The sequence below is a fragment of the Psychrobacter sp. Ps2 genome (genome assembly GCF_022129405.1).
Classification (GTDB): Bacteria; Pseudomonadota; Gammaproteobacteria; order Pseudomonadales; family Moraxellaceae; genus Psychrobacter.
The window spans coordinates 1-57671 of the sequence record NZ_JADQAM010000045.1; the positions used below are offsets into that span (position 1 = coordinate 1).

General features: G+C 43.5%; 46 protein-coding genes and 2 pseudogenes. 19 read left to right on the forward strand and 29 right to left on the reverse strand.

Going from position 1 to position 57671, the window contains the following annotated elements; all coding sequences use genetic code 11:
• Positions 1-53 precede the first annotated feature (53 nt).
• From I3254_RS05125 to urtA, 10 genes and pseudogenes are all read right to left on the reverse strand, one after another.
• Positions 54-992, reverse strand: a complete 939-nt coding sequence (locus tag I3254_RS05125) for a site-specific integrase (protein ID WP_238051875.1) — start codon at positions 990-992, stop codon at positions 54-56.
• 51 nt (positions 993-1043) lie between these two features.
• Entirely contained in the window at positions 1044-2576 is a 1533-nt protein-coding gene (locus I3254_RS05130) for a hypothetical protein (protein ID WP_238051877.1), read from the reverse strand.
• Positions 2573-3808, reverse strand: a complete 1236-nt coding sequence (locus tag I3254_RS05135; RefSeq protein WP_238051878.1) for a tyrosine-type recombinase/integrase — start codon at positions 3806-3808, stop codon at positions 2573-2575. The genes I3254_RS05130 and I3254_RS05135 overlap by 4 nt, the downstream gene beginning before the upstream one ends.
• A 100-nt stretch (positions 3809-3908) precedes the next feature.
• A pseudogene (thyA, locus tag I3254_RS05140) lies at positions 3909-4538 on the reverse strand (thymidylate synthase); the annotation flags it as partial.
• 148 nt (positions 4539-4686) lie between these two features.
• Complete coding sequence (gene lgt / locus I3254_RS05145; protein WP_057761969.1) at positions 4687-5571, reverse strand: prolipoprotein diacylglyceryl transferase; 885 nt, start codon at positions 5569-5571, stop codon at positions 4687-4689.
• 305 nt (positions 5572-5876) lie between these two features.
• Positions 5877-6575, reverse strand: coding sequence for an urea ABC transporter ATP-binding subunit UrtE (gene urtE, locus I3254_RS05150; protein ID WP_057761967.1), 699 nt, complete (start codon positions 6573-6575; stop codon positions 5877-5879).
• Positions 6576-6653: 78 nt separating this feature from the next.
• Positions 6654-7400 (reverse strand): annotated as a pseudogene (gene urtD / locus I3254_RS05155) (urea ABC transporter ATP-binding protein UrtD); the annotation flags it as partial.
• A gap of 107 nt (positions 7401-7507) precedes the next feature.
• The gene (gene urtC, locus I3254_RS05160) at positions 7508-8578 is read right to left on the reverse strand and encodes an urea ABC transporter permease subunit UrtC (RefSeq protein ID WP_238051881.1); all 1071 of its coding nucleotides are present in this window, start codon (positions 8576-8578) and stop codon (positions 7508-7510) included.
• A 10-nt stretch (positions 8579-8588) separates the two neighbouring features.
• A complete protein-coding gene (gene urtB, locus I3254_RS05165; RefSeq protein ID WP_238051942.1) occupies positions 8589-10328 on the reverse strand; it encodes an urea ABC transporter permease subunit UrtB in 1740 nt (579 codons plus the stop codon).
• A gap of 298 nt (positions 10329-10626) precedes the next feature.
• A complete protein-coding gene (gene urtA / locus I3254_RS05170; RefSeq protein ID WP_102092144.1) occupies positions 10627-11931 on the reverse strand; it encodes an urea ABC transporter substrate-binding protein in 1305 nt (434 codons plus the stop codon).
• 460 nt (positions 11932-12391) lie between these two features.
• Here urtA and I3254_RS05175 point away from each other — a divergent pair, with 460 nt between their 5' ends.
• Positions 12392-14044, forward strand: coding sequence for a DUF4139 domain-containing protein (locus I3254_RS05175; protein ID WP_238051882.1), 1653 nt, complete (start codon positions 12392-12394; stop codon positions 14042-14044).
• 108 nt (positions 14045-14152) lie between these two features.
• Entirely contained in the window at positions 14153-14980 is an 828-nt protein-coding gene (locus I3254_RS05180) for an NRDE family protein (protein ID WP_238051884.1), read from the forward strand.
• 90 nt (positions 14981-15070) lie between these two features.
• On the opposite strand, the gene I3254_RS05185 is transcribed toward I3254_RS05180, so the two are convergent.
• Positions 15071-15589, reverse strand: a complete 519-nt coding sequence (locus tag I3254_RS05185; protein ID WP_057761956.1) for an RNA pyrophosphohydrolase — start codon at positions 15587-15589, stop codon at positions 15071-15073.
• Between the two features lie 474 nt (positions 15590-16063).
• Here I3254_RS05185 and I3254_RS05190 point away from each other — a divergent pair, with 474 nt between their 5' ends.
• Positions 16064-16477, forward strand: coding sequence for an OsmC family protein (locus I3254_RS05190; protein ID WP_102078166.1), 414 nt, complete (start codon positions 16064-16066; stop codon positions 16475-16477).
• Between the two features lie 14 nt (positions 16478-16491).
• Positions 16492-16917 (forward strand): MAPEG family protein, encoded by a 426-nt coding sequence (locus I3254_RS05195; RefSeq protein ID WP_238051944.1) that lies wholly within the window; start codon positions 16492-16494, stop codon positions 16915-16917.
• 45 nt (positions 16918-16962) lie between these two features.
• Here I3254_RS05195 and I3254_RS05200 read toward each other — a convergent pair whose 3' ends face one another.
• From I3254_RS05200 to I3254_RS05230, 7 genes are all read right to left on the reverse strand, one after another.
• Positions 16963-17997 (reverse strand): tRNA-dihydrouridine synthase, encoded by a 1035-nt coding sequence (locus I3254_RS05200; RefSeq protein WP_238051886.1) that lies wholly within the window; start codon positions 17995-17997, stop codon positions 16963-16965.
• A 75-nt stretch (positions 17998-18072) separates the two neighbouring features.
• Entirely contained in the window at positions 18073-19572 is a 1500-nt protein-coding gene (locus tag I3254_RS05205; RefSeq protein WP_057761950.1) for a UvrD-helicase domain-containing protein, read from the reverse strand.
• A gap of 216 nt (positions 19573-19788) precedes the next feature.
• Positions 19789-20676, reverse strand: a complete 888-nt coding sequence (gene tatC, locus I3254_RS05210; protein WP_238051891.1) for a twin-arginine translocase subunit TatC — start codon at positions 20674-20676, stop codon at positions 19789-19791.
• On the reverse strand, positions 20676-21386 hold the full coding sequence (gene tatB / locus I3254_RS05215) for a Sec-independent protein translocase protein TatB (RefSeq protein WP_238051893.1): 711 nt from the start codon (positions 21384-21386) through the stop codon (positions 20676-20678). The genes tatC and tatB overlap by 1 nt, the downstream gene beginning before the upstream one ends.
• Positions 21387-21412: 26 nt before the next feature.
• Positions 21413-21652, reverse strand: a complete 240-nt coding sequence (gene tatA, locus I3254_RS05220; RefSeq protein ID WP_057761945.1) for a Sec-independent protein translocase subunit TatA — start codon at positions 21650-21652, stop codon at positions 21413-21415.
• Between the two features lie 205 nt (positions 21653-21857).
• Positions 21858-22715 (reverse strand): bifunctional phosphoribosyl-AMP cyclohydrolase/phosphoribosyl-ATP diphosphatase HisIE, encoded by an 858-nt coding sequence (gene hisIE / locus I3254_RS05225; RefSeq protein ID WP_201580085.1) that lies wholly within the window; start codon positions 22713-22715, stop codon positions 21858-21860.
• A gap of 170 nt (positions 22716-22885) precedes the next feature.
• Entirely contained in the window at positions 22886-23329 is a 444-nt protein-coding gene (locus I3254_RS05230) for a thioesterase family protein (protein ID WP_102093896.1), read from the reverse strand.
• 435 nt (positions 23330-23764) lie between these two features.
• Between I3254_RS05230 and rpmI the strand changes: the two genes are divergently transcribed.
• The 5 genes from rpmI (at position 23765) to I3254_RS05255 (ending at position 28935) form a co-directional block, all read left to right on the forward strand.
• Complete coding sequence (gene rpmI, locus I3254_RS05235; protein ID WP_057761939.1) at positions 23765-23962, forward strand: 50S ribosomal protein L35; 198 nt, start codon at positions 23765-23767, stop codon at positions 23960-23962.
• Positions 23963-24081: 119 nt separating this feature from the next.
• On the forward strand, positions 24082-24438 hold the full coding sequence (rplT, locus tag I3254_RS05240) for a 50S ribosomal protein L20 (protein WP_011281252.1): 357 nt from the start codon (positions 24082-24084) through the stop codon (positions 24436-24438).
• Positions 24439-24765: 327 nt separating this feature from the next.
• A complete protein-coding gene (gene pheS / locus I3254_RS05245) occupies positions 24766-25821 on the forward strand; it encodes a phenylalanine--tRNA ligase subunit alpha (RefSeq protein WP_101204929.1) in 1056 nt (351 codons plus the stop codon).
• A gap of 188 nt (positions 25822-26009) precedes the next feature.
• A complete protein-coding gene (pheT, locus tag I3254_RS05250; protein ID WP_238051895.1) occupies positions 26010-28421 on the forward strand; it encodes a phenylalanine--tRNA ligase subunit beta in 2412 nt (803 codons plus the stop codon).
• A gap of 214 nt (positions 28422-28635) precedes the next feature.
• On the forward strand, positions 28636-28935 hold the full coding sequence (locus I3254_RS05255) for an integration host factor subunit alpha (RefSeq protein ID WP_057761935.1): 300 nt from the start codon (positions 28636-28638) through the stop codon (positions 28933-28935).
• 246 nt (positions 28936-29181) lie between these two features.
• On the opposite strand, the gene I3254_RS05260 is transcribed toward I3254_RS05255, so the two are convergent.
• On the reverse strand, positions 29182-29538 hold the full coding sequence (locus I3254_RS05260; RefSeq protein ID WP_238051898.1) for a hypothetical protein: 357 nt from the start codon (positions 29536-29538) through the stop codon (positions 29182-29184).
• A 528-nt stretch (positions 29539-30066) separates the two neighbouring features.
• Between I3254_RS05260 and I3254_RS05265 the strand changes: the two genes are divergently transcribed.
• Positions 30067-30954 carry a neutral zinc metallopeptidase gene (locus I3254_RS05265; protein WP_238051899.1) on the forward strand — a complete coding sequence of 296 codons (888 nt, stop codon included), beginning with the start codon at positions 30067-30069 and terminating at the stop codon, positions 30952-30954.
• 195 nt (positions 30955-31149) lie between these two features.
• Here the strand turns inward: I3254_RS05265 and I3254_RS05270 are convergent, their stop codons facing one another.
• From I3254_RS05270 to trxA, 3 genes are all read right to left on the reverse strand, one after another.
• Positions 31150-31377 (reverse strand): hypothetical protein, encoded by a 228-nt coding sequence (locus I3254_RS05270; RefSeq protein ID WP_101204904.1) that lies wholly within the window; start codon positions 31375-31377, stop codon positions 31150-31152.
• 317 nt (positions 31378-31694) lie between these two features.
• Positions 31695-32963 carry a transcription termination factor Rho gene (gene rho, locus I3254_RS05275; protein WP_055125334.1) on the reverse strand — a complete coding sequence of 423 codons (1269 nt, stop codon included), beginning with the start codon at positions 32961-32963 and terminating at the stop codon, positions 31695-31697.
• Between the two features lie 525 nt (positions 32964-33488).
• Positions 33489-33815, reverse strand: a complete 327-nt coding sequence (gene trxA / locus I3254_RS05280; protein WP_057761928.1) for a thioredoxin — start codon at positions 33813-33815, stop codon at positions 33489-33491.
• A 480-nt stretch (positions 33816-34295) separates the two neighbouring features.
• On the opposite strand from trxA, the gene I3254_RS05285 reads away from it, so the two are divergent.
• Both I3254_RS05285 and I3254_RS05290 read left to right on the forward strand, forming a co-directional pair.
• Positions 34296-35009 carry an RluA family pseudouridine synthase gene (locus tag I3254_RS05285; protein WP_238051901.1) on the forward strand — a complete coding sequence of 238 codons (714 nt, stop codon included), beginning with the start codon at positions 34296-34298 and terminating at the stop codon, positions 35007-35009.
• A gap of 96 nt (positions 35010-35105) precedes the next feature.
• Positions 35106-36731, forward strand: coding sequence for an NAD(P)/FAD-dependent oxidoreductase (locus I3254_RS05290; protein WP_238051903.1), 1626 nt, complete (start codon positions 35106-35108; stop codon positions 36729-36731).
• A gap of 11 nt (positions 36732-36742) precedes the next feature.
• Here the strand turns inward: I3254_RS05290 and I3254_RS05295 are convergent, their stop codons facing one another.
• A complete protein-coding gene (locus tag I3254_RS05295) occupies positions 36743-37690 on the reverse strand; it encodes an NAD(P)-dependent oxidoreductase (protein ID WP_238051905.1) in 948 nt (315 codons plus the stop codon).
• Positions 37691-38144: 454 nt separating this feature from the next.
• Here I3254_RS05295 and rapA point away from each other — a divergent pair, with 454 nt between their 5' ends.
• Positions 38145-41048 (forward strand): RNA polymerase-associated protein RapA, encoded by a 2904-nt coding sequence (gene rapA / locus I3254_RS05300; RefSeq protein ID WP_238051907.1) that lies wholly within the window; start codon positions 38145-38147, stop codon positions 41046-41048.
• A gap of 360 nt (positions 41049-41408) precedes the next feature.
• Positions 41409-42311, forward strand: a complete 903-nt coding sequence (locus tag I3254_RS05305) for an acyl-CoA thioesterase II (RefSeq protein ID WP_057761915.1) — start codon at positions 41409-41411, stop codon at positions 42309-42311.
• Positions 42312-42395: 84 nt separating this feature from the next.
• Here I3254_RS05305 and mutY read toward each other — a convergent pair whose 3' ends face one another.
• The 5 genes from mutY to I3254_RS05330 form a co-directional block, all read right to left on the reverse strand.
• The gene (gene mutY, locus I3254_RS05310; protein ID WP_238051910.1) at positions 42396-43637 is read right to left on the reverse strand and encodes an A/G-specific adenine glycosylase; all 1242 of its coding nucleotides are present in this window, start codon (positions 43635-43637) and stop codon (positions 42396-42398) included.
• Positions 43638-43784: 147 nt separating this feature from the next.
• Positions 43785-44723: a GIY-YIG nuclease family protein gene (locus tag I3254_RS05315; RefSeq protein WP_238051913.1), complete on the reverse strand. Its 939-nt coding sequence runs from the start codon at positions 44721-44723 to the stop codon at positions 43785-43787.
• A 23-nt stretch (positions 44724-44746) separates the two neighbouring features.
• Positions 44747-45703: a ribosome biogenesis GTPase YlqF gene (gene ylqF / locus I3254_RS05320; protein ID WP_238051915.1), complete on the reverse strand. Its 957-nt coding sequence runs from the start codon at positions 45701-45703 to the stop codon at positions 44747-44749.
• Positions 45704-45828: 125 nt separating this feature from the next.
• The gene (locus tag I3254_RS05325; RefSeq protein ID WP_238051917.1) at positions 45829-49035 is read right to left on the reverse strand and encodes a DUF2339 domain-containing protein; all 3207 of its coding nucleotides are present in this window, start codon (positions 49033-49035) and stop codon (positions 45829-45831) included.
• 184 nt (positions 49036-49219) lie between these two features.
• Positions 49220-49957, reverse strand: a complete 738-nt coding sequence (locus I3254_RS05330; RefSeq protein ID WP_102078159.1) for a dienelactone hydrolase family protein — start codon at positions 49955-49957, stop codon at positions 49220-49222.
• Positions 49958-50192: 235 nt separating this feature from the next.
• Between I3254_RS05330 and I3254_RS05335 the strand changes: the two genes are divergently transcribed.
• Positions 50193-50720, forward strand: a complete 528-nt coding sequence (locus I3254_RS05335) for a YcgN family cysteine cluster protein (protein WP_238051946.1) — start codon at positions 50193-50195, stop codon at positions 50718-50720.
• Between the two features lie 7 nt (positions 50721-50727).
• Here I3254_RS05335 and I3254_RS05340 read toward each other — a convergent pair whose 3' ends face one another.
• Positions 50728-52077 carry a DUF4105 domain-containing protein gene (locus I3254_RS05340; protein ID WP_238051919.1) on the reverse strand — a complete coding sequence of 450 codons (1350 nt, stop codon included), beginning with the start codon at positions 52075-52077 and terminating at the stop codon, positions 50728-50730.
• 289 nt (positions 52078-52366) lie between these two features.
• Here I3254_RS05340 and I3254_RS05345 point away from each other — a divergent pair, with 289 nt between their 5' ends.
• The 4 genes from I3254_RS05345 (at position 52367) to I3254_RS05360 (ending at position 57602) form a co-directional block, all read left to right on the forward strand.
• On the forward strand, positions 52367-53266 hold the full coding sequence (locus tag I3254_RS05345; protein ID WP_057761902.1) for a CBS domain-containing protein: 900 nt from the start codon (positions 52367-52369) through the stop codon (positions 53264-53266).
• 275 nt (positions 53267-53541) lie between these two features.
• Complete coding sequence (gene lnt / locus I3254_RS05350; RefSeq protein ID WP_238051921.1) at positions 53542-55116, forward strand: apolipoprotein N-acyltransferase; 1575 nt, start codon at positions 53542-53544, stop codon at positions 55114-55116.
• Between the two features lie 179 nt (positions 55117-55295).
• The gene (locus I3254_RS05355) at positions 55296-55739 is read left to right on the forward strand and encodes a hypothetical protein (protein WP_238051923.1); all 444 of its coding nucleotides are present in this window, start codon (positions 55296-55298) and stop codon (positions 55737-55739) included.
• A 357-nt stretch (positions 55740-56096) separates the two neighbouring features.
• Positions 56097-57602, forward strand: a complete 1506-nt coding sequence (locus tag I3254_RS05360; RefSeq protein ID WP_238051947.1) for a peptide MFS transporter — start codon at positions 56097-56099, stop codon at positions 57600-57602.
• Positions 57603-57671: the final 69 nt, after the last annotated feature.

Genomic DNA, 57671 nt, shown 5'->3' on the forward strand with positions numbered 1-57671 from the left:
AATGTCAGATTGAGTAGTCATTGCTTATTCTCCTGTTAATGGATTATAAGCAGTTACACAGTTTTTAGGAAACTCCCTGCTAATTCGTTGGTATCTCTAGTTTGTAATTCTTGTGGTACTTCTTGAGTTTGTTTATTCAAAGTAGATTGATGTATTTCTTTTAGTTTATCGTTTATCTTTACTCTACTTATTGTATTGAAGTCAAAAGAGTCGAGGTAACCAATAGTTGTTTGAATTGAGGAGTGCCCTAACATGAGCTGAATTTCGCGTAAAGTCACTCCACTGTCTAACATCTCACTAACAAAGGTTGGTCTAAATCTGCTTATTGTAAGAGTTAACGGCTCTCCTACATCATTCTTTAAGTTATATTTATCAACAAACTTAGATAGGCTATTATTTAAGGCTTTACTATTTTTTCCTTTATTTCCTAGTAGGGGAGATACTCTTCCATGACTTCTACGACCGTTTGATTTGTAAATAAACAACCTATCGCTGCATGTATCATTCTCTATGTCTTTTCGAATACCGCCAGTTAACTGCTTTAGTTCTTCGAAAATAAATTTTATCGACTTAGCTTGAGACGATGTGAGCCATGTCAGTTCTGTATTGAAAAGGTCGAGATGATACTCCTTATAGCCATCAGAGCGCTCTTTCCAATATCTAAGACAAGGTCGCGATGTTGCTGGATGAGATTCTAGATAATCGTTTACGTTGAGAGAAAGTAAAGAATCTGTATTTAAGCCTGTAATTTGAGCAAGCCTTAAGAGGTAGGGCGTTAGTATGTCCATATTTATCATTGGAGTAACACCCCATTCGTCATATATCTCGCTCAGTCCTTTGTCTGAACTGGCAGTAATGTTCAAGAAAGATTTCTCGATAGGGGATTCTGCTGTATGGTAATGGATTGGCTTACACCCCAAGGGGTTTTCAAACAGCCATCTCGCATTATCTAATGTAGAAAGGCCTCTTATTATACGACCTTTCTCATTCAAAGGATTTTTCCCTATACCAGTTTTTTTATAAGGTATGAGAGCTGCTCTAGATTAACACAATCCTTTTTCGATAGCATCTAATACCTGAATTCGCTCGTTCATTGTAAATGGCTTTTTCACGTCTGTTTCTCTACTTACAGCAAAGCCATTGATATCGAAAAAATTATATTCCAAATCCCGTACTTGGGTCAGCCTCCCCAGCGTTTTGCGTACTGAACTCAAAGCTGTATTCGCATGATGACTTGATATTTCTTTACTTATTATTTTTTTCTCTAAATATTTTCGATATCTAGATAGGAGATGCTCATCAAAAACTGTGACAATTTTTAAAGGTGAATTACCATATAGTTCAGATAAGAAATATATAAAGGAATTACTCGCAATTCTATAGTTACTCTTGCCTGATTCTGAAGAGACAGTTTTGCTAGTACAAGCAAACAGTTGCTCAACCTGAATAAACGGTTCTAGTTTTGAAGGAAAGAAGAAGTCATCAGCAGCATTTAACTCTCTGGCTGCCAGTCTATGAAAACGTTCTATCTGACTTTCACTATAGTTTTTTCTATTAACGTTCGCTTCACTTGTTCTTTCAGCAACGCTTTTATAATCTGGGTCAATAATTCCAAGTTTTTCAAGATCTTTGTGAATGAAGTCCCAAGCACTTCTAACAACATTAAATCTTAAAGAGGCTTTCGTTATAGGTAATTGTTCTGAAGACATTTTTCCTATCGAAATCTTATTACCAAAAATAGGTAAAGTATGCTTTTCTTTTTCAGATAACTGTCTGTACCAATTCAGTAGCTTCCTCCTGCTTTCGATGCCAGCAGCTTCATAGCTCCCATCTGGTATTACTAGAATCTCTTCTTTGATCATCTTCTCAATTACAGGATTCGTAAGGAACCTGTATTTTTGCGCAGTACAGTATGAGATACCTACAGCCCTTTGAATATATTGAACAGATACACCGAAACCTAAAGCACTATCAGACTTACTGGTTGGTACTTCCCACAGCGCTTCTGTATCTCTAACTGTTTTTGATACCCACTCTAAGATAGCAGATGCTTCGTCTCTAATAGGACGTTTTCTTGACTCGACTTTATTAAAACCGGCACTTATAATTCCCAGTCTACAGAGATCTTCATGAATCTCATCGATTGTTTTTGCTACCAATTCATATTGAGTTGCTAAAACATTCCAGTAGTCCTGCTCGTGTCCTATTGATTTGAAGCAAACGTTGTTTATAGATTTAGTCAAACGAGGAAGGTTTTTCTTATCACTAAAACTTAAATTGCTATACCAATATAATATTCTCTGTCGAGTTATATTTTCTCTACTAGAAGCTCCTTTTACGACAACCTTCATCTCAGCCATTTTCTCTATCAATGGAACGGTGAGGTGCTTTCGTCTATCAGCTTCATTGACCGTGATAGATGTCTCTTTCGCTAAAAATTTAGATGTGATATTGACGCCCCAAGGATCCTTGAAATGGCTGCTAAGTGGTAAGGATAAGAGTTGGTTTGGACTCTTTAATAAGCCCTCTACCCATGTACTTACCAATTGATCAGTGGCTATTCCGTCCTTTTTCATTTGATGTCCTTAATGCCAATTTTCAATTGTGTCTGTTCAGATAAGCGCCTCATCTTCTCAGCTCTAGTTAGTAAGTCCCCATTCTCATCACAAATAGTATTATAAATTTCCTGAGGAATGCTGGTATACATTTGGGTAGTACTGAGGTGGTTATGACCTAAGTTTTTTTGTACGATAACGAGCTGATCTAGGTAGTCGGATCCTAATTCATTTGATTGCAATATTGCATAGGCATTACCATGCCGTAGCTTGTGAGGAGAGATTATTCTATCGAGGCGACCTTTCTTTATTGCACGTTTGCTGATACGTTCAAGTAACTCGTTTATCGCTTTACGTGTATAAGGAGTACCTTTAGCATTAAAAAATGCTGGGGTTTCATCTGGATTTACATATTTGCGAGCATGTTTTTTGTAGAGCGGAGACGCATGATATTTCTGTATACGTTTAATGGTTGCCGAACTAACTAACGTCCATCGTGGTTTGATTTGATTTCCACGCCCCTTGCTACCTTTAATGGCTAAAGGTACGTAGTCTGCATGAATAGGTTGATCGGACTCTACTGAAATGAACTTTTCAGAGTTAAAGTTGACAGTATCTCTAAAATCTTTAAGAGTAACCCTGATCAACTCCGAACGCCTCACGCCAGAGTCATATAAAAACTGAAGTATTACTCGTTCTCGTTCTAATCGAGTAGATTGAATCAATATGAAAAGATCATCAAGAGTGCATGAAGTAATTGGTGTACGCTTTGGTAGTTTTGAAAAGTATCCATTACTATATGGATTATCCTCTCTAAGCGGCTGACGGTCTTCTGTGCGACTGCAGAGGAAATGGAGGAAAGCGTATATTGCTCCATCACGATTTCTAATAGTAGCTGAACTTCTATGTTCTTCAACACTTAAGAAGGTACAGTATTCCTGAATTACATACCCTGGGACTGTAATGAAGACCTCATCAGTTTCATCATCGCTATAGTCTGGACGACTACGGATATACTTTAAGAAGTAAGTTAGGTTTTTGCCATATGTATTTGCTGTTTCATGAGCAATCTTTTCGTGCTTGAATTGATATGATAGATACTCAGAGATAAGAGGGAGAATTTTACCACTATCATCAAATACACCAACCCCATTCACTTTGACTTTCTGATCCAGTAATAGGTCTGGTATTTCACTAATTAAATAAGATTTTGATAGGTCTAATTCTCTATTGGAACAAATCTTAATATCCATAATATAGGCCAAAGTAATACATAGATTAAATTGTATATCATATTATGCATTGACCTGATGTTCACTATAAGTATAGAGGAATGAGATGTTCCTAGGCTGCTAATAATTCATACTGTGAATTATCATTATAGGGGAATAATAGGAATAAGTCAGCCGAACGCTGATACAGCTGGCACGACAGCTTGTTGTCTGCGACAAAGAACTGAAATAATGTATGACATGGTGGTAGGGCTACTTGCTCTGCTTCACCTGGATTCCAGCCTGACACAATCAAGCGGCGCGAATTCGGATTGGTCTTTATCTGTTCAACGACCTGTGCGATTTGATCGACGCCATCAGCGTTATAACTGGCATCTTCATTTTTGGTCGCGCCATAGTTACGCCATTGATGCCCATAGATAGGACCCAAATCGCCAGCAGGTCTGTTAAAGCGCGCGGTCTGTTCTGCTGTCGCCCACTCATTCCAGATACGAACATTATTCTGTTGTAGATAGTCGACATGAGTGCTGCCACTCAAAAACCATAATAGCTCATAAGCGATAGATTTAAAGTGAACCTTTTTGGTCGTTAGCAGTGGAAAGCCATCTGCTAAGTCAAAGCGTAGCTGCGCGCCGAAATGGCTAAGCGTACCCGTACCAGTACGATCACCTTTTTCGGTGCCATTGTCGAGAACGTGGCGTAGCAAATCTAAATAGCCTTGCTCGTTATTACTTTGGATGCCATTGATCATAAAATGCTCTTTAGTTACTGCTGACAGCACATACAGGCTAGATGAATAGTCGATATATACACTGTCATTATTGAAAGTATTGCTAGGATAAGCGTTTTGATAGCATACCCTATTTTAAGTCATCAACCTTTATCACAAAAAGGTAGGCTTAATAAGCAGCTTGCTTACCCCAGTCGTAGATGCCGCGTTTATAGGCATAACCGATCAAGAACAGACCGATAATTATCATTGGGGCGCTTAGTATCTGACCTTTGGTCATCCAGCCTAGCAAGATGAATCCTTGGTCGATGTCTGGCTGGCGAAAAAACTCAATGATGAAACGGCTAAAGCCATAACCAAGCATAAAGACACCAGTCACTGCCATACGAGGACGGGGCTTTGATGAGTACCACCACAAGAATAGAAATAACAGCAGACCTTCTGCAAGGGCTTCATACAGTTGCGACGGGTGACGAGGCAACAGGTACTGGCCATTGACCTCAGTCATCAGGTCTTGTAGCGCAGGATTGGCTTGTAGCTGCTGCATATCAACGCTAGCGGCCTGCGGGAAGTAGGTCAACCAGTTATAGCCACCATCAGAGACGCGGCCCCATAGCTCGGCATTGATATAGTTACCAATACGTCCGAACAATAGACCAGTTGGCACACAGGGAACGACAAAATCGAGCACTTGGAAAGGTGTCTTTTTATATTTGCGGGCAAAATACAGCATACCCAACATGACACCAATCAGGCCACCATGGAATGACATACCGCCTTCCCAGACCTTGAACAGGTAGGCAGGGTTTTGGAGCAGTTCACCGAACTGATAAAACAATACATAGCCGACACGGCCACCTAATATCACACCAAGTGCGCCAAAAAACACTAGGTCAGAGACCATATCTGTCGTCCAGCCTTCACGCTTGGTACTGCGGTACCATGCCAGTCCGTAAGCGGCGGCAAATGCCAACAAATACATCAGCCCATACCAATGGACTTCGACAGGTCCAACTGCTAATGCTACAGGATCGTACTGAGGATGAATCATCATAAAGGCATCATAATATTGATAATAAAATGCTGACTATAATAGCAAATTTCGTTCGCTGGGCATACATAATTGCTCTAGTGCCAATCAGAGTGTATGAGTAATTTGATTCTTTGAGATGATACAGAATGTATAGGCTAAGAGTCAAAAAAGATAAGAAGTGAGGTGAAAAAAATGACTTTAATTAAGGAGTGTTTTCGTGATGATATGTAATCTTGGTAGCTATTAGCTTGAGATGAAAGTGCTATTTTTAGCATTATCGAGCGTTCACTACCAATTTGTATTATTACATCTATTATTAAAAGAAATTAGATGGCGACCAGATCTTGTACTTTGTTTTCGACCATCGTATCGCCTGCGCCTTGTGAGACTACCTTGCCGCGTGATAGTACCGTGTAATTGTCAGCAAGCTCTTCGGCAAACTCATAGAATTGCTCAACCAGTACAATGGCCATGTCACCTTTATCCGCTAGGTCACGCAGGACTCGGCCAATGTCTTTAATGATAGAGGGCTGAATACCTTCAGTTGGCTCGTCTAAAATTAACACAGTCGGTTCGGAGGCTAAGGCGCGTGCAATGGCAAGTTGCTGCTGCTGACCACCAGACAAATCACCGCCACGACGATGTTTCATCTCATCGAGTACGGGAAAAATATCATACAGATGCTTAGGTACGTGTTTGGCCTTACTGCGTGAAAACTTTGCCATACCAATTAATATGTTCTCTTCTACCGTCAGTGTCGAAAAAATATCGCGTCCTTGTGGTACATAAGCCAAACCTGCTCGGACACGTTGCTCTGGAGACATCTTGCTGATATCTTTATCATTGAGCAAAATCTCTCCTGATTTAATCGGTAGTATCCCCATCAGGCACTTAAGTAGCGTAGTTTTGCCCACGCCATTACGTCCAAGTACCACGCTGCATGCGCCTACAGGTGCTGTAAACGAGACATCTCGTAAAATATGACTGCCGCCGTAATACTGGTTGATATCGTTCACTTGTAACATGGCTGTCTCCTAAACTCTAAAACTTTTCTAATATTTCAAAGGGAATGTTCGTTTGGCTCGTCTAGATGATACGTTTAGCTATCGACCTAAGTAGGACTCAATCACTGCTTCATTGGCTTGCACTTCCGCTAACGTACCTTCGGCCAAAATCGCCCCTTGTGCCAATACTGTGACTTTTTCACTGATAGCATCGATAAAGGTCATGTCATGCTCAACTACTACTAAGGTATGATTCTTTTTAAGGCGTAGACACAGCTCAGCGGTATGTTCAGTTTCTGCATCAGTCATACCGGCCACAGGCTCATCAAGCAGAATTAGCTTGGGGCTTTGCATCAAAAGCATGCCAATCTCTAGCCATTGCTTTTGTCCATGTGAGAGCAAGCCAGCAGGTTTATTGATCTTATCGGTCAGGCGAATTTGTTGTAGGGTCGCGTCGAGGGTATCGCGAGTATCGGCATTGAGTTTGTTGAACAAGCTCTTGACCACACGTTTGTCTTTCGGCGCAGCAAGTAACAAATTATCCATCACCGTAAAGTTCTCAAAGACAGTAGGTTTTTGGAATTTACGTCCGATACCTGCTTCAGCGATTTGTTCGGTAGATAAGCTGGCAAGGTTGTGAGTCTGACCAAAAAACACGCTGCCTTCGGTAGGGCGGGTTTTACCTGTAATGACATCCATTAGTGTGGTTTTGCCAGCGCCATTTGGGCCGATGATACAGCGTAGCTCGCCTTCTTCGATATAGAGTGACAGATTGTTGAGTGCGCGAAACGAATCAAACCAAACGCTCACATCTTCTAAGTACAGAGCGATACCATGGCTAAAATCGACGCCTGATTTTTTTGGGTGACTGAGACCGTCACGTCCATCAGTATGATCATATTCGGATAGCGCTTTGGTCGATTGTTCAGTCGATGGTGATTTATTATTTAGCATTATTGTTTCTCCTTTTTGAATCGATCGAACAAGCCCATAATGCCATTGGGTAAAAACAACGTCACGACGACGAATAGCCCGCCTAATATCAATAGCCAAAATTCAGGGTAGGCGACCGTAAAGTAGGTTTTTACAGCGTTCACCACACCAGTTCCTAAGATCGCGCCAATTAAGCTTCCTCTACCACCAGTCGCTACCCAGACGGCTATCTCAATTGAGTTCACTGGGTTCATCTCACTCGGATTGATAATGCCGACTTGCGGCACATATAGCGCACCAGCGATACCAGCGATGACGGCGGATAATACCCAAGCGGATAGCTTGTACCACAACGTACGGTAACCTAAATACTGCAAGCGGTTTTCGCTGTCACGAATAGCACCGAGCACTCGACCATAAGGCTGATTCATTAAATGACGCAAACCCATATAAGAGACTAACAATGCTAAGGCCGTGACAAAGCACAGCATAGAGCGGGTAGAGGCAGCGGTAATGTCGTAGCCGAGAAGGGTAGTAAAACCAGTAAAGCCATTATTACCACCGAAGCCTGTCTCATTACGGAAGAACAGCAAGGCTGCTGCATAGACCATGGCTTGAGTGATGATAGAAAAGTACACCCCTTTGATTTTGGAGCGAAAGGCAAAGAAACCAAAGATAAAAGCAACTAAGCCAGGCACTAATACGACCAGTGCGACAGCCCACCAAAAATGCTGCGTGCCCGCCCAGTACCATGGCATTTCGGTCCAGCTCAAAAATCGCATAAAATCAGGAAGCGCATCGCCTGCTGTCTCACGTGTTAGGTACATGCCAAATGCATAACCACCCAAGGCAAAATACAAGCCATGTCCCAAGCTTAAGATACCGGCATAGCCCCAGACGAGATCTAGCGCCAAAGCCACCATCGCTAGTGCCATGATTTTGCCAATCAGGGTAATCCAGTAGGCTGAAAGGTGAAAGGCTGAAGTCTCCGGCATAAGGTGTAGCCAAGGTAATATAAGCAGTACGGCAAAACATAATCCAATTAAAAAAGCACTACGCGGTGTATCAGACAGTAATTTGGTCAGTATCATAGGAATCTCCTTATTCGACAAAGCGGCCTTTGAGTGCAAATAAACCTTGTGGCCGTTTCTGAATAAACAGAATCACAAGAACCAACAATACAATCTTAGCCAGTACTGCACCGATACCAATCTCAAGTACCGTACCGCTCACACCAAGTCCTAAGGCGGCCAATACTGCGCCCCATACTTGACCGACACCGCCGACGACGACGACCAAAAACGTATCAATGATATAGGTTTGTCCCAGATCAGGACCCACGTTGCCGACTTGGGCAAGGGCGCAGCCAGCCATACCAGCCAGTCCAGAGCCCAACCCAAATGCCATCATATCGATACGTGCAGAGGGGATACCGACAGCACGTGCCATTTGACGGTTTTGGGTAACGGCTCTTATAAACAATCCAAAGCGCGTTTTGTTGAGTAAGTACACCAGTAGTGCCACGACAATGACGGTAAAGCCAATAATGGCAATACGGTTATAAGGCAGTACGAGACTTGAGGACACCTGATATGCGCCGCTGAGCCACGCCACGTTACTGACTTCAACGTTCTGCGCACCAAAAATCATCCGTACCAACTGCATCAATATTAAGCTTACGCCAAAGGTAGCTAATAAGGTCTCTAGCTCACGACCATATAGTGGACGAATCACGATACGTTCAATAATCATACCGATGACAGCGCTGACTAAAAAAGCAGCTGGAATAGCAGCAAGCAAATACCAACCTGCCATATCTGGCATATAAGCTTGAAAGAAGTTTTGAACCATATAAGTGGTATACGCGCCAATCATGATTAGCTCACCGTGCGCCATATTAATCACGCCAAGCAAACCAAAGGTAATGGCGAGACCAAGCGCGGCGAGCAGTAAAATACTGGCGGTACTCATACCGGTGAAGATATGGCCCGTCCAGGTGCTGATTTCGATACGCCGTGACACGCTATCTCTTGCATCGATAAGTGCAGCTTTGAGCGAGGAATCTAAGCCATCAGCCGCGAGGGCAGACTCGATATCGACCAATACTTGTGGGTTATCACTATCAGTGAGTAGATTGACCGCTGCAATCTGAGTGGGCAGGTCGCCGTTTTTAAAATCAATACGAGCTTGTAGTGCCGTTAGTGCCTTTTTGACTTTAGCGCTATCCTCATTTGCCGCTGCTGTCGCAATAATGGCTGGATCTACTTGGTCAATATTGTCGGCCAAAATCTCTACAGCCTGTAGGCGCTGTGCTGGCTTGTCAGATGCTAGTTTTACCTTGGCTTGACCAAAGATGAGCGCTGAGCGTAGGGCATTGGTCAGGGTAATTTGTGATAAATCACTTGGCCAATCGTCAGTCTTTTTTTTATCAGGATAAGTAAACAGCTGGTCATCTTTATTCAGTAGATACGTTTGTCCACCATTGCCTTGATATAGCTCATCATTGGCAATAAATTCAACCAAACTATCTAAACTCTCAACGGATCCTGGCCAATCACTTAGCATAGCTTGACGCTTACTAAAATCACCTGCCACGAATTGTTGAATGGCATCACCTGAGCTTGTAGTTGCTGTTGAGGTATCCGAGGTGGCTTGAGTAGAAGTAGATACGTTCGCAGTCGTGACCAGTGATTGCTCACTATGAACGGTATTCGTATCGTGGTCATGTATCTGACCATTATGATCCGCATACGCTGTGGTGGTGAAAATTGTTATGCATAATGCCATCAATGCAAGTAATCGCAGAGGCGCATGAATTGAAAAACGAGCCGTATGCTGCATGACTTCACTGGCTGATGCTTGGGGGTTACTACCATTTTTGGACGATGTTTGCCCTACAAACGGGCGTAAAGTATGGTGCTGCATGTGCGGCTCCCTGTTTTTCACAGACAACAAACCTTTAGATTCTACCGCTTAGCGTTTTAAGCGATAGAAGAGTTGATAAGGTTTGGTGTTATTTAAAAGTTAAGAATAAGTGTGAAAAGTAGGCGTTAGGACGGTTATTGGTATCGTTTATCCATCCGCCTACTTTTCAGTTACTATATACGTGCTTTTCAGTACTGATTTATTTAGGGATAGCCTATTTAGGAATGTACTCGCTCCATGGCTGGGCTTGGATAACTTCTGGCGTTTTGAAAATCGTATCAAACTGTCCGTCGGCACGAATTTGACCAATCATGACAGGCTTCCATAGGTGATGGTTTTCTTCATCCATTTTTAATGTATAGCCAGAAGGTGCGTCGAACGTTTGTCCCGCCATGCTAATACGTACTTTATCGACATCAGTCGTACCGGCTTTTTCGACAGCTTGCTTCCACATGTTGATACCGACATAAGTCGCTTCCATTGGATCATTGGTCACGACTTTTTCAGCATTCGGTAGTTTTTGGTCCAATGCATACTGCTTATAGCGTTTGGTGAAGGCACTGTTGGTTGGGTTTTTGATCGACATAAAGTAGTTCCACGCCGCCAAATGCCCTTGTAGCAGACTGGTATCGATACCGCGTAGCTCTTCTTCACCGACAGAGAATGCCATGACTGGAATGTCTGACGCTTTGATACCTTGGTTCGCTAGTTCACGATAGAACGGAACGTTTGAATCGCCATTGATGGTCGAGATAACCGCGGTCTTTTTGCCCGTTGAGAACTTTTTAACGTTAGATACGATGGTTTGATAATTGCTGAAACCAAATGGCGTGTACTCTTCCATGATGTCTGCATCAGCCACGCCTTTTGATTTCAAAAATGCTTTTAAAATCTGGTTGGTGGTGCGTGGATAAACGTAATCAGTACCTAACAACACAAAGCGCTCTGCACCGCCGCCTTCTTCACTCATCAAGTACTCTACTGCCGGAATAGCTTGCTGATTTGGTGCCGCACCAGTATAAAAGATGTTTTCTGACTGCTCTTGTCCTTCGTACTGTACTGGATAGAACATCAACCCGTTCAACTCTTCAACTACAGGCAACACGGATTTGCGTGATACCGATGTCCAACCACCAAAGATGACATCTACTTTGTCTTGAGTGAGCAGCTGACGGGCTTTTTCGGCAAACAATGGCCAATCAGAAGCAGGGTCGACGACTACTGGTTCTAGTTGCTTACCGAGTACACCGCCATTGGCATTGATCTCATCAATGGTCATGAGTGCCGTGTCTTTTAGAGAAGTTTCAGAGATGGCCATGGTGCCAGATAGCGAATGTAAGATGCCCACTTTGATCGTGTCGCCATCAGCGGCAGGGGTAGTCGTTGTCTCTGTATTTGTTTCGGCTGTTGTCTCTGTGGCTGTCGCGGTTTCGGCAGGCTTTTGACAGCCCGCGAGACTCAAGCTACCAACGACAGCAATCGCTAATAATGAGAAGCGTGATTTGATTTTGCCGTGCATATGAGTCTCAACAAATTGAGGATTGGCTAAAGTTGGTAACGAAAACATGGACATCTCCTAAATAAACACAAAAGATAAAATATGGCTCCTGAACATTTATTAAGCGTTCAAGTTCCGTGCCAAGTTAAAAAAGCCAATAATCGAGTAATAATTGAGCAATAATTAGGTTCTGATTAATATATTCATTAATTTAGTGCAGGATGGCTAATAAACTGCACCATAAAGGGGAGATGAACAAAAAAATGGTGCAATACAGAAAACCAAATTTTTAAAATTGAAGAGCTACCATATTAAGAGATTTATCGATAAGGCGATTTTTACTAAAAATGCTGTCTGCCAAAAGCATTTATTGCCAAAGACCTGTAAAACGGCTACGGTAATCTCTCTAAGATAGTTACTATTTTGCGCGTTGAGCCAATGCGTAGCTGCCATGATGGATTGTACTGCTAAGGAATGATGTATGAACGCACAATTAACGGATTCGCCTGTCTCAACAGGCCATGGCAGCGTATTACCGCCGCTTAATCAAATAACTAAATTTGCTATCCTGCCATTTGTACTTGGTAGTAGTGCTATTTTGGGATTGTCTTCGGCAAAGGCAGCCACCAGTAGTGTCGAGCAAGTGACTATTTATCAAGGGCTGGCAAGCGTGACGCGCGCATTACCAGTCACAGGTAGCGGTGAGCAAACGGTAGTGTTTTCGTGCCTGTCACCTTATATGGATAAAGAAAGTCTAAGCGTACAAGCGACGAATAATGTTAGCGTTGGGGAAGTCAGTATCGAAGAGCTGACAGGTGAGCAGGCAGCCCAGTGTCAGTATCAAGGTGATGCCAAGGTACAGACGCAGCAAAATACTCTAGCTAGTATTAATGCGGAATTAGAAGCAGCACGGTTAGCAAAGGCCTACTTGCAGAATTTGACCAAAGCCACGCAAGTCAATACAGACAGCACAATTGCCAATAATGCACACGACATAGAAACGCAAGCAACCGGTATTAATCAAAAAATTTTAGAGATTCAACAGCGACAAGCGCGTGCCCAAGGCGCCCTTAATCAACTGATGGCAGGCAGTGCGACATTAACATTTAACAAAGTGACACAGGTGAGTGTGCGCACGGCCAGTCGCACGCCAAGTACCCTTAAATTGCACTACCAAGTGCGCGGTGCAGGTTGGGAGCCTGCGTATCAAGCGCGTCTAAATACGAATAGCGAGCAGTTAAGTATCACGGCCTCTGCGATTATCGCCCAGCAAACGGGCGAGAATTGGACCAATGTACCTTTGACGCTCAGTACCGTGAACCCCAACCAGAGTACGACAGGGCAACTGCCGTATGTGCAGCGTCTGTCATTATATGAAGAGAATCAAGATGCTAAGGTTAGGCGTGAGTCACCTATGATGGATGCTGCTCCTGTTATGATGGCAGAAGCGGCTTACACCAAAGGAGCAGGAGTTAGTATGGCACCGCTACCGAATTTCACCGTCAGTAGCCAGAATAAAAATGGCATCATCGAGTATCGCTTACCGCAGCTGGTCAGTATTCCAAGTGATGGCAGACGAGTACGTACTGTCATTGGCGAGCAGTCTGGCAGCAGTAAGCTGTGGGTTCGTAGTACCCCGAGCGTTGAGACAGCCGCCTACTGGTATGCTTCAGCACCGTTTCTGACCCCAGACTGGGTCGATGGGGCGCTACAGCTGTACCGTGATGACAATTATGTTGGACAATCGCGCTATAACTATCAAATGCTAAAAGAGCAGGGGATTGGTTTTGGTCGTGATCCTAGCATGATGGTCAAAGCGCTAATCAATGAAGACAAGCAAGGGGAAAAAGGCGTGCTCAACCGCACACAAACCTTAACAACGACTAAGGCCTATCAATTTACCAATCAGCATAACCGCACTGTGCGCCTGCAAGTATTGGGGAGCGAGCCTATCAGCCGTGATGACAGCTTGAAAGTTACAGTCACGCATACGCCGCTTGTGACCGAGCGAGATTGGAATGACAATCAAGGCATAGTGGCATGGGAATTTGACTTACCAAGTAAACAATCACAAGTAATACGTTCAACCTCCCAGATTAGTTATCCTGCCAATAAATTACTGACTGGCAATTAATAATTACTATCTATAAAAGCTACCTTATCAATAGGTAAAGTCTGAAATAATATCTTTGCCTCTATTAAGAATTACCCGCATAACGAAAATTATTATAAAAGGAAAGCTATGTGTATTGTCGCTATTGCTTGGCAATTATTTGATGAGTTACCACTGGTACTACTGTCTAATCGTGATGAGTTTTTGCAGCGCCCAACTGAGCCGCTCCACCAGTGGTCTGACCAACCTATCTATGCTGGACGCGATAAACAAAGCGGTGGTACGTGGTTAGGCATTCATCAGCAAGCATCGCCAGCGCAGAGTCCAGAGTATTATGAACAGAATGGTCGTTGGGCTGCAGTATTAAATTTCCGTGATGGGGTGCAAGCAAGCAGTGATGAGCGATCGCGAGGCGCACTGGTCACTGAATTCTTGACAGGGACTCTAAGTCCGATGGATTTTGCACGGCAGATTGATTTGCAAGATTATGCGGGTTTTAATCTGATCATTGGTGACGCTGCGCAAGCTGTAATCGTCAATAATCGCGGTCATGCACCCACGCCATTGTATTCAGGTCTACATGTTATCTCTAATGGTCAACCAGAGGACAGTTGGTTTAAGACAGAGCGGTTGCGCGGGCGACTACGTCAAGAGGTGCTGCCATTGATTGCAGAGGATAGCTCACCTGCGTACTGGCAAGCGGCGGCTTTTAGTGTCTTGTCAGATAGTACCAAAGCACCAGAAGACAGACTGCCTGTTACTGGCGTGGCATTTGAAGTGGAGCAGATGTTATCGTCTGTTTATATTGAACCCGTCGCTTTTGGCGATACTGATAGTAGCAAACCTACGTATGGTACTCGCACCCAAAGCATCTTAACGTTGCGCAAAGAGAGAGATACGGGAGCAAACTACACGGCGAATATTATTAGCCGTGAGTTTGACAATCATTCAAAGTGACCGTTAAGAGATAATAAAAAACACCCACGGTAATTGCTAATATTCTAGCGACTATCGTGGGTGTTTTGCATCGTACTATTAAGTGACTCATTACATAAGCAAATGATTATTTTGCTCAGGAATGATCAGCTCTTGCTTTAGGGGGAGTTCGCGTACCAATTCTTGTAAGGCACGACGATAAACGCCTCGTTTAAAGTGAATCACTTGTCCGAGTGGATACCAGTAGCTGACCCATTGCCAATGGTCAAATTCAGGTTTCCCTTCATCAAAGCGGATATGTTGAGTATTTGGCTCATCTAAGCGTAGCAAAAACCATTTTTGTTTTTGCCCAATACATAAGGGATGCTGACCATGACGTACATAACGTTTTGGCAAACGATAGCGCAACCAGTCTTGCGTGACTGCCAATAAGTCTACGTGACGCGGATGTAAGCCGACCTCTTCCCAGAGCTCGCGATACATTGCATCCATCGGCGTCTCCCCGCGGTCGATACCACCCTGCGGAAATTGCCAAGCGTTGTGACCAATACGTTTTGCCCACAGAACCTGCCCTTGTGTATTTGCCAAGATGATGCCGACGTTGGCGCGAAAGCCGTCTGCATCTATCATGACTAAACCTTTTAATTTGTTTAAAAATAGCTTGTTTTGACTTGAAACCGTGACAGCAATCGTAATTATTATAAGGTGATTGTTATCGATATCCGCTCAAAACAAGATTCATTACCGTTATTAAACCAAGAAACAAGCAAAATGTGTAACAGTATTTTGCTATAAAATGTTTCACGAGCTTTACCTTTTAAAATCAACTATTTATAAGCAGACTTTTGTAGGGTTTTATACGGAATTTTTAGGCAAGTGTTGAAGAGTAGTAATAGGCGGATGAACATACATTATTTAATAAACTGTCGAAGTCCACTATTGCGATATTTATAAAGTGATAAAAGCACAGATTTCACTGGCGAGCTAGCAGCAAAACAATGAGCCTATAAAATCTTGCTTTGGCTTATGCTACACTAGCTGGGCAATATATCATTCACACAATAATAATAGGCAATACGCCATTTAAAATAAGGAACATCTACAATGTCAGAATCAAAAGCAAGCGTCATATGGCAAGAGAACAAAGCGTTTATGGGTGTGTCACCATCAGGACATAATGTACAAATCGATGCTGATAAAGAGAAAGGCTCAAGCCCAATGGAGCTGATTTTGCTAGGACTAGGTGGTTGCGCCAGTTATGATGTCGTAGAGATTTTACAAAAATCACGCCAAGCAGTGACGGATGTACGTTGTGAGCTAACCGCCCAGCGCGCTGAAACCGTACCAGCGGTCTATACCGATATTCATATGCATTTCGTTGTCACTGGTCAAGGTGTCAAAGAAAAACAAGTCGAAAAAGCCATCCAGTTATCAGCAGAAAAATACTGTTCTGCCAGCCGTATGTTAGTAGCAGGTGGGGTCAATATCACCCATGACTTTGAAGTGGTTGCAGGCTAGGGACTTATATAATGATAAGTGCATTCTTTGAGTTGGTAACTGACAAAGTGGCGTCAGCCATTTTGGCTATGGTGGTAGCAAGCCTACTGCCATGGGCGGTGTCAATCGTTGCAAAAGTATCTGGTGGCTTTAGAATCAGAAATAATGCACATCCTCGCGAATTTTTTCAAAATGCGACAGGGATGGCGGCACGTGCTGATGCTGCACAAAAAAACAGCTATGAGACTTTGCCGGTATTTTTGGCGGCAGTGCTGGTGGCTATGCTGTTCTTTGTACCACAATCGATTATCAACGTATTGGCTTGGCTATATGTGATCATTCGGATTGGTTATTGCACCGCTTATATCACCAACTTATCGACGTTTCGCTCTATCCTTTGGGTATTATCAATGGCATGTTGTCTAATGCTATTTTATTTAGCGATACGAGTCAGCGTCTAGTAAAACTAACTGTAACTGCCAAAATGCTCAAATACAAGCAGGTGATTAATTTCGTACGCTTGCTTGTAGTGCGCTAATAATTACCGCTTTATTTTTCTCTCGTTTGATACCTTCCCACACTGTTTGCGCCTCAACATAGCCTTTGGTGAGCATACCTAGCCATTGCTTATAGCGTCCAACCAATACCACGTCGTTATTTGCCTCACCTTCCAAAAACTTAATCTGATGGGCAATCAAATCTTGCCATAATAATGTAGCCGTATTCTCTACGCTATCAGTACTGTTTTTAGTATCATTATCAACCTGTGCCACTAAATCAGGACGCGTTACTGCGCCGCGACCTAACATCAAATGCGGTGTACCTGCTTGCGTCATACAATTTTGCGCATGTTCAATGTTCCAAATTTCTCCATTGGCAATGACTGGAATATCGAGCGCATTAAAACTTTGAATTTTGTCCCAATAGGCGGGCGGCTTATATCCTTGGGTCTTAGTGCGTGCATGAATGGTTAGCCAGTCGGCACCACTTGCGGCAATTGCGCCGCGAATATCATCCATTCGACTGGTATCGGTATAGCCCAAGCGAATCTTAGCTGATACTGGTATGTGAGCGGGAACGGCTTGACGTACGGCACTGATAATCTGATACATTGTTTCAGGTTCATCTAACAATACAGAACCACCACGATGGCTGTTGACCGTTTTTGCAGGACAGCCAAAATTGATATCAATCGCAGGTGCACCAAGCTCGCAAGCATAAGTGGCGTTTTCTGCCATCAGCTGCGCTTCGCTACCCAAAATCTGTATATGAATGGGCGTACCAGAGGCTGTTTTGGCATCATGATGTAGCTCAGGCACATATTTATAAAACACATGCGCAGGCAAGACGTGCTGAGTGATGCGAATAAACTCACTGACTGACCAATCATAAGGACGACCCAAGTCAGACGCAATTTGGGTTAAGATTTGGCGCATTAATGGATCGGTCAAGCCCTCCATAGGTGCGAGCAAACGCACGGGAGCTGCAAATAACTGATTGATAGTATTTTGACGCGTTTGAAGTTGCTGGCTATTATTCATGCTGGTGATTCACTGCTAAAGGGTCGTTATAAGAGAGATTGAATAAAACTTGAGTCTGACAGAGGTGTAGGGTAATTAGGTATTACCAAAAATCACTTTTTTGCCCGTCTGCAATCCTGATATCAAGTCTTTAATATTATGAATATCCAAATTGCTTTGCGCACGAGTACAGGCAACGTAGAGCAAACGCAACTCTTCTGGACTGATCTTGACTGCATTGGTTGTCACATCGTAGTAAAAATCATCATCTAGTTGTACTTTTCCCCATTCAAGCCCTTTGGCTTTATGAGCAGTAGAGATGACATAGTCAGCGTTTTCAATGCTAGTCAGACTATTGACCGCTTGGCTTAGTACATTAGTACCATGGTCATCGACCAGTTTGACCAGTGTTTTGAGGTCGCTACCCTCATTGGTTTCGGCGTACTCTTGCACATCACCCCAATTATAAAAATAAGCCAGCTCAGGTACACCGTAAGCCGATTTACCATTTTTTAAGTTTTCGGCTGCCTGACAGAATTTGAGCATACGGTCGGTATCCGCTTGTAGCGCCACGCGATGCCCGTGTTTTAATCCTGTCAACAGTTGCGACATAGCAGCAGCATTGGTACGGCACAAAATAGCATCTTTCTTACTGTGTACCATGCCCTTATCGGTAGAGGATTGCTTGTTTGGATTACCCTTTAGCGGTACGTCTTCTTGTAGCGCTTTTAATAAGGTATTGGCCACTTCTGCAATCGGCTCGCCAAAGCGAAAAGACTGTGTCAATAATGTCTGCGGTAGCGGCAGTTTTTTCATCGCATTGACCGCACCGCGCCATTCATAAATCTGCTGGTGTGCATCGCCCACATAGATGACTTGTCTCGACTGCTGAGTCAAGATACCCATCATCAAGGGATCGGCATCTTGGGCTTCATCAAATAAGATAAAGTCCGCTGGAATACTGGGCTTAGACAACGCCCAAAGCTTGAGATAAATATCATGGCCAATACCAGCAGGGTGACGCGCATCAATCGACTGTAACCAGCGCTGCTCAACAGCGGGGTAGAGCATCTCGCGCAGCTGCTCTGCATCTGAGTCATCGAGCCAACTTGGGAAGAGTATGTGCCTTGGCGCAGGGTAGCTGGCATGCGTGCTGCAAAAATTACTTACCGCATCGCTGACGAACCGAGACAATCGTGCGGGTGTCAGCGTAATGTATTTATTAACCCCATCCATTTGTCGACGTACTTGTACAGGCTGTAGTCCTAAATCATCACCGAGACGCTTAGGTGAAAATCGTGGCAAAGATAGCTTGGCGGTAATATCACGAGCAACATGACGATAAGCTAGTGAATGAAAAGTACGGCATTCTACATGCGGCGGAAACTTTGAACGAGCATCATTGGCGATCGCTTTGTTAAAGGCCAGATACAGTCCTCGGCCACGTAAGCGCTCACCGATTAGCTTGAGCGTCGTTGTCTTACCGGCGCCCGCATAAGCAACCACTTTAAACGACTTGTGATCCATCGCCATATTCAGCGCGCTCAGCTGCTCGTCAGTGGGATCGCTCATATAAGCTGGCATAGATGCGGACATAATAAAGCTACCTAAATACAAAAATTGATTAAAAACAAAAGGGGCAAAAAAAGCCACTGGGTAAACAATGGCTTATAGATGATGGTGATGCTAAAGCGTGATAGTAAGCAATCAGCTTACTAATGAGGCAAGAATAAAACGGTGTAATGGTAGTTTAACGCATAGCTATATGTAATCAATAACTTTATTTTAGTCTGGATTAGACTGATAAGTGTTTTATTCTTTGTCTGTCGATATGAGAGTAGGACTGGGCTCTTCTTTGATTAAAATCTTCGCCAAAAACAAACCAAGCTCAAACAACAACCACATCGGAATCGCCAACATGAGCATCGATACGCCATCTGGCGGCGTGACAACGGCAGCCACAGCAAAACAGCCCACAATGATATAACGACGCTTTTCTTCTAAGCTCTGAATGGAGACAATACCTGCCAATATCAATAGCAAAGTGACAACTGGAATCTCAAACGTTAAGCCGAATACCATAAATAATTTTAAGGCAAAACTGAGATAGCTGTCGATATCTGTCATGGGTAGTACGTTTTGCGGGGCAAACATGATAAAGAACTTTAAGACCCCTTTGAGCACAATAAAGTAAGAAAAAGCCACACCAGCATAAAACAAAAATATAGAAGATAGCAGTACTGGAATAGCAATTTTCTTTTCTTTTTTATACAGACCGGGCGCTACAAATGACCAAATTTGATAAAGGATATAGGGCATCGCCAAAAATGCAGCTGCAAATACGGTCAAACGTATCGGCGCCATAAAGTTCGATGTGATATCGGTGGCAATCATGGTCGAATTGGCGGGTAACTGCGCCACCAACGGGTCAGACAACAAGTTATATAGCTCACGCGAATAGCCGACCAAACCTAAAAATATTATCAGTACCGCCACGCATATTTTGATCAAATGCCGACGCAGCTCAATCAAATGCTCGGTAATAGGCATATCAGCCAAAGGGCTTAAGACGTCATCTGATTTTTTATCTTGAGTGGTATTGGTCGTTGCTTCAGTCTCTTGATCAATAACATCTTGGTCAGTAATGGCAGAAACAGCGATTTTCTCTTGACGACTTTTTTTGCGCTTGAATAATGGCATCAATCAGTCTCCTGCTTATGGTCAGAAGTCTGCATGTTGGCAGGACTGTTGAGTAGGGCGTCAGCTTTATAATTTGGCACATATGGCGGCATTGGGAGCCGACGTGCTTTGTCATAAGCGCCAAGTCGAAACCACATGTTTTCCCATGGACGGGTAGTGATGGTCTGAACAACTGGCATTGCCTTGGCGTTGTCACTCACATTTGCATTATCTACATTTGGATCATTTATATTGTCACCGCTGTGACCGCGCTTCGATAATTGACCATTTTCTATTGTATTTGGCTGCTCGTTAGTGGCATAAGCATAGTCGAATGCTTTTGGCGTGGTTGGTTGCTGCTTTTGTGTGCGGCTATTTTTATGAGCTTCGTCACTCTTGCTATTTTCAGCATTCGTAGATGCTTCAGAAGCTATCGAAGCAGGACTATGTGAGCTTTCAAAAGCTTTCATATTACCGCGCATTTCAGCCATTTCACGCCTCATTTCAGCTTCGGTCTGGCGAATTTTGGCGAGCTCTTTTTGCATTTGCTGACGTGTCTCAGCCAAGTCAAGCTCAGCCTCTATTTCAGACTGCAATGTTGAGACTGTACGGCGAATTTTGGCGTACCATTGCCCAGCCATGCGCGCTGCCTGCGGCAGTTTTTCTGGGCCCAGTACGATTAGGGCGATAACGCCAAAGAGAAGTAGTTCAGAAAACCCGATATCAAACATAATGGTCCGATGTCACTGTTTAGATGCTATACGTTATGCTTATCATCAACCTTGGTGGTTGAGCGTTCTTCAGTGTGTGCCGTTGCATCGTGGTCAAGAACCGCGTGTTTTTTGGCATGCTCTGTATTTTCATCTTTAACCGCTTCTTTAAAGCCTTTGACAGCACCGCCCAAATCTTTACCAGCATTTCTGAGTTTTGAGGTGCCAAACACGACAACGACAACGACCAATAGTATCAGCCAATGTGTAATAGAAAAACTACCCATAATGGTATCCTTGTGACCTGGTTTTGTGACTTGGATTTTAGTCTTTATATGCCTGCTGTTAGTTTGCAAAAAGGTCTATCTAGCAAACAAAAAGCATCGACATATAATGCGAGATAAAACAGAGCTATATTATAACCTGCACTTATTACAAATAGGTGAAAGCAACAATAATCAAATAAAATAGACGTTTATTTTTTATTTGGGCTTATCTAGCGGCTTTTTCATCGATACCGGACAACCCAAAACGTCTGCCTAGCTCGTTTAACACGGCATCCGACTCTATATCAAACCATGCCAGCCCAACCAAGGTATGGAACCAGACATCGGCGACTTCATAGATCAGCTCATGACGCGCCTCATCATAGCTGGCTTTGTCTGCAACCTCATCACAGTTAGCAAAATCTTTGGCAGCGATGATACTCTCTGTGCTCTCTTCACCAACTTTTTCTAATATCTTATTTAATCCTTTGGCGTACAGACTGGCGACATAAGAGCTGTCGGCATCGGCTTGTTTGCGCTCTGCCAATACGTTATCAAGCTGCTGCAATACAGAGGCTTTATCGACTTGTGCTTGAGCAATATTAGATTGTGCTTGGATAGTATCAGAGTCAGTATTCGCGCCAGTGTTTTCAGTTTCATGAGTGTCGCTAGTAGATTCATGAGAATGATAAATATCCGCAGGGTCTTTTAATACTTTATCGACGGTCTGCCATTCAGGCGTTTGACCTGATAAATCCAACCGCTGATAAAAGCAAGACTCACGTCCTGTATGGCAAGCAATGCCACCAGCCTGAGTGACGCTAAGCACAATCACATCTGCATCACAGTCTAGACGAATATCATGCACAGTTTGCGTATGACCTGATGACTCACCTTTATGCCACAGCTTGGCACGCGAGCGTGAAAAATAAACCGCTGTTTGTGTTTGTGCAGTGAGCTGTAATGCTTCTGCATTCATCCACGCCATCATCAAAATACGACCTGTTTGATGATCTTGAGCAATTGCAGGAATCAAACCATCATCATTAAAAGTTACGGCAGTCAGCCAAGCAGGTAAAGTCATAATGTATTTGTCGTCTTATAGGTAGAAAGTGAAAAAGAGTGATAAGCAATTATACTACTTATGATTAAAGCGGGGAGATTATCTGAAATGCTCTGCAATATGATGTCAACTAAATGTGCTATAGAGTGCAACTATGCTAAATGACAGCATACTATTGATAATAAGCGATTCTACAGTCTAAATAAATGCGGATACAACGCTTCTTTAATCGTATTATCAAGCTTGGTCACTTTATTGAGGTTAAAGTCGTAACCTCGAAAGTGCTGGCGTGCTTTTGCTACTATCTCGCCCGTATGCATCCGCGTGACCTTTAGGATTATATTACCGCCATTATCATATATTGGCTCAACACCAACTTCAAATAATAGCTCTTCTCGTACGCGGATACGGCTCACAATATCTAGCTGCAATTTATCAATAATCAAGCCTTGATGGTCTGCGTTGATTTCTTTGACCCCTTTAGCGTATAGAAATCTTAGCCGTGCTTCGGACAATAGCGCTGTCAGAGATTCTACCGTCATATGCTGTCCTGCGTCGGCTTCCGTATGACGTACACGCATCACTGTCTCAAAAACAAACAAGTCGTCGTCGAATACTAACTCTTGTTTTGACACACTATCTCCTAGAGTGATGGCCAAAGATTGTTCTACTTATCGTGCTGTAGGTTGGCAGCATTGTTATCATTATGACTATACATTACAGCGTAAATACTCATGGTGAATAAGTGGGTTTTAATAGGGTTTATATAAAGATATAGCTCAGTCTCTACTTAAGCACAGCTTAGGCTGACATTCAATCTATTTGGATAAAAATCAGCCATTTTATTAAGGCTTTTAAGAGAGCTGCTATCGCTTATTTGATGCTGATTACTTGTCTATATTGACTACTAAAACCTCGCCAAAACTTTACTTGGCAAAACAAGGCACTATCTGCTAAAATAGCGCCTCCCACCTCGAGGCAAATAGAGGTTTAGTGGTTATTTATATAACGATTATTCAGCATGACTATTTGACGACCAGGTTCTAAAACAGAAAAAGAGGCAAATCATCATGAAAGTTAAGATGAAAACCAGAAGCGGCGCAGCTAAACGCTTCAAAAAAACAGCGAATGGCTTCAAGCGTAAGCAAGCATTCAAAAGCCATATTTTGACCAAGAAATCAGCTAAGCGTATTCGCCAATTGCGTGGTCTTAAGTTGGTGCACAAGTCTGACGAAGCAGCAGTTCGTCGTATGTGCCCATACATTTAATAGCCTACCGTCATCTATCTTTGATTGAAAATATTTGACTTTGCAATCTGACAATGATGTTTGTTATTTGACAGCATCATCACTCGCTTAACAGTGATTAAAAAATCTTGGAGTAAATTATGGCCCGTGTAAAACGTGGTGTACAGGCAAATCGCCGTCACAAAAAAATCTTAAAGCGCGCAAAAGGCTACTATGGTGCCCGTTCACGTGTTTACCGCGTAGCGGTACAGGCAGTGACCAAAGCTGGTCAATATGCTTATCGTGACCGTCGCAACAAGAAACGTACTTTCCGTCGTCTTTGGATCGCACGTATCAATGCTGGTGCACGCTTAAACGGCTTAAGCTATAGCCGCTTCATCAATGGCATGAAAAAAGCAAACATCGCAATCGATCGTCGCGTTCTAGCAGACATCGCTATGCATGATGCAGCGACTTTCACAGCATTGGTCGAAAAAGCAAAAGCGGAATTGGCCTAAATATTAACCGTCCTTTAGGTATGATGCTTTTAAATAATTATTTATAAGCAATTGTCTAAATGGATAGGACTAATATTGATTAATAGTATGATATTAATAAAAGCTACCGCTGGTCGGTGGCTTTTTTTATATTAAATTATTTTAAGCGTGCTTTATATTGAACTTTATTGAGTAAAAATACGCTTATCATCGTCTAAATATTCAAGCCATTCTTATAACCAGCCTTTATATTAATCTTTTATATAAACATAGCTGGATAAATGGTTTGCAATATTTGGTCAAATCCCTACAATTAATAGTCCGTTCAAATCAGGAATAATGCGTCTTATGACTAACCCTGCTGCCACCAACGACTTGTCGGCGCTACCGACCTTGTCTTCAGAGCTTAATGAGCTTAACGAAGCTCAGCTTACCGAATTTGCGAGTGCTGCTGAAGCTCTAATCCTACAAGTAACTGATGCGCGTACACTGCAAGATTTGCGTGTGCAATTGACTGGTAAAAAGAGTCCGTTAACGGGCTGGTCAAAGCAGATGGGCAAGCTCGATGCTGATGATAAAAAAACTTATGGCGGCTGGTTGCATCAAGTGCGTAGTCGCATTCAGCAAGCACTGACAGACCAGCAGCAGCAACTAGAAGTCGCAGCGCTCAATGCCAAGTTGGAGGCCGAGAGCATTGATATTACCTTGCCTGCTCGCGGTGGTCAAAAAGGTCATCTGCATCCAGTAACCATGATTACTCAGCGTATGCAGCAGTACTTTATTCAAGCGGGCTTCAATGTCGCAACCGGTCCTGAAGTTGAGAGCGACTACTATAATTTTGAAGCGTTGAATATCCCGTCGCACCATCCTGCGCGCGCGATGCATGACACCTTTTATTTTGATGCGCATTATCTATTGCGTACGCATACCAGTCCTGTCCAGATTCGTACCATGGAAAAAAATGAGCCGCCGATTCGCATCATTTGCCCAGGCCGTGTTTATCGTAACGACTCAGACCAAACTCATTCGCCGATGTTCCATCAGCTAGAAGGTCTCATGGTCACCGAGTCGAGTACTTTTGCTGAGCTAAAAGGCTTAATCAGTGAGTTTCTAGAAGCGTTTTTTGCCAAAGAGCTGACCGTACGTTTCCGTCCTTCATTTTTCCCATTCACTGAGCCGTCTGCAGAAGTGGATATTTTAGATGATAACGGTAAGTGGCTTGAAGTGATGGGCTGCGGCATGGTACATCCACAAGTATTGACTAATTGCGGTATCGATAGCGACAAATACACTGGCTTTGCTTTTGGTATGGGTATCGAACGCTTTGCGATGCTGTATTACGGTATTGATGACTTGCGCTTGTTTTTCCAAAATGACGTGCGCTTCTTAAAGCAATTTGGCTAGAGTTTTTTTTATAGCTATATAGTCAGTTCAAGATAATTTAGATCCAAGGAAAGTGAGTGAAAGTACTACAAATTGTAGACTGAGCGAGCCTGACGCTGTATCTGATTTATATAGGATTGACTATAGCAAGTGAATTCGCCAAGCTTTACTCCAACATCTTTATTATAAAATTCTGATCCGAGATATTTATGAAAATTAGCGAACAGTGGCTACGTCAGTGGGTAAACCCTACAAATACTAGCGAACAGTTAGCCGAACAGTTGACTATGGCAGGTCTTGAGATTGATGATCGCTATGCAGTTGCCCGTGCTTTTAGCGGTGTGGTTGTCGGTGAAGTCATCAGCGTTGAGCAGCATCCTGATGCAGATAAACTGCGTGTCACGCAGGTAAATATCGGTGACGCTGAGCCATTACAAATTGTCTGCGGCGCGCCTAACGTGACCGTCGGTATGAAAGCACCGGTTGCTACCGTTGGTGCGGTATTGCCAAGCGATGATGCCAGTAATGGTAAAGCGGGCTTTAAAATCAAAAAAAGCAAACTACGCGGTGTGGCCTCAAATGGCATGCTATGTGGCGCTTCTGAAATTGATTTAGTCGATGATGTAGATGGCTTGCTTGAGCTGCCTGAAGATGCACCAGTTGGTACCGATATCCGTGAATATCTAGGTTTAGATAATCAAATATTGGATATCTCAATCACCCCAAACCGTGGTGATTGCTTTAGCGTACGTGGTATCGCTCGTGAAATATCTGTCATCAACGACTTACCTGTACAAACGCCAGAAATCTCGGCCAATACCGCTGGTACTGCCGCAACACCAGCTGTGACAGTCGATGCAAAGGAAGCGTGCCCTCGCTATCTGTTGCAGTCGATTCACAATATTGATCGTAGCATCGATACTCCGAAATGGATGCAAGATGCGCTGGTACAATCAGGACTACGTTCACATAACTTCTTGGTCGATGTGACCAACTATGTATTGATGGAATTGGGTCAACCGTTACATGCGTTTGACGCAGACACGATCGAAGGTGATATCGTTGTACGTTTGGCACAGCCTGATGAAACCATTACTTTGCTGAATGAGCAAACCGTTACCTTGACGGGTGATGAGCTGGTGATTGCTGATGATAAGGGTGCCTTGGCACTGGCTGGTATCATGGGTGGTCAGCGTAGCAGTGTCACTGATAGTACCACCAATATCGTTGTAGAAAGTGCTTTCTTTAATCAGTTAGCTACCGCTGCGCGTGCACGCCGTTTTGGGCTACATACGGACGCATCACAGCGTTTTGAGCGTGGGGTCGATTTTGAATTGCCAGCATTGGCGTTGGCACGAGCTTGTGATTTAATCACCAGTATCACTGGCGGGGAAGCAGGACAAATAGTCATGGCCGAAAACCTTGAGCATTTGCCAGCACGCGCACCAATTACATTGCCAATCGCGAAAGTTCGTGATGTCATTGGGATTGATATTGAGCCATCTGAGATGGTACGTATCTTGACCCAATTGGGTTTTGACGTAGAGCAGCAGAGCGATTCACTAGTTTGCAAGCCGCCATCTTATCGTTTTGATATGAGTATCCGCGAGGATTTAATCGAAGAGATTGCTCGTATCTATGGCTATGACAATATTCCAAGCGTCCTGCCACATTTACAAGTCAGTATGGATTATGATGATACTGCGGATTTGACCCATGAGATGAAGCTATCATTAGTCGACAACGGCTATATGGAAGCGATTAGCTTTAGCTTTAGTGATGCAAAACTAGAAGCATTGCTTGACGACGAAGCGCTAGGAGAGGTGTTGGCACTGGCAAACCCTATCTCTAGTGATTTAGCCGTTATGCGTCGTACCTTGCTATCGAGCCTATTGCCTTGCGTGCAATATAACTTGAATCGTCAGCAGCCACGTGTACGCTTCTTTGAGACGGGTCTTAGCTTTGTTGGACAAAGTATTAGTGACTTAGTACAAACGCCAAGTATTGCTTTAGTCGCAGTTGGTGATATATGGAGCGAGCAAGCTTATCAAAACCGTGCCTTAGATTTTTATGACCTAAAGCATGATATTGAGCAGCTATTACCAGCACAAATCGATAGTGCACGTATCTGCTACGAGCGTAGTACGCTGAGCTTCCTGCATCCAGGACAAAGCGCTGAGTTATATATCGATGATATATATATTGGTTGGTTGGGCCAGTTGCACCCAAACACTGCTAAGCAATTAGATTTGCCGACTACATGGGTCGCTCAATTGTCACTGGCACCGCTATTGACGATTGCACGTGAGCAGCATGCTATCACGACACCAAGCAAGTTCCCGCAGGTACGCCGCGATATTGCTATCTTGGTAGACAGTGACATCAGTTTGCAGACACTAGAGACAACCGTGCGAACTGCGGCAGGTAATATGCTGACTGATCTTTGGTTATTTGATGTTTATCAAGGTGACAAAGTACCAGCAGGCCAGCGCTCACTAGCGTTTGCACTGATATGGCAAGACAGTACGCAAACGCTGTCTGATGAAGCCGTCAAGACTGCCACAGATAAAGTGGTACAAGCGCTAACTGACCAGCATTCTGTACAGCTGCGCGACAGCTAACACTTAGTAAGTATTATACCCAATGCTCTGTAGTCTTTTTACCATGAGGCTACGGAGCATTGCTATTCATAGAATAAGTTAAGTGGTTATTAATAAAGGATTTTAATGAAGACTTTGTTAAAAACGGTCAAAAAACCTTTATAATAGCTAGCCTTAACCCTCATACCGCTAAACCATGATATTCGACATCACGACATAGCATAGGAGTCGTACTGTGAGCACCTTAACCAAATCTGACATGATTGAGCATTTGATGAGTCACCTAAACCTAACACGCCAAGAAGGTCGCTGTCTGGTGGAGAACTTTTTTGATGAGCTGTCAGAGAGTTTGATTGATGGCAAAGAGGTCAAGCTTTCAGGCTTTGGCAACTTTGAGCTTAAAGATAAAAACAGCCGTCCAGGCCGTAACCCGAAAACAGGGGAGCCTGTTGCAGTATCCGCGCGCCGTGTGGTTACTTTTAAGACAGGGCAGAAATTTCGTCAGAAGGTTGACGAGCGTTTGTTTGATAGCTAATACCTAGTTTGGCACTGCGCTGAACGATAGTGTGTCTGTTTTATCGTGAGTTTATAAGAATGCTAGTGCGTATTTGCACTTAGTTATTTTTGCGTACATCTATATATTTAGATATTGCAGCACACATCGTATATTAGGGTTATCTATAAAGTAAAATCCTACTAAGAACATAAATGATAGACATAAAAAAAGAGAGCATAGGCTCTCTTTTTTTTACTACAGTTTATCTATTGTATGAACAATAAATTACTGAGCTTCTTCAACTACTACTTCGTCAGAAGCTTCAACAGCAGCAGTATCAGTTTCGCTAGCTACGTCAACGCTAGTAGTAGTACCGTCTACAGGTACTTCAGCATCGATTTCGTCAGTAGCAGTTGCAACTTGAGCATCAGCGATGTCAGCTTCAGCTTCAGCAACAGCAGCGTCAGCATCAGCAGTTACTTCGCCTTCAGCAGCAGCTTCGTTTAGCTCTTCAGAAGCGTCTTGCACTTCTTCTTGTGCGTCAGATAAATCTTCAGCAGCGTTTTCTTTGCTGCTATCACAGGCAGTAAGGCCCATAGTTGCAGTCATGATACCAGCTAGAGCAAGTAATTTAAGTTTCATATGGTTTTCTCCGGAAAAATGAAATGAGCAGTAGCAGCAACAAAGGTCGAAATCCGAGATTTCTCAGAATTCAACTAGTCTTAGTCGCAGCTACTCAGCTTCCACGCATTCTATAGGTTTTCTAAGTAAATAGAAATAGTCTGTACAATTAAGTAACAATAAAATTTAAAATAATATTTTACTTTGTCTATTCGATATACTTTTTAATACAAGAAGCCAGATTAATCAACGTATAATCAATGACATCAGAGGGATTGAGCGCTTTTTTGGTTCTTGTTTCTTATCTCGAATTTTTGATATTAACCCCGTTTTTATGGATAAAAATGAATTTAAATGGTGAGATGGTCATCCTGTATTACATAAATCCTAGTTAAGTTAGCAATTTTATAGGTTTCTCCTTGCTTTTAGGATAGTAGACTGGGTCATAGCGTGAATTAGCTGGCTAAATAATATATAACATCAGTAATGCTTAATAGAAGCAGTGGCTAATAGAAATAGTGAATCAATCTATATTTGAGGAATAGAATTATGAAATGGCAAGGTAGACGAGGCAGCTCGAATGTGCGTTCTAGCACAGGTGGCGGTAAGATGATCGGCGGTGGTATTGGCGGTATTATCATCGCAGGTATTTTATGGTTGGTATTTGGGGTAAACCCAATGACCGCATTACAGACAGGTCAAGCGGTTACAGGTGGTGGCAGTGAGTCATCTACCGAGCTGGCAACCAGCACAGACCGAGACACGCAGTTTGTGAAAGTTGTACTAGCAGATACAGAAGAAGTCTGGCATCAAATCTTTAACGAAGCTGGTAGCACTTATCAAGAGCCGTCATTGATTTTGTTTAATGGTCAGGTTAGCTCGGCATGTGGTAGTGCTAGCTCTGCAACTGGTCCATTTTATTGTCCAGGGGATCAGACTGTTTATTTGGATACGTCATTTTTTGTAGAGATGCGCCAAAATCTTGGCATATCAGGCGATCAGCAAGGCTCTGGTGGTGAAGAGAACCAAGGCAAGGCTGGCGATTTCGCACAGGCCTACGTGATAGCACATGAGGTAGGTCATCATGTACAGACACTACTGGGCATTAGCCAACAGGTCAATGAAGCTCGTCAGCAAGTGACGCAAGCACAGTCCAATAAGCTATCAGTATTGCAAGAGTTGCAAGCGGATTGTTTTGCTGGTGTATGGGCTCAGCGCAATCAAGAGCGAGTACAGTTTTTAGAAGCTGGTGATCTTGATGAAGCGGTGAATGCAGCTGGTCAAATCGGTGATGATCGTCTAGCGAAAGCGAGTGGTGGTGCAGTAGTGCCTGATAACTTTACTCATGGTAGCAGTCAACAACGTGTCGAATGGTTCACCCGTGGTCTAGAAAGCGGTAATGTACAATCTTGCGATACGTTCAGTGGTGCACTTTAACGGCCATACATATTAGTAGTCATGTATTTGACTAACGATGTATTTCTAATACTGATGTTTTTGATTATAAGTCTAGCGAATAGACTTATAATCAAAATTAAAACATAAAAAATCCTGCAACGAATTGCAGGATTTTTATTATCTTTTATCTGATATTACTTAATCAATTGTCAAATAATATCAGCGTAGAAAGATTTAGTTGTTGTCAAGAACATAACCACCAGCACCGCCAATCGCTGCACCAGCCAATGCGCCACGAGCGATATCTTTGCTGTCGCCTTTGCTTCTAATAAGAGCACCAGCTGCTGCGCCAGCGGTAGCACCTTTAGCTGTATTGCTCATACCGCTATACGAGTTACAACCAGTCATGATTAGGGCTGAGCTAGTAATTGCAGTCATTGCGATCGTTTTAGCAAATTTCATATTATCACCTATTAAGTCATCAAGTTTAAAATACAATACCTTCAAAATACTATGTCCATGATATTTTCAAGTATATTCCTACTGTCTGTCATAATAATCCGTTACCAATAATATAGTCGTAGTAAAAACGCTAATCTTTGCAAACGAGATGTAAGCGATGTTGCCGTACTGTATCATCAGCAATGCCTGTGAACGACAGTGCAGCATAGTTTAATTGGCTTAACTATTAATAGTTCGATACTGTCATAAAAAAGACTACCTATAGGTAGTCTTAATATCAAATCAAAGCTAAATATGGCTAGCAAACTAATCAAGAATTAGTTTTGTGATTTACGCTTCATTTGCTCAAAAAATTCATCGTTGGTTTTCGCTTCTTTTAGGCGATCCAATAAGAACTCAGTAGCTTGTACGCCATCCATCGGTTGAAGTAGTTTGCGTAAAATCCATACTTTACGCAGCTTGTCTTCATCCAATAGACGCTCTTCGCGGCGTGTACCAGATTTTTTGATATTAATCGCAGGGAATACACGTTTCTCAGCCAAGTCACGCTCAAGCGTAATCTCTTGGTTACCCGTTCCCTTAAATTCTTCAAAAATAACGCTATCCATCTTACTACCAGTATCAATCAATGCACTGGCAATAATGGTCAAACTACCACCTTCTTCCACGTTACGCGCAGCACCAAAGAAACGTTTTGGACGTTCTAGAGCATTGGCATCTAGACCACCCGTCAATACTTTGCCTGATGATGGGATAACCGTGTTATAAGCACGCGCTAAACGCGTAATTGAATCAAGTAAAATCACTACGTCTTGCTTGTGTTCAACCAAACGTTTGGCTTTTTCGATGACCATTTCAGCAACTTGTACGTGACGCTGTGGCGGCTCATCAAAAGTAGAAGCAACCACTTCACCGCGTACTGTACGTACCATTTCGGTGACTTCTTCTGGACGCTCATCAATCAATAGTACGATCAAATAGCATTCAGGATTATTACGAGTGATTGATTGCGCGATGGTCTGTAGCAACATCGTTTTACCCGCTTTTGGCGGTGCGACGATGATAGAACGCTGACCTTTACCAATCGGTGCAATCAAGTCGATGATACGACCAGTCAAATCTTCAGTGGTTCCGTTACCAAGCTCAAGTTTTAAATGCTCAGTTGGGAATAGGGGCGTCAGGTTCTCAAAGATAAGCTTATGACGTGAGCGATCTGGCGTATCAAAGTTGATCTCGCCAACTTTCAATAATGCAAAATAACGCTCAGAATCTTTTGGTGGACGAATCGTACCAGCGATACTGTCACCAGTTTTTAGACTGAAACGGCGAATTTGGCTAGGGCTGACATAAATATCATCAGGACCGGCTAAATATGAGCCTTCTGATGAGCGCAAAAATCCAAAACCATCAGGAAGAACCTCAAGTACGCCGTCACCATAAATGGCTTCACCGTTACGCGCATGGGTTTTTAGAATAGCAAAGATAATGTCCTGTTTACGGCTACGCGCCATATTATCAAGACCCATTTCTTTGGCGATAGCCAATAGCTCAGCGATTGATTTTTTCTTTAATTCAGTAAGATTCATAGATAGGTCATTAGCAATTGATCAGATGAGAGATGCCATTAGCAGCACAAGTCACGACAGTGATTAAAATAACGGTAATATGATGATATGGGTGTGTGCACAGCGCTGTAGTTTATGTAGTTTTGGTTTTATATGTCTGCTTATGTACGCATTGCCATCATTGGAGGCAAGGTAATAAGAAATAAGGATAAAAAAGGCTACATAAGAGTCTGCGTCAAAAACTCAATATCAGTAATTGCGTTTAGTCATTTTGTTCAGCAATGGTGTTTATAATGACGATTGTGTTTTTGTTGATAAACACGAGGAGAATAGCGACAAGATACTTAGGAAAACAGTTGGTTTTCTCTTGTCAGCAGACTATACGGTCTTCACAATAGCGTTGTCAATAAATTTTGCCAAAAAAGTCACATTATCGAGTTTTTTGCACAAAAAACAAGCAAAAAAGCCACTATCTTAGTCAGATAATGGCTTTCTCGCTTATTCTATTTTACCCGCTCAAGGTAACCTAGAGCGAGCAAATGTAACTTATAAATGCTTGTCTAGTACTTTAGCCAATTCAGCTTTTGGCTGTAGACCCATTACTGAGTCAACTTTTTCGCCATCTTTGAATACAAATAGCGTTGGGATATTACGAATACCGAAACGGCTAGCCGCTTGTGGGTTGTTGTCTACGTCTACTTTAACGATTTTAACTTTACCTTGGTACTCAGTCGCTAGATCTTCTAAAATAGGAGCAATGGCTTTACAAGGACCACACCATGGCGCCCAGAAGTCTACTAGTACAGGTACGTCTGATTGTAGAACGTCTTGATCAAAGTCTGTGTCGGTAGTATGTACAATAAGGTCTGACATAATTTTATCTCTCTTGTTTTATTACTTCTATCACCACTCATCAACATATGTATTGGTTTAATAATAAATCAGTTGGTGGTCAAAGAATTGTTTAGAAGGGGTGAAAATGTGCCATTATATTAACATGTTTGCCCTAATTTGACAGATACAGGCTGGTTAAATTGTTTAACAACTAGTATTAGCACAATAAATCGAAACGGTGCAGCACAAGAGTGTCTAATCTGTTATTTAATACGATTATCCTTATCAAAGTATGTATCTCAGCCAGATAGAAGTCTTATGTTTACCTCGTTTATATAGTAGCCAGTGATTAGTAGCTAGCGATATTAATAACGTTAAAAATCAGTCAAAGTTTTGCCCTTTTGTCCATATAACCGTTGTTCCTAAAATGGCTGTCGTGCCAAATATAGCTATCGTGTCTAAAATATTAGCCACCAAAAATCCTTATCTTAAAACCAATTTACATAAGTAGTTAAATTTATGCCTTTTACCGATGAAGAAGTTAATGCCCTCAATGCCCAAGAAGGCGCTTATCCGCTTGAGTTTTTTAAAAATTTTGCGCAAGAAATTACGGTTTACGAAGACGATGACATTTGGGTGGTTGATAAACCTGCAGGCCTATTAAGCGTCGATGGTAAAACACTCAAAGTCAGTCTGCTTGCTCGTCTTGAGCGTGCCAATCCAGCTGTCAAATTGATTCACCGCTTAGATATGGACACCTCGGGACTGCTTATTTTTGCAAAAAATGCAGCAGCGCAAACCAATATCAGTAAGCAATTCATCGAGCGTCTACCGCAAAAGAAATACCAAGCACGTGTTTTTGGTGAATGGGAGCAGGTCGGCGCAACTGGGGAGATATCGGTGCCAGTACGCTATGAGCCAAGTACCAAACCGCGCCATATCGTCGATCACGACTGGTCAAAGCATGCACTGACGTTGTATGAAGTTGTGGCTCATGAAACCTGTAATGGTGAGGCAGTTACTCGGGTCATGCTAAAGCCAGTCACAGGCCGCAGTCATCAGCTACGCGTACATATGGTGTATGTCGATCATGTGATGATTGGCGATCCGATTTATGCTGAAGGTGCGGCATTAGAGATAGCTCCAAGATTGAACTTACATGCACAGCAATTGCGTTTAAAGCATCCAGTACTGGGTGCTTGGATGGACTGGGAGAGTCCCTGCCCATTTTAAGAGTTAGATTTTACCGCTTGCTGTTAATAGATGCGATAAACAGCGGCTCTAAAGCCAGCTATAAAATGCCAGTCATGTAAATACAAGGATGAAAGTATGCTTGATATCACCACGACCAAACAGGCTATCAAAAACCGCTTTAAAGGTAACAAGTCAAAGACAGATAAAGTAGCCGACTATGAAGTATTGATCATCGGTGCGGGTATTGCAGGTATTGGTATGGCTTGCCGTTTACAGCAACAGCAGCATAAAGGCCTATTCGGTCATAAAGCTCCCAAAAAGCAAAAGCAGGTAAATTCGACTAATAAGCATAAACCTCCACAGCGCTTTGCTATCTTAGAAAAGCGTGCTGATTTGGGTGGTACATGGGATTTATTTACCTATCCGGGGATTCGCTCTGACTCTGACGCACTTACCTTTGGCTATAATTTTAGGCCGTGGCTTGATTATAGAATGCTTGCAGCAGGCGATGATATCAAACGCTATATCGCCGATACGGCACGCGAGTTTGGGGTGACCGAACATATTCATTATCGGCATGAAGTTCAGCAGATATCATGGTCTAGTGAGGATCAACAGTGGTCAGCAACCATCAAAAACTATGCAAACGGTGAGAGGTTTGTTAAAACTGCCAAGTTTATCGTAGGTGCCACTGGTTATTATGATTATGAACAAGGCTATCGCCCTCATTTTGATGGAGAGGAGGGTTTTCACGGTCAAATCGTTCATCCGCAGCACTGGAATAATCTAGACTATAATGATAAAAAAGTCGTCGTTATTGGTAGTGGTGCCACAGCGATGACGTTGCTACCTGCGCTAGTAGATAAAGACAGTAATCAGTGTGCGCGTCATGTCACGATGCTGCAGCGTACGCCGACCTATGTGGCAAGCGTGCCGGGTGATGACCATGCTATTGACTGGCTATCTGGCAAGTTTTCACCATTATCAAAAGAGCAGGCCTATACGGTACTACGCGCGCGTAATGTGTTGAGACAGCAAGGCCTGTACAAAGTTGCAACTCACGCGCCCAAGGTGATGAAGGCAGTCTTAAAAAATGGGGTGAAAAAAGAGCTGAAAGGTAGCGGCGTCGACAGCAAGCACTTTATGCCCGACTATAATCCATGGGATCAACGAGTATGTGCGGTGCCTGATGGTGATTTATTCAAAGCTTTACAGGACAAACGCGCAACAGTAGTGACCGATCAAATCGGCCACTTTACGGCAACGGGAATTATGCTGCAATCTGGCCAGCATCTCGACGCTGATATCATCGTTACTGCGACTGGCTTAAAGCTACAGATGTTGGGTGGGGCCGCGGTATATATCGACGGTCAGGCCGTCGATATCGGCACGCGTATGACTTATAAGGCAGTCATGATAGAAGGCATACCTAATATGGCTGCACTGTTTGGCTATACCAATGCCTCATGGACACTAAAAATCGATTTGGCTTGTCAGTATGTAGTGAGGCTACTGGGGTATATGCATAAAAACCGTTATCAAGTCGCCATGCCACAAGCACAGACTGCAGATATGACAGCCTGTGCTCAAGTAGATACCGTAATGGGTTCGCTATCGTCTGGATATGTCAGACGCGGCAAAGACGAGCTACCTAAGCAAGGCGATCGCTATCCTTGGTTCGTGACCAACAACTATCTAAGCGATAGAGTCATGCTTAAGTATCGTAAGGTAAAAGACGACTGGTTACGGTTCAGTCGTTAGTATCTTGGTAATTATTGATGATGATTGTCGATGAAATCGGCCACTTGCTTGCTTAACATCTGCCACAAGGTCTCTTGAGCGCTTTTGCTGCCCCATGCATTATGCGGACTAAAGATAACACGCGGATGGTCGCTGATACTGAGCAAAGGGTCATTATCGGCGATCGGTTCTTGTTCAAACACATCGCTAGCATAGCCGATGATTTGCTCATTATTAACCGCGTCAGTTAATGCTTGGCTATCAACGATGCCGCCACGGGCGACGTTGACAATGAGCGGTTGTTTAACCATTTTTGCCAGAGTATCTTTATTAATAAGATGCTCAGTTTGTTCGTTCAATGGGCAGTGCAGACTGATCACATCCGCACGTGCCAGCACTTCATCAAACGCGGTATAGTCGTCGCTGCGTGGTTCACGTCCTTGGTGCTCTGCCCACAGTACGGTCATACCAAAGGCACGAGCAATCTCGGTCACGCGCTTGCCGATAGTGCCAATACCAATAATACCTAACGTCTTATCTTCCAAATCAATCAGCGGAATATCCAGCAGGCAAAAATTACCGTTTGCCAGCCACGTGCCATCAGCGACTTTCTGATGATAATGAATACCAGCACGCATCGCTGTCAGCATGAGCATAAATGTGTGTTCGGGCACGCTTTTGACCGCATAGCCAGCGACATTGAACAGCGCAACACCGTGCTTATCGCAAGCCTCTTGATCGACGTTATTCATGCCAGTAGCAGTCAGTTGGATAAGCTTAAGTTTCGGTAATTGCTTTATCACCTCAGCACCAATCTGGACTTTGTTGGTGATAATAATATCGGCGTCTTTGCAGCGCTCAATGATGACAGCCGTGTCTTTTGGCGTGTCGTTATAAGTGATGTAATCGCTCACACCCATTGGCGCGGGCAGGTCAATACCTTCAGAAAAAGTACCTTTATCTAAAAAAACGGCTTGCATGGCTAATCCTTACTTATTGTTGTCTTATAGATAATTAGCGAATAAACGGCTATCGCATGATTTCTTATCGGCTTAATGTAGCACGTTGATATTTTTAGTCAAAAACGAATTGGCCAAATATCGATTGAATAGATATAAGCTGCTGTTGAAATAGGATAATCTGTATTATTTAACAATCGTATATTGGTCTGACATAGTATCGATTAAATAGCTGATAAAATCATAGCTATCGCAAGCTGCCTCTTGAAAAGTCAACTTAACGCACTCATCTACCCGCTAACGTTATATAATGGTTGGGCTTAACGATTGGCTTGATTGGTGTTGTGGCACTTCTTCTATGTCTTTTTGACATTTTATGGTGTGAACAACCTTATTTAGCTATTGTTAGCCGCCATTGCTGTTTTCTAAGCTATCTATCTAAATTTCATTATCTGAGTACAAAAGACATCGCCTTATGACTATCTCTATTGCTTCATTGCACAGTACTGAATTCGCCGTTGGTCAACGTTATTTATCTGATACGGAGTCTGAGCTTGGCTTAGGTGTGGTCATCGATGTTGACGACCGATGTGTGCATATTTTATTTCCGCAAAGTGAAGAGACACGCGTCTACGCAAAAAACTCTGCGCCATTATCGCGCGTGGTGTTTAAGGTGGGCGATAGCATCTACGACCAAGATGGCAAAAGCTATACGGTCAATGCCGTTGATGAAGTCATGGGCGTACTTAAATATGGCGTCGATGAGCACGAGGGCGGCACTGCTTCTAAAGGAATAATGGAAACCCGCCTTGCTGCCAATATCACGTTGGCCAAGCCGCTTGAGCGTTTGCTTGCTGGCCGTATTGAACGCGGTGACTGGTATGAGCTGCGTCAAGATATCCTGCGTATGCAGTCAGCGCTGGCAGGTCATCCACTAAAAGGTCTAATGGGTGCACGTGTCGATATCATCGAGCATCAGCTATATATCGCACATGAAGTTGGCAAGCGTATCGCGCCGCGTGTACTATTGGCTGATGAAGTTGGCCTTGGTAAAACCATCGAAGCGGGCATGATTATTCATCAGCAGTTACTAACAGGCAAAGCTGAGCGTGTGTTGATTTTAGTGCCCGATAGTTTGCAGTATCAATGGATGATTGAGCTGCGTCGTCGCTTTAACCTAAACTTTGCCTTGTTTGATCTAGTGCGTACTGCGGCTATCAAAGAACACGATCCTGAACAAAACGTCTTTGCCACTGAGCAATGTATCATTGGTGGCATGGATCTATTACTCGATCACCCAGACTTATACGATCAAGCGATGGATGCAGGGTTTGATTTATTGGTCGTTGATGAGGCGCATCATCTGCATTGGGATGAAGCACAGGGCGGCAATGATAAGTATGACTTGATTGCAGATTTCGCAGAAGAAACGCCAGGCGTGATGCTATTGACAGCAACGCCAGAGCAGCTTGGTGCGCAAAGTCACTTTGCCCGTTTGCGTCTACTTGATCCAGATCGCTTTGATGATTTGGATGAGTTTATCGATGGTCAAGAAGCTTTTGCAGAAACAGCAGCAGTTGCTGGCGTCTTAATAGAAGAAAAGCCATTGAATGAAGGTCAAATCGCTGCTTTAAGTAGCCTACTAGACATTAGTATTGAAGAGCTATCCTCAATCAATGAAGATGAAAAACTACGAACGCATGCACTAAATGAGCTGTTAGATCGTCATGGTACAGGTCGTATTTTGTTCCGTAATACTCGTGAGAGTGTCAAAGGATTCTATGGCCGTAGTAGTCAGCCATATCCATTGCCACTTCCTGAAGCATGGAAAGATAGCTATCAAACCAATGGCAAGTTGCGTGAGCAGCTATGGGGCGAAGAAAACCAACCAGACGGTGGCTGGCTAGAAGATGATCCACGTGTTTCTTGGTTGATTGATATTTTGCGCGGTGAGCTTAAGCATCAAAAAGTTCTATTAATCGCTCGTAGTGGCGCGACGGTAGAGAGTTTAGAAGCGGTGTTGCGTCTGCATGCAGGTATCAAAACAGCTATCTTTACTGAGCAGATGACTTTGCTTGAGCGTGACCAAGCGGCCGCATTCTTTGCTGATAGTGAAGGCGCGCAGATACTACTGTGTTCAGAGATTGGTTCAGAAGGTCGTAACTTCCAGTTTGCAAGCCAGTTAATACTATGGGATTTGCCTGCTAATCCAGATACGTTAGAGCAGCGTATCGGCCGTCTAGATCGTATCGGTCAGACGCAGCAAATTATGCTACATGTACCTTACGTACAAGGTACAGCGCAAGAGCGTCTGTATCAGTGGTATAACGATGCGCTGAACATGTTCAATCAGATATCGCCAACCGCACAAAGCGTACAAGAGCAATATATTCAAGAGCTTAAGCCAATGCTTGAGGGTGCTGATACTTCTGAGAACAATGTCATCTTGCAAGACATTATTGACGAGGCGCTACAGACACGTTTGGGACTAGAAGCACAGCTACAAGCTGGTCGTGATCGTCTGTTAGAGTACAACTCATGTCGTCCGCGTGTCGCAGGTCGTATCGCCGATGCTATGCGTGACTTCGATGGTAATAATTTGCTGCCGCACTTTATTGAGCGTTTCTTTGCCTCTGCCAATATCGATCACAATATCCAGCGTGATGGCTCGTGGGTGATCGCGCCTATCGATAGCACTGAGATTAGTGATTATATTGATGGCTTGCCACTTGGTGATGAAGACGGTATGACGTTGACCTTCGAGCGTGAGCAAGCGCTTCAGCGTGAAGATATCGAATTCATCACTCACGAGCATCCATTGATGCGTGCAATTTATGAGCTAGCGAGTACCAGCACTTTTGGTAACACGACAGTTGCCATGCTCAAAAGTGCCGCTGTTCCGCAAGGTATGGTACTGCTAGAGGTAAATTTCCGTGTTGAAGCAATCGCGCCAAAAGTGCTTAACCTGCCAGCGACTTTGTCCACGCAAAACATCCGTGTCTTTATCAGTGAGCAAGGTAGTGATTTATCGGCTCGTATCAGTGCTGAGATGATTATGCCGCACGTTGAGCGTTTGGACAAAAACCGTGCCCGCCAAGTTATTAAAGTACGCGGTGATGTGATTGAGCAGCGTTATTACGAAGCTGAAGACATCGCTCGTCAGCAAATTGCTGAGATTGGTGAGCAAGCAAGTAGCCGCTTCAGCCAGCAGTGGTCACGTGAAATCAAGCGTCTAAAACACCTACAGACGATCAATCCAAACGTACGCCCTGAAGAGATTGAGCGTCTAGAGCAGCTTAAAGCTCAAGGTGAGCAAGCACTTGGTAACTTATCGTTAGTGCCGGATTCTATTCGCGTACTCGTAGCAGTTAAGCCATAAACATCGACGTATTTTTCAAAAACGAGGTGTTATTATACATCTCGTTTTTTTATGGTTGAGATTACTTGTTTTGATCTTTAGTTGTGATTTATCTGGCAAAAACAGACAAGCAATACTTATGAGTAAGCCGACAGTAACTAGTCAAAGCCACCAATATTGGGTAAGATGTTTACCTTTTCTATAGAAAATAAATATTCGGTGATAACATCGCTAACGGTGTCTGTATGTTTATTTTAAGGTCTCCTTCGACAGATCTTAACAAGTGATCTCGCATTATTTTACATTCAAATATGATGGCTATATGGCATCAATATCATCAGATGCTGAGCGTTTTTGATAAAAATAAGGAAACATATCGTCATGTCCGATAATCTACAACTGATTGATGAGCTGCTGGCTACTATCGCGCTTATTGAAGTTACCCCTGATGTTTTTGAGGGTAAAAGCCATGACTATGTGGGCAGTCGTATATTTGGTGGGCAAGTGCTCGCTCAAGCGATTATGGCAGCGGCGCATACATTAGATAAAGACAAACCTTGTCACTCACTGCATGGATATTTTTTGCGTGGTGGCGATATCAACCAACCAGTGATATACCAAGTCCGTCGATTGCGTGATGGTCGTAGCTTGTCTGCACGTGAAGTCACGGCTATCCAGTACAAAGAAGTACGTGGTAAGCCGCCTGTTGAACAAGTAATATTTTCAATGATTGCCTCGTTTTCACCGATGGAAGATGGGCTTGAGTATCAAGAAGACATGCCTGTCTATCCACCGCCAGAAGACTTGCTGACAGAGCAGGATCTAAAAGAAGAGAATGTCGGAAAAGTGCCAGAAGCGCTAAAAGCAAGATTTATGCGCCGCCGTCATGTCGAGATTAAGCCAGTGAAGCCGCGTAATCCGATTAGCCCAGAACCTATGAAACCCAAGCAAGCAAACTGGCTACGCATTCGTGAGTTAGGCAATCAGCCAGTGGCTATTCAGCAGGCACTATTGGCATTCTCGTCAGACTTTTATTTGGTTGGTACAGGGCTGATGTCACATGGTGTTAGCTTTATGACCAGTGGTCTACAGGCCGCTAGTATCGATCACTCAATGCATTTCCATCGTGATTTTGATTTGAATAAATGGATGCTGTACGACATGTGGAGCGATACCACGTCTAATGCGAAAGGCTTGAATCATGGTCAGTTTTGGCAAGATGGCAAACTGGTCGCTACCGTGCAACAAGAAGGACTCATGCGTTTACGTGTGCCAAAATCTTAAAGTTATTTAAACCCAGTTATCTTTATGTTTGAATAAAAAAAGCGACTCACTATTAATAGTGAGTCGCTTTTTTATTGCAACTTTTTACTCTAGGATCTTAACCATCGCGCGAGGCAGTCCTAGGCTGTCTTGCGCTTTTTGTTCGGTTAGCCACTTAAAGTCAATTTCAGCCGCTGCTAACTTCTGATTTAACTCAGTTACCTGCGTCGCGTCAATCGTCAATTTACGCGGGGTTAGATACCAGTGAAAGTGCGTCAGCGAATGCTTGATAGGCGCATCATCGAGCAAGGTATTGCTAACTGATTTTGCCACCAGTTCATTTTTTATGAGCCACTCATTTATGATTTGCTCAGCAATGGTGAATTCTGCTTCGTATACTTTTTCATTACTACGTACGTCATTTGGCATATTCGATAGTTTGTCATCATTAGCTTCTACTTTCTTCGCAGTGTTACCACTCGTTTTACCATCAACTTTTTCCACGAACTGTAACGGCAAACTCCATAATCCACCCCAGATACCATTGTCAGGGCGTTGTAGCCACAATATATCACCATCTGCACTTTCGATTAGCAGTGCATCACTGAATTTACTAGGTTTGGGCTGCTTTTTTGCTTTGACGGGATAATCAGTCTCGCGCCCTTGCGCATGGGCTAGGCAGTCTTCTTTTAATGGACATAATAGGCAGGCAGGCTTGCTACGGATACATAATGTCGCGCCCATATCCATCATGGCTTGCGCAAACAATCCTGAGTTTTCTGTCGGTGTCAGTCGCTCTGCCAATGCCCATAAATCTTTGGTGGTAGCAGATTTAGTGATGTCACCGTCGATAGCGGCCCAACGTGTCAGCACTCGTTTGACATTACCATCGCAGATGACGCCATAATGATGCAATCCCATCGCCATAATCGCGCCAGCAGTCGATGGCCCAACGCCCGAAACCGCCTCCCATCCTGCTAGTGTCTGCGGAAAGTCCCCCGTTTCATCAATGACTTCGACCAGTTGCTTAGCACCTTTATGTAAATTACGTGCGCGTGCATAGTAGCCAAGCCCTGCCCAATGCTCTGCTACGGTATCCCATTCTGCTGCGGCCAAGTCCTGCACGGTTGGAAACGACGCCATAAAGCGTGCAAAGTAGGGCAGTACGGTAGTCACTTGTGTTTGCTGAAGCATGACTTCTGATAACCAAACAATATAAGGGTTGGGCGTATCGGTTTGGTGCTGTTGCCAAGGTAAGTCATGACGACCGTTTTCGGCAAACCAATCGAGTAGGCGTGGGGCGAAGGAGTTTAGGGAAGTAGGTGACTGAGAAAATTGAGTAGGCAAGAGTATTCCTTGTAAGTTGAACAGGGATATATAGGATTTGGAGTTGGCAGGAAAAAAGGTAAATAGATAAAACTATTTACCAATATATGAGGCTTAATTGTTTATAAATAAAGGGGATAGATAGTATCACTATAGAGAAGTAAGAGTTTATCGATAGACACTGTCTAAAGTCTCACCCAATTCATTTTTCCACTCAATCCATCCGTTGGTCGAACGTCCTGATACTAGTGCGCTAGCTCCACTGGGTGTCTTAAATAAATGGTTTTCAATGAGTTTATAGCTTTTATCGTTTACGGCTACGAGTTTGCCGCTACTGAGCAGACTCTCTTTTAATTTAGTCACGAATGGTGGAGCTGATGACGTTTGTGTTTGGCGTATTAAAGAGCCTGCTAATATTACAAAGCCATCGTCGTCATAGTATCCTTTAGCATCACCATCTTTTACCTTATAGTAAAACAGGGATGGAATAGGTTTCGTTGGAGCTTCATCGATTATTTGAGTAACTTTAGCAATGGTGGAATCAGTCGATTTGCTTTTATAAGTCTCGTTGCTATAAAGGCTATCATGAATAGCCAAGGACTCGAAAATAGGCTGTCCTAAAGTGGATAGTAAAACATCAAGAGTGTGGAATAATTCCTCGCAATCAGCCTTTAATGGGTCAGGTGTATGCGGTTTATTACCATTATTTCCATTTTTTAGTTCGTAACGTCCCACCTCAATGGCAGTTGCGATAGCCTTATGTTCCATATATAGCGCATGGGTTTGTGTCATAGAGTTATTGGTCGAAAGCATGACAAAAGCCCGTGTCCAGAAGTCTTTGTCATCATGTTGGTTAAGACGTCTTTTAAGATCGCCAGTTTGTCCAACATAAAGTAACGGCTTCTCTACACTATCGGTATCACCAATCAAAAAATACAAACCAACTTGATTGGCATCGGGCATCGCAAAAAAATCGTCAATGTGGATACGGGGGATTTCAATCAATCTTACTGTGCGAGTAGTCATCTCTGCCAAACGCAACCCACGAGGGTTACCTTTTGGCAGATAAATTTGGATGGTTTTAGCCGATGGTATTAATGGATTCATAGTAGCTCATATTATTGGTGAATCTACTTCCTATTCTTCCGTGTTTTCAAACGACGCAAGCGCTTTTCTTCCTCTTTCGCCTTTTTCTTCTCTTCAGCAGCGATGCGCTGTTCTGCGACGACGATTTCTTCAGCTTCAGTCATTGCTGGTGTTTCTAGCGTGATGCGACCAATCTTCGCGCTACGCAATTCGTTAATGAGAATCTCAGACATACGATAAGTATCGACTTGGTTGCCCGCGCGTACACAGCCGCGATTACGTCCAGCCACTTCAAAAAACTCCCAATCAGTCTTTGGCAGCTCTTCAATTTTATAGCGGGTTTTTAGCAGCTCAGGATAGGCTTGCATTAGGTACTCAGCGGTATAGCTTGCCACATCAGCGAAGTCAAAAGCCGTATCACGAATACCGCCTGTCGCTGCGAGACGATAACCTGAGTTTTCGTTTTCGACTTTTGGCCATAGCATACCGGGCGTGTCATAGAGCATGATGTCATCGTCTAGTTTAATCAGCTGCTGTGACTTGGTCACGGCTGGCTCATCACCGGTTCTTGCTACCGCGCGTCCTGCTAGCGTATTGATCAGCGTTGATTTGCCAACGTTTGGAATACCCATAATCATCGCTTTGATTTGACGACCAGTCCCGACTTTATTAGGTACTAGATGTTTACAGATGGCGATGATGCGTTTGACATCATTGGCTTTTTCGGTGTCGCAAGCAATGGCTTTGACCCCATCTTGCTGCTCAAGATAATCCATCCATGCTTGAGTTAATTCAGGATCGGCAAGGTCAGCTTTGTTCAGGATTTTGATAACAGGTTTTTCGCCGCGCAGTGCTGCGACCATTGGGTTTTCACTACTATATGGAATCCGCGCATCGATGACCTCGATGACCAAATCCATCTGCGGCATGACTTCTTTGATTTCGTTACGGGCTTTGTTCATATGCCCAGGGAACCACTGAATACTTGCTCTCTTATCCATCTGCTTTCATAACCTTTTATAAAAAATGCTAAAAGTAAAACAATCAACGTTTACTTTCTAATGGTGTCCAGTTTACTACAGAACCACCTTGCTCACGGCACAATTTCACCCAACCAGCTTTGTCATTACGCCTGATTTTGGTTTTCTGTTTCCTCGTGTGCTGGTGGTAATGGGGCAAGGTAACCAATCAATAGTATTAAGCTGCCTGCACCAAGGAAGGATATCACTCGCCAAATTGCCTCAGTCTGTGACAAATCTACCAAGACCAGCTTGAGAACGACAATACCTAATAATCCAATACCCATAAACCAAAGCGCGCGCTGCCAATAGCGGCTGGCAAGGATAGTGGCGACCAAGGCTAAGAGCGTCCATAAAATTGTCAGTCCAGTTTGTACTTGCTCGCTTTGCCATGCGCCGCCTTGATAGTCATTCCAAAGTGGCGTACCAATAAAGGCGTGTAGCGTTCTGACCAACATGCTGGAGATTAACCAAAAACTGATCAGTCCCAATATAATTAGCAAATTCTCAGTGGTGAATACGCGCTTAGATTTGGCAGCTGCACTCGAATCGATAACGGTATCATTGCGACGGCGTTTACTAATGTAATACAGACTAAAACCAACCGATAATGTCAACCATGATGTGATGTCATATAGGTTGAACAATGGAAAATAAGACATTCCCCAAATCACACCGTAATAAGACCAATTGGTCAGAACAACCCACAGTAAAGCAATGGGAGCAAAGATGGCAGCGCATCCTAATAGTGCCTGTTGCCAATCAAACCAATACAGTAGACAGTGTTTTGAAACTTTATTAGTTGATGTATTTTCTGCATTTTGATTGATATGACGATGATTTAACCATAACCCAAATAATATGAGTGTCGCTGAAAACAAGAAAGCCATCACGCCATCAGAGTCTGGTAGGCCATAATGCGCCGCGGCAGCGACAAGTAAGATGCCCGTACCTAGCCAGCTTGCAGCAGTATAGCGTGAGGTATTTTTGTTATCGGACCATGTATCAGACCATGTTTTTAGCCATAGCTGACCCATAACTAACCAGCCAATTATTAAGCTTAGAAACACTAGCCATTCCGCTGTTACCCACGTCAAATTCTGCTCAAACTTTTGTGGCAGTTGTAGTATTAGCATAAAGTAGAACAAAGCTAATAATCCATGACTAAGCTGTCTAGTTTCCGCCCACGGACGATAGCGATTGATGATCCAATAAGCGATCAAGCTGATGAGTGCTGCTAGTGCAATTACCGTCGTGCTTGATTGCCAGATATCAAACCAATGATGCAAATCAAGCATTAGTACTTGTAGCATCCAAGCCATCGCGGTCAGTGTCAAAAATTTGATAAATCTAGGGCTGTGCCAAACGAATTTGAATACGCGGCTCTGACTATTGATTGAGGTCAGCCATTGCTGCGCCGCTTGCGTACTGACACCCAGCGCACGCGCATAGCCAGTCAATACATCTGATGTGCCGTCCAGGGTTTGTGTTTTCATTACTGAGGATTGTGATTGTATGACTGAGGATGTTGTAGTGCCTTTATTGTTAAGGCTATTAAGTTTGTTACTACTATCTAAGCTATTAAGCAGTATAGCAGGGGAGTTGCTAGCGCGTAAGATAAAGACGGTCGCTAGATAACTGAGCGCTGAAATACTAAAGGCCAAAACGGGATAGTCTTTGCTAGAGACTATCGCTGTCGTCACTAGCATACCAATGCTGATGAGCTGCAATAGTAAGCCGAATAGCACCGACCACGATCGCAACGAGCGTCGTCCAAACCATACTAGCGCTAATCCTTGTACTGACCAGCCAAAAGCAATCCATTCAGCATCTAGCGCCAGCGGAATAACGAGCGCAAAAAATCCTAATCCTAACGCTAGCATGCCTTCGGTGATTAAAGCATAGCGTTTACTGCGTTGGATGAACAACCAGCCCACCCCAAGATAAACCGTAGCCAAAATGGCACTGGTAATCGTAAGGGCGTTAAAGATGTCGTTTAGTAAGGCAGAAAACAAACCAAAAGCCAGTAGTGGTACTGAAAATAGTAAGCCTGTATCAATAGGAAATACATAGGAGCTGCCTACATGGGCTTTGTCCAAGTGTTTTGTGTCATCTACATTATCAGCATGACTGAGGTATTTTTCGTTTAGCGCATTATAGGTAATGATTTGCTGCGCATAACGAATGACGACGAATAAGTAAAGCAGCCAGTGTAAGGTTACTAACGCTACCAATGTCCAGCGCTGCGTTTCAATGACGGCGCTCAGGTTTTCGCTGATACCCCAATAGTATGCCAAGCCAAATGTCACAGTCACACCGAATATATTCAATATTTTCCACGGTCGATAATGAGCAATGACGGCAATCGTGACGTTTAGCAGTAGATAATAGGTAAATAACGTGACTAAGCTACCAGTATCTCCACTGGTCAAAATCGGTGCAAAAAATCCACCCGATAATGCTAATAATGCCAATGGGAAGGCGTTTTGACGTACGGCGAGAGCAATGGTAATGGCAGACAATAACCCAAGCCCGATAAAGCTTGGGATACTAGGAATGATTTCATAAACACTGTAAGCAAAAAAGGTGCTTAGATAAGCAATCGCTAAGCCTGCGCCCTGTAGCGTAATCCCATATGAGAAGCGTTTTGCGGTCAGCTTTAATCCAAGCGCTGCCAATGCTAACCCTGTAACGCCAACTGCTATCAACTTCGTGGCAATCGAAATTTCGATATATTCGCTTAATAAGCGAAGCAGGAGCACCACACCTACCAATAGCACCAATACGCCGACTCGCACGACTAAATTGCCACCGAAAAACCAGTTTTTGATTGAATGAATCAGTGAGGTCACAATAGGCAATGAGCGTTCATCTGGCTCAATCGGTGCGGTAGACGCCGTGTTTTTCGTATTTATCGAGGCGTTATCGTCTATAGATTTATCGTCATAGATACTTGATGCTGCATGTATGGTTGAGTTTGAAGCAACGGTAGGAAGCGGTGGTGGCGATACAGGCAGCTGATTATCTGGATAAGAATGTTGTGAGTCAAAAGTTATTTCTTTAGCATCATTGTCTTTAGCGTCACTGTTTTTGCGATCATGATCGTTAGTAGCAGTGTTGCGTGCGTAATTGCTTTTATCGACGAAAGGTGCAGACGGAGGCGTCATACTACGATGTCTTTGCTGCTCAAGCTCAGCCTGCAGCGTCGTCACATCACGGCGTAAATGTTCGATTTTTCGAGCTGTCCTAGTATATAACGCGACCACTACGATCAATAAAATCGTAAAAGCCAGCCAGCCCAACTGGGTCACCATTAGATACAACATCTTCGTCACTCAATCCAGTTTATAGTAAAGTGATAATGACGTGATTTAATAAGAAGCACAAGACTACTCTGATTACTGGTTTAAAAGACAGATGCTAAAACGCTGCTCAAAATAAAAGGGCAGCTTAATAATTAAGCTACCCTTTTTAATAGTCTTTATACTAAATCGTTTCTTATGCTAAATTGGCTTTCATAAACTCAAGCATGTTTTCCCAGCTTTGTTTAGCAGCTGCTTCATTGTAGCCAAGATCTACTTCATTTTTGGCTGCGCGCTCATCAGCATGCGGATTGGTAAAGCCATGCTTAGCGTTGTCATAAACATCGATAGTGTAGTCAACATCAGCAGCGTCTAGCTCAGATTTGAGACCTTCGATAGCATCCATTGATACCATTGAGTCATCACGGCCATGAGCAACCAACACTTTTGCTGCAAAGTTTTTGTCTGCTGGCTGTTTTGGCGTTGGGTTACCATGGAACGTAGCAACCGCTTTTAGTGGCATGCCTTCGCGAGCCATATCTAGGACGACTTTACCACCGAAGCAGTAACCGATTGCGCCTAGGTTGTCACCATCGACTGATAACTGATCGCTGAAATCATTCAAAATTAAGCGGCAGCGTGCCATTAGCATGTCTTGATCGGCCAGTACTTGCTCCATCCACATGTTTGCCTGCGCTGCATCAGTAGTTAATTTGCCTTCACCGTAAACGTCCATAGCGACAGCCGCATAACCTGCCTCTGCCAAACGCTCAACCACTGATTTTGGATGATCGACCACGCCCCACCATTCTGGTGCCACCAAGATACCTGCTGCTGGATTTTCATCTGAAGCATTTTCTGGTAGTGCTACATAACTGATAAGTTCTACACCGTTCTCGGTAGTACTGATTAATTCAAAAGTCTTAATTGACATATTATTGTCCTTTTTTATATTGTGAGTTTTAATTATTCGTCATTGTGATGGTTCGTTTTTCTAACTCGTACTACCTTAACGCCCATGTCTAGCAAAAACAGCTATAATACTGTAACGCTCTTTATCAAAATGCTACTGCGACTTTATGACTATAAATTTGTTAAACAAAAATAATGACCAGTCTGACTTGAACTTAGGTCTCGATGCAGCGGCCAAGCCTGCGCAATCGGTAAGTTTGTTCCCTGATAGTACCGATGTCGATTCTAATGCTAGTTCTAAGTCTGAGCCACTACGTCCGCAGTTTTGGTCGCGATTTGCGTTAACAGAACTAAACCATAGCGAGTGGGAAGCACTGTGTGATGGTTGCGGCAGTTGTTGCTTGATTAAGTATATCGATGAAGATGAAAGTGGCAATGTGGATGAGGAGATGGTCGAATATACCGATGTCACCTGCCAGTTGATGGACTGCGCGACGGGATATTGCAGTCACTATGCAACGCGTCAAGAGCACGTGCCAGACTGTATTCAGCTGACCATGGACAACTTGCCCAACATGATGTGGCTGCCATCGCATTGCGCCTATAAGCGTCTGTATAAAGGGCAGGGCTTACCAAGTTGGCATTTATTATTGACTGGGGATGCTGTGGTGACACAACAACAAATGCGAGCGGCCAACGTGGGCGTCGCTGGTCGCTGTGTCACGGAAATCGGTATGTCTGATGAAGAAATGGAGACGCGGGTGGTTAACTGGGTCAATCCTTAGTCTACAATTAATTAGATGCCTGAGCAGTAGATTTAGCTTTCGCTTCAGCACTGGCTTGCGAGTTAGCCAATGCTGGTATCGGAATATCTTGACGAATCTGCTGTGAGAATCTGCGGCTGTTTTTATCTCTATCGATATCAGACTGTGAGTTGACTTGATTGTCAAAGCCTTTTGCTTTTGGGTTGATATGAGTACGCTCATACCACGTATTCATTGACCAAGGCTGGTTGTCCTTTTCTGGCGCCGCATCCAACATGCCTACATCATATAGATAGTTCGGTAACCAACCAGAGACCCAAATTCGATAATCCCATGGCAAACGATCGCCACTGACGATACGCGCCATATAAAAGATAATATTGGTACAGTTGCTGAGCAATGTATTGTACCAAGCAGGTTTAGCGTTCAAATCATCAGCCGCCGTTAGATAAGATTCAAATAGCGACCTCACTTCATGCTGCTGCAAATTACTGATAGGAAACAGATAAACCTGCTCGCCGCGCGCATTGCTGCGAGTGTAAATAATATCGCGCTCTTCTGCGGCAATCAGGCTCAGCTCATAACGTCGAAAAAACCCAGCCAGCGCTGAAAAAGACTCGCCGTCTTCTTTACGTATCTCAAATGAGAAGGCAAGTGGTCTATCACCTTCAAATCGAAAGCTAACTAAGGTATGAGCGATTAGTGGTCCCATCCAATAAGAGTTGGTCACATCAACGCCAGAGAGTTTAGACAGATCAATCGTACGGGTATCCCAATGCTCGGTAGCGTCTTCTTCAGTTTGCCAATCAAAGTTACGAACATTGGTTAAAGTAATCAAGTCAGGGTTAGTCGCATCGCGCTCATAGGAGACTCGTTGGTCGACCTCAGCCATCCATTCTCGATCTTGTTTCGGTTCGATAGAAAAAAACCAACCTAGACCCACAAGCCAAATAGCGCCATATACGCCGATAAGCAGCTTGGTTGCTGTGCCTTTACCAATTGATTTTTTATTAGATAGTGAGTCACTGTGCAATACTTTCGTTACGGCATCCCAATAACGTGTACTTAGCAGCGCAGCTAATATACCTACAATCGCTATCGTCGCAAGCCAAGTCAATACTGAGCTGACGCCGTATTGATACCAAATCGCGAGTAACAACCATAGCGCTGATAACAGTAACGTAACGGCAATTAAAAAAGTCATAAGACGCTGGCGCCATGTAGACTTTGGCTGATTGCTATTTGATGAGCTGTTTTTTGATATTTCGCGTTTTAAGTCAAGACTCTCTAAACCACGGCTCTCTAAACCACGACTGTCTGTCTGTCGACTACGCGTATGCGACGAGAGTAAGCGAGAAAAAACGGAACGTAACGACATAGGGTTTGCTTTGATAAATAAAGGCTTTGACCATAGCAAAGTTTATAACACGCTGACAATACAATTTGAGTGAATTTGTCGTTGAATGTCGGTGAGCCTTGCGATAAAGTGAAGCTAATTTGTACTAGCAAATTTGTTATTCATCCATTAATTAATAACAAACTAGCTGTTTTATTTGCTACTTTTATCCCCATCTAGGCTCTAATTGTTTTTTTTATTGAGTATTGTTCATTTTTATATTGAATACTATTCTGATTTTTATTAACTAAAGAGGTTAAATCACACCACCATGTCTGACGACACTCCCAGCCCGAGTAGTTGGTCGATGCGCGGCTTAAAACGCTGGCTATCGACCGCCCCCGAAACCCGTGATGAATTGATTCGTCTGGTACAAGACTCGCGCCAGTTTTTAGAGCCTGATACGGTCGATATGTTAGAAGGCGTGCTAGATTTGCCTGCGACACAAGTCCGCGAAATCATGACACCGCGTCCGCAAGTGATTGGTCTGCACGAGAGCACTAGTCTTGCTGAAGTGATGGACATCATTCTTGAGACCACCCATTCGCGCTATCCTGTTTTTGACAGTCAAGATGATGATGCCGTCATCGGTATCTTATTGGCAAAAGACTTGATTCCTATTTTGGTACATATGGTTCGCAACCAAGAAGACAAAATTGACAGTAAGCGTCTTAGAGATTTGGTGCGCCAGCCGTTATATATTAGTGAGACGGCTCGTTCTGATACCTTGCTACGCTCATTGCAGCGTACTCAGGTACATATGGCGATTGTCGTTGATGAGTTTGGTAACTTTGGTGGTGTGGTCACCATGGAAGATTTGTTGGAAGAAATCGTTGGCGACATCGTTGATGAGCATGATGACTTTGATGAAGACAGCGATATCAATAACATTGTCCCTGATCCAGAAAAACCAAACACATGGCGTGTGCAAGCGTCTACAGTAATTGAAGACTGTAATGATGAACTGGGTAGCCGTTTTGACGATACCGATGTCGATACGATGGGCGGTCTGGTCATGCAAGCACTTGGCTTCGTTGGTGATTTAGAAGGCGAGAGCGTCGTGATAGATGATTGGAAAATTACCATTACCGATGTCGAAGGGCGATTTATCCAAAACCTAGAGCTGACCAAAACCAATGCTGAGCAACAGATATTGATAGGCAGCCACTAGCTTGCTTATAGTGTCACGATAGTTGGTCAATGAATAAAACTTGTTAGCAAATTAATAAAAAACACGATGAAAAATCGTGTTTTTTGCTTTCTACCTTTTGAACTCTAGAATGAGGTTTTAGCTACGCAAATTTACCCACTTGTAGGTTTTGACTGGTATCATGGGTGGGTTTTATTTGTGGCCCTGCATAAAGCATTGTGCAGTCAGGTTTTGCGTGAGTGTTATCTCATCGCTTAGCTGAGAAATTTTAGAAAATATGGTTTTGGATAACTGCTATGCGTCTGTCTACTGTTGATTTACAAAAACGTTTGAACCCCGATAAGCCAAAAGGTTTACATATGGGGTTGACGGTACTAATAGCTTGGCTGGCAGGGGCCGCTTTTATACTCGCGCTCGCGCCTTATGATATTTGGCCAGTTGCCTTGGTGTCACCTGCCATCTTATATGCGTTATTGGTACCAGCGATGACAGGTCGCCGTGCCTTTCTAATTGGTCAAGCCTACGGTACGGGACTGTGGTGTGTTGGCGCGTTTTGGCTATATACCTCGATACACGTTTATGGCGATACGCCTGCATGGCTTGCGCTGATTATGATTGCGCTCATGGGTCTAGGCATGGGACTGTTCCACGGCTTTTTGGCGCTAATTTTTAATCGTGTGGTCGGCAAGCAGCCTTTATCTTTTGCCGCCCTGTGGATACTCCAAGAGTGGATGAAAACGTGGCTGTTTACTGGTTTTCCTTGGCTATTCGTTGGTTATGCGTTTACTGAGCAGTACTGGTTGTCGTCGCTCGCGCCTGTGGCTGGTGTCTTTGCAGTTTCTTTCGTAGCGGTATTATTGGCTGCCAGTATCGTTGAGCTGTTGCGACGCCGCGGTGGTTATATGATTCCATCGATAGCATTGCTAATCATTAGTAGCACGCTATGGTTGATAAATCCGCAGTGGACCAAACCAAAAGGCACCCCTGATTTATCGGTATCTTTGATTCAGGGTAATATCCCACAAGACCTAAAATGGCTCACCGAGTATCAGATTGAAACGCTAAAAATCTATGCAACGTTGACCCGTGACGAGTGGGGACGTGACATCGTGCTGTGGCCTGAATCGTCGATTCCTATGTTTCAGACAGAAGCTGTTGGTTTTATCAGTGAAATGGTCGCGATGGCCAAAGAGACTGACACGACATGGGTGACAGGTATTCCTTATAAGGATGAAGCAGCGTTTGATGCCAGTACAGATAAGTATCCGCCATTCTACAATAGCGTGGTAGCGCTAGGGGCACAAGCAGAGGGGCTGTATAAAAAGCAACGTCTGGTGCCATTTGGAGAATATATTCCATTCCAAGGCGTGCTCGATATTCTACCTAATCTAGCAGGTAGCCAAGACATTATGAGCTATAGTCGCGGCAGTGATCAGCAGTCGCCGCTACGTGTGCGAGGGCATAATTTAGGTGCAGCCATCTGTTACGAAGTGGCGTATCCAGATACCACGCGCAAAAACGCGATTGGTACGGACTTCTTATTAACCATCTCAAACGATGCTTGGTTTGGTACGTCAGCAGGCCCACTACAGCATCTACAGATGGTACAGATGCGCGCGTTAGAGAATGGTCGTTGGTTTATGCGTGCGACCAACACAGGTGTGACAGCTATCATCGACCATAAAGGTCGTATCGTAGAACGTGCACCGCAGTTTGAACGTACTGTATTGCGCGGTGATATTCAGGCGCGAGTTGGTAACACTCCATTCATGCGCTTTGGTCAGTATCCTATTTTGTTTATCATGACACTGTTGCTGATACTCAGCTATTTGGGTAAACGTCCGAAGACTCCAGTACGTTTGGTTAAGTAAGATGTGTTGATAGCGAATAATAGATAACTGATTAAGTAGTTAGTTGTCACAAGTGTCAAAAACGAATGTTAGAATTGTGGATAATAAACCCTTTAAATACTTAAGGGTTTTCACAAATCAGTATAAATTGCGATATAATAGGTCAATATTTCAAATATTTTGTGCAAGGTGGATAAGGTATGTCAGAAGGTATCGTTAATAACAATCCAAAAAAAGAGCTGTTATTCGCTTTAGGTGGCATTGCCATGTTCTTAGGTATTGTCTTACTTATTGGTGTTTCTGCGTTTTTGCGTCCAGCAGGCGAGCATATCACTGCTGAGACAACTGAAGCATCAGCTGCGGCAGATGAAGCAGAAGCTACTGCTACTGCTACTGAAGAAGAGGCGGCTCCAGCCGATGCAGAAGCTGCAACAACAGAAGAAGCGTCAGATGCTGCAGCGCCTGATACCATGGCAGATGCAACCGTAACCCCAGCGACAGATGCAGATAGTGCAGTTGTCACCGCAGAAGCTGGTACAGCAACTGCTTCTGGTACTGTAAGCCAAGCTGCTGTTGCCGATGCGGATTTGACAGCTGAGCAAGCGGATGGTGACTTAGAAGCTGGCGATACCGCAGCACAGTAGTCTGTAATACGGTCAATCAAATGAGTGGTAATGCTACCTGTCTATAAAATAAGTGACTTTACCACGTCTCTATCAATAGTACTTTAAGTATGATGATAGAGACTTTAACATCTAAAAAAAGCTCGTTCTCAATAGTTGAGAGCGGGCTTTTTTTATGGGTATTTGTGTAATTTTTAGCCAACTTTTTCTTTACTTGATTATAACCAAGTGAAACAATGTTCCGCCTATATGACCGTTCATCCGAATAATTGAGGGTTCTGTCATTACCAAAATAATCTTTAAAGGAATAAAGTTGTGAGTACACAGTCTAAATCAGAAGCTAGTGCAGTTGAGCTGGAAGCACTAGATAATGGCTTTATGGGACATCCCGCGCCATTACGCTCATTGTTTTTTACCGAAATGTGGGAGCGATTCTCCTATTATAGTATTCGTCCACTATTAGTTCTATTTATGGTGGCAACAGTGAGCAGTGGCGGTTTTGGCTTCGATGAAGTCACCGCCTCTGCTATTTATGGTATTTTTGCGGGTTCGTTATACTTAGCAGCAGTACCAGGTGGTTGGTTAGCAGATAACTGGCTAGGTCAAGAGCGGGCGTTGTGGTGGGGTAGTATTATTATTGCCCTTGGTCACTTGTGTATCGCGCTTTCAGCGATGTTTGGCATGACGCTGTTCTTTGTTGGTTTAATCTGTATTGTCTTAGGCTCAGGGTTATTTAAGACCTGTATCTCAGTGATGGTTGGCGCCTTGTACCCCAAAGGCGACTCTCGCCGTGATGGCGGTTTTACCTTGTTTTACATGGGTATTAACATCGGTGCGTTATTAGCAGCACTTATCGTTGGCGTATTCAAAGAAAAAGGCATGTGGCATGTCGGCTTTGGCGTTGGTGGTTTGGGTATGTTGGTCTCATTACTGATTTATCGTTTTGTCGCGCAAAAGAACTTAACGCGTTATGCACGCGCCAAAGGTATCTCAGCCGAGTGGGAGAAATCTAACGACCATTACAAAAACATCGGTCGCTGGGTTGGTGGTTTTGTCGCATTGCTAGTAGCCGCAGTGCTATTAGTGTCTACTGGCATGATATCGTTCAATCCTGAGATGGTTGCAGAGTATATGACGTATATCATTGCTGCGGTGGTCATCTTGTATTTTGCGATTATGTTTATCTCACCGAGATTGGATAAGACGGACAAACTACGCTTGTTAATTTGCTTTGTCTTAATCATTGGTTCGACGCTGTTCTGGTCAAGCTTTGAGCAGCAACCAACGTCTTTTAACTTGTTTGCTGATCGTTATACCGATCTGAATGTTTTAGGATTTGAGATACCAAGTATTTGGTTCCAGTCATTGAACCCGCTATTTATTTTAATATTGGCACCTATCGTTAGTATTATTTGGGTCAAGCTTGGTAACCGAGGTCTTGAGCCTAGCAGTATGGCTAAGTTTGCACTCGGTATGCTACTGGCAGCCGCAGGTTTTGCCTTGATGATTTTTGCTTCAAAAAGCATTTTAGCGCCTGGTGCTGGATTGGCATCGCCGCTATGGTTGGTAGGTAGTTTATTATTATTGACGCTAGGTGAGTTAGCATTAAGCCCAGTTGGGTTGTCTGCCATGACTAAATTGGCGCCAGAGGGTATGCAAGGCCAAATGATGGGGCTGTTCTTTGCTTCTATCGCTATGGGTAACTTGGTTGCAGCCTTCTTTGGTGGTCATGTATCTGCTGACAAAATCGAAGGATTGCCAAGTCTGTTTACCACCATGACCATCTTCTTGGTAGTTACCGCTGTATTATTATTGATACTAGCAAAACCTATCAATAAAATGCTTAAAGAAAGCGAGCATGAAAAACAACTGGCCAAGCAATAGGATAGTCTGATGTACATTTGTGATTAACAACAGCACAAGTGACATATGATGAGACGTGTTACCATTACT

What these genes read in the sequence shown, in the direction of transcription:
- I3254_RS05130 (WP_238051877.1), bottom strand. Translation starts at nt 2,576, where the DNA reads ATGAAAAAGGACGGAATAGCCACTGATCAATTGGTAAGTACATGGGTA.
- I3254_RS05135 (WP_238051878.1), bottom strand. Translation starts at nt 3,808, where the DNA reads ATGGATATTAAGATTTGTTCCAATAGAGAATTAGACCTATCAAAATCT.
- lgt (WP_057761969.1), bottom strand. Translation starts at nt 5,571, where the DNA reads ATGATGATTCATCCTCAGTACGATCCTGTAGCATTAGCAGTTGGACCT.
- urtE (WP_057761967.1), bottom strand. Translation starts at nt 6,575, where the DNA reads ATGTTACAAGTGAACGATATCAACCAGTATTACGGCGGCAGTCATATT.
- urtC (WP_238051881.1), bottom strand. Translation starts at nt 8,578, where the DNA reads ATGATACTGACCAAATTACTGTCTGATACACCGCGTAGTGCTTTTTTA.
- urtB (WP_238051942.1), bottom strand. Translation starts at nt 10,328, where the DNA reads ATGCAGCATACGGCTCGTTTTTCAATTCATGCGCCTCTGCGATTACTT.
- urtA (WP_102092144.1), bottom strand. Translation starts at nt 11,931, where the DNA reads ATGCACGGCAAAATCAAATCACGCTTCTCATTATTAGCGATTGCTGTC.
- I3254_RS05175 (WP_238051882.1), top strand. Translation starts at nt 12,392, where the DNA reads ATGAACGCACAATTAACGGATTCGCCTGTCTCAACAGGCCATGGCAGC.
- I3254_RS05180 (WP_238051884.1), top strand. Translation starts at nt 14,153, where the DNA reads ATGTGTATTGTCGCTATTGCTTGGCAATTATTTGATGAGTTACCACTG.
- I3254_RS05185 (WP_057761956.1), bottom strand. Translation starts at nt 15,589, where the DNA reads ATGATAGATGCAGACGGCTTTCGCGCCAACGTCGGCATCATCTTGGCA.
- I3254_RS05190 (WP_102078166.1), top strand. Translation starts at nt 16,064, where the DNA reads ATGTCAGAATCAAAAGCAAGCGTCATATGGCAAGAGAACAAAGCGTTT.
- I3254_RS05200 (WP_238051886.1), bottom strand. Translation starts at nt 17,997, where the DNA reads ATGAATAATAGCCAGCAACTTCAAACGCGTCAAAATACTATCAATCAG.
- I3254_RS05205 (WP_057761950.1), bottom strand. Translation starts at nt 19,572, where the DNA reads ATGTCCGCATCTATGCCAGCTTATATGAGCGATCCCACTGACGAGCAG.
- tatC (WP_238051891.1), bottom strand. Translation starts at nt 20,676, where the DNA reads ATGCCATTATTCAAGCGCAAAAAAAGTCGTCAAGAGAAAATCGCTGTT.
- tatB (WP_238051893.1), bottom strand. Translation starts at nt 21,386, where the DNA reads ATGTTTGATATCGGGTTTTCTGAACTACTTCTCTTTGGCGTTATCGCC.
- tatA (WP_057761945.1), bottom strand. Translation starts at nt 21,652, where the DNA reads ATGGGTAGTTTTTCTATTACACATTGGCTGATACTATTGGTCGTTGTC.
- hisIE (WP_201580085.1), bottom strand. Translation starts at nt 22,715, where the DNA reads ATGACTTTACCTGCTTGGCTGACTGCCGTAACTTTTAATGATGATGGT.
- rpmI (WP_057761939.1), top strand. Translation starts at nt 23,765, where the DNA reads ATGAAAGTTAAGATGAAAACCAGAAGCGGCGCAGCTAAACGCTTCAAA.
- rplT (WP_011281252.1), top strand. Translation starts at nt 24,082, where the DNA reads ATGGCCCGTGTAAAACGTGGTGTACAGGCAAATCGCCGTCACAAAAAA.
- pheS (WP_101204929.1), top strand. Translation starts at nt 24,766, where the DNA reads ATGACTAACCCTGCTGCCACCAACGACTTGTCGGCGCTACCGACCTTG.
- pheT (WP_238051895.1), top strand. Translation starts at nt 26,010, where the DNA reads ATGAAAATTAGCGAACAGTGGCTACGTCAGTGGGTAAACCCTACAAAT.
- I3254_RS05260 (WP_238051898.1), bottom strand. Translation starts at nt 29,538, where the DNA reads ATGAAACTTAAATTACTTGCTCTAGCTGGTATCATGACTGCAACTATG.
- I3254_RS05265 (WP_238051899.1), top strand. Translation starts at nt 30,067, where the DNA reads ATGAAATGGCAAGGTAGACGAGGCAGCTCGAATGTGCGTTCTAGCACA.
- I3254_RS05270 (WP_101204904.1), bottom strand. Translation starts at nt 31,377, where the DNA reads ATGAAATTTGCTAAAACGATCGCAATGACTGCAATTACTAGCTCAGCC.
- rho (WP_055125334.1), bottom strand. Translation starts at nt 32,963, where the DNA reads ATGAATCTTACTGAATTAAAGAAAAAATCAATCGCTGAGCTATTGGCT.
- trxA (WP_057761928.1), bottom strand. Translation starts at nt 33,815, where the DNA reads ATGTCAGACCTTATTGTACATACTACCGACACAGACTTTGATCAAGAC.
- I3254_RS05285 (WP_238051901.1), top strand. Translation starts at nt 34,296, where the DNA reads ATGCCTTTTACCGATGAAGAAGTTAATGCCCTCAATGCCCAAGAAGGC.
- I3254_RS05290 (WP_238051903.1), top strand. Translation starts at nt 35,106, where the DNA reads ATGCTTGATATCACCACGACCAAACAGGCTATCAAAAACCGCTTTAAA.
- I3254_RS05295 (WP_238051905.1), bottom strand. Translation starts at nt 37,690, where the DNA reads ATGCAAGCCGTTTTTTTAGATAAAGGTACTTTTTCTGAAGGTATTGAC.
- rapA (WP_238051907.1), top strand. Translation starts at nt 38,145, where the DNA reads ATGACTATCTCTATTGCTTCATTGCACAGTACTGAATTCGCCGTTGGT.
- I3254_RS05305 (WP_057761915.1), top strand. Translation starts at nt 41,409, where the DNA reads ATGTCCGATAATCTACAACTGATTGATGAGCTGCTGGCTACTATCGCG.
- I3254_RS05315 (WP_238051913.1), bottom strand. Translation starts at nt 44,723, where the DNA reads ATGAATCCATTAATACCATCGGCTAAAACCATCCAAATTTATCTGCCA.
- ylqF (WP_238051915.1), bottom strand. Translation starts at nt 45,703, where the DNA reads ATGGATAAGAGAGCAAGTATTCAGTGGTTCCCTGGGCATATGAACAAA.
- I3254_RS05325 (WP_238051917.1), bottom strand. Translation starts at nt 49,035, where the DNA reads ATGGTGACCCAGTTGGGCTGGCTGGCTTTTACGATTTTATTGATCGTA.
- I3254_RS05330 (WP_102078159.1), bottom strand. Translation starts at nt 49,957, where the DNA reads ATGTCAATTAAGACTTTTGAATTAATCAGTACTACCGAGAACGGTGTA.
- I3254_RS05340 (WP_238051919.1), bottom strand. Translation starts at nt 52,077, where the DNA reads ATGTCGTTACGTTCCGTTTTTTCTCGCTTACTCTCGTCGCATACGCGT.
- I3254_RS05345 (WP_057761902.1), top strand. Translation starts at nt 52,367, where the DNA reads ATGTCTGACGACACTCCCAGCCCGAGTAGTTGGTCGATGCGCGGCTTA.
- lnt (WP_238051921.1), top strand. Translation starts at nt 53,542, where the DNA reads ATGCGTCTGTCTACTGTTGATTTACAAAAACGTTTGAACCCCGATAAG.
- I3254_RS05355 (WP_238051923.1), top strand. Translation starts at nt 55,296, where the DNA reads ATGTCAGAAGGTATCGTTAATAACAATCCAAAAAAAGAGCTGTTATTC.
- I3254_RS05360 (WP_238051947.1), top strand. Translation starts at nt 56,097, where the DNA reads ATGGGACATCCCGCGCCATTACGCTCATTGTTTTTTACCGAAATGTGG.